This is a genomic window from Pseudomonas sp. D1-36 (assembly GCF_051132205.1).
Taxonomy (GTDB): domain Bacteria; phylum Pseudomonadota; class Gammaproteobacteria; order Pseudomonadales; family Pseudomonadaceae; genus Aquipseudomonas.
Map to the genome: position 1 here is coordinate 5,156,053 of NZ_CP071674.1, position 57,671 is coordinate 5,213,723.

46 protein-coding genes are annotated in these 57,671 nt (G+C 61.6%); 19 read left to right on the plus strand and 27 right to left on the minus strand.

All coding sequences use genetic code 11. From position 1 onward, the window contains the following. Positions 1 to 140 precede the first annotated feature (140 nt). The 6 genes from J3P76_RS23220 to bioB all read right to left on the minus strand — a co-directional run bounded on the left by J3P76_RS23220 (position 141) and on the right by bioB (position 5,158). Positions 141 to 437 (minus strand): pyrroloquinoline quinone biosynthesis protein PqqE, encoded by a 297-nt coding sequence (locus J3P76_RS23220; protein WP_434649853.1) that lies wholly within the window; start codon positions 435 to 437, stop codon positions 141 to 143. A 119-nt stretch (positions 438 to 556) separates the two neighbouring features. Beyond that, positions 557 to 1,237, minus strand: coding sequence for a dethiobiotin synthase (gene bioD / locus J3P76_RS23225; protein ID WP_434701283.1), 681 nt, complete (start codon positions 1,235 to 1,237; stop codon positions 557 to 559). Then, positions 1,234 to 2,046 (minus strand): malonyl-ACP O-methyltransferase BioC, encoded by an 813-nt coding sequence (gene bioC, locus J3P76_RS23230; RefSeq protein ID WP_434609174.1) that lies wholly within the window; start codon positions 2,044 to 2,046, stop codon positions 1,234 to 1,236. The genes bioD and bioC overlap by 4 nt, the downstream gene beginning before the upstream one ends. Next, the gene (locus tag J3P76_RS23235) at positions 2,039 to 2,770 is read right to left on the minus strand and encodes an alpha/beta fold hydrolase (RefSeq protein WP_434649851.1); all 732 of its coding nucleotides are present in this window, start codon (positions 2,768 to 2,770) and stop codon (positions 2,039 to 2,041) included. Before J3P76_RS23235 ends, bioC begins: the two co-directional genes overlap by 8 nt. Continuing rightward, complete coding sequence (gene bioF, locus J3P76_RS23240) at positions 2,763 to 3,941, minus strand: 8-amino-7-oxononanoate synthase (protein ID WP_434675475.1); 1,179 nt, start codon at positions 3,939 to 3,941, stop codon at positions 2,763 to 2,765. The genes J3P76_RS23235 and bioF overlap by 8 nt, the downstream gene beginning before the upstream one ends. A 161-nt stretch (positions 3,942 to 4,102) precedes the next feature. Further along, the gene (bioB, locus tag J3P76_RS23245; RefSeq protein WP_434701284.1) at positions 4,103 to 5,158 is read right to left on the minus strand and encodes a biotin synthase BioB; all 1,056 of its coding nucleotides are present in this window, start codon (positions 5,156 to 5,158) and stop codon (positions 4,103 to 4,105) included. Positions 5,159 to 5,250: 92 nt separating this feature from the next. Between bioB and J3P76_RS23250 the strand changes: the two genes are divergently transcribed. The 5 genes from J3P76_RS23250 (at position 5,251) to rarD (ending at position 10,893) form a co-directional block, all read left to right on the plus strand. Then, positions 5,251 to 5,991 (plus strand): double zinc ribbon domain-containing protein, encoded by a 741-nt coding sequence (locus J3P76_RS23250; RefSeq protein ID WP_434609168.1) that lies wholly within the window; start codon positions 5,251 to 5,253, stop codon positions 5,989 to 5,991. A gap of 55 nt (positions 5,992 to 6,046) precedes the next feature. After that, a complete protein-coding gene (locus J3P76_RS23255) occupies positions 6,047 to 6,811 on the plus strand; it encodes a TOBE domain-containing protein (protein WP_434701285.1) in 765 nt (254 codons plus the stop codon). A gap of 67 nt (positions 6,812 to 6,878) precedes the next feature. Then, on the plus strand, positions 6,879 to 8,780 hold the full coding sequence (locus J3P76_RS23260) for a PhoX family protein (protein WP_434701286.1): 1,902 nt from the start codon (positions 6,879 to 6,881) through the stop codon (positions 8,778 to 8,780). A gap of 129 nt (positions 8,781 to 8,909) precedes the next feature. Beyond that, the gene (locus tag J3P76_RS23265; protein WP_434701287.1) at positions 8,910 to 9,884 is read left to right on the plus strand and encodes a serine/threonine protein kinase; all 975 of its coding nucleotides are present in this window, start codon (positions 8,910 to 8,912) and stop codon (positions 9,882 to 9,884) included. Between the two features lie 121 nt (positions 9,885 to 10,005). Then, positions 10,006 to 10,893, plus strand: coding sequence for an EamA family transporter RarD (gene rarD / locus J3P76_RS23270; RefSeq protein WP_434701288.1), 888 nt, complete (start codon positions 10,006 to 10,008; stop codon positions 10,891 to 10,893). Between the two features lie 217 nt (positions 10,894 to 11,110). Here rarD and J3P76_RS23275 read toward each other — a convergent pair whose 3' ends face one another. Further along, positions 11,111 to 11,629 (minus strand): glycine cleavage system protein R, encoded by a 519-nt coding sequence (locus tag J3P76_RS23275; protein WP_420764915.1) that lies wholly within the window; start codon positions 11,627 to 11,629, stop codon positions 11,111 to 11,113. 438 nt (positions 11,630 to 12,067) lie between these two features. Here J3P76_RS23275 and J3P76_RS23280 point away from each other — a divergent pair, with 438 nt between their 5' ends. Continuing rightward, positions 12,068 to 14,245, plus strand: a complete 2,178-nt coding sequence (locus J3P76_RS23280) for a malate synthase G (protein WP_434701289.1) — start codon at positions 12,068 to 12,070, stop codon at positions 14,243 to 14,245. Positions 14,246 to 14,464: 219 nt separating this feature from the next. Here J3P76_RS23280 and J3P76_RS23285 read toward each other — a convergent pair whose 3' ends face one another. Continuing rightward, positions 14,465 to 14,911, minus strand: coding sequence for a response regulator (locus tag J3P76_RS23285; RefSeq protein ID WP_060740319.1), 447 nt, complete (start codon positions 14,909 to 14,911; stop codon positions 14,465 to 14,467). Between the two features lie 259 nt (positions 14,912 to 15,170). On the opposite strand from J3P76_RS23285, the gene J3P76_RS23290 reads away from it, so the two are divergent. From J3P76_RS23290 to J3P76_RS23325, 8 genes are all read left to right on the plus strand, one after another. Then, complete coding sequence (locus J3P76_RS23290; RefSeq protein ID WP_434702051.1) at positions 15,171 to 17,105, plus strand: putative nucleotidyltransferase substrate binding domain-containing protein; 1,935 nt, start codon at positions 15,171 to 15,173, stop codon at positions 17,103 to 17,105. Next, positions 17,102 to 17,809 (plus strand): 3'-5' exonuclease, encoded by a 708-nt coding sequence (locus J3P76_RS23295; RefSeq protein ID WP_434609160.1) that lies wholly within the window; start codon positions 17,102 to 17,104, stop codon positions 17,807 to 17,809. The genes J3P76_RS23290 and J3P76_RS23295 overlap by 4 nt, the downstream gene beginning before the upstream one ends. A gap of 220 nt (positions 17,810 to 18,029) precedes the next feature. Continuing rightward, positions 18,030 to 18,548, plus strand: a complete 519-nt coding sequence (locus J3P76_RS23300) for an RNA polymerase sigma factor (RefSeq protein ID WP_434701290.1) — start codon at positions 18,030 to 18,032, stop codon at positions 18,546 to 18,548. After that, entirely contained in the window at positions 18,545 to 19,525 is a 981-nt protein-coding gene (locus J3P76_RS23305) for a FecR domain-containing protein (RefSeq protein ID WP_434609156.1), read from the plus strand. The genes J3P76_RS23300 and J3P76_RS23305 overlap by 4 nt, the downstream gene beginning before the upstream one ends. A gap of 227 nt (positions 19,526 to 19,752) precedes the next feature. Further along, complete coding sequence (locus tag J3P76_RS23310) at positions 19,753 to 22,191, plus strand: TonB-dependent siderophore receptor (RefSeq protein WP_434561941.1); 2,439 nt, start codon at positions 19,753 to 19,755, stop codon at positions 22,189 to 22,191. A gap of 248 nt (positions 22,192 to 22,439) precedes the next feature. Next, positions 22,440 to 23,570 (plus strand): PepSY-associated TM helix domain-containing protein, encoded by a 1,131-nt coding sequence (locus tag J3P76_RS23315; protein ID WP_420764921.1) that lies wholly within the window; start codon positions 22,440 to 22,442, stop codon positions 23,568 to 23,570. Continuing rightward, positions 23,567 to 23,746, plus strand: a complete 180-nt coding sequence (locus tag J3P76_RS23320; RefSeq protein WP_434701291.1) for a hypothetical protein — start codon at positions 23,567 to 23,569, stop codon at positions 23,744 to 23,746. Before J3P76_RS23315 ends, J3P76_RS23320 begins: the two co-directional genes overlap by 4 nt. A gap of 99 nt (positions 23,747 to 23,845) precedes the next feature. Beyond that, positions 23,846 to 24,475, plus strand: coding sequence for a glutathione S-transferase (locus J3P76_RS23325; protein ID WP_434561937.1), 630 nt, complete (start codon positions 23,846 to 23,848; stop codon positions 24,473 to 24,475). Positions 24,476 to 24,654: 179 nt separating this feature from the next. Here J3P76_RS23325 and creD read toward each other — a convergent pair whose 3' ends face one another. The 4 genes from creD to J3P76_RS23345 form a co-directional block, all read right to left on the minus strand. Continuing rightward, positions 24,655 to 26,028: a cell envelope integrity protein CreD gene (creD, locus tag J3P76_RS23330; RefSeq protein ID WP_434609148.1), complete on the minus strand. Its 1,374-nt coding sequence runs from the start codon at positions 26,026 to 26,028 to the stop codon at positions 24,655 to 24,657. Between the two features lie 232 nt (positions 26,029 to 26,260). Further along, positions 26,261 to 27,679 carry a two-component system sensor histidine kinase CreC gene (gene creC / locus J3P76_RS23335; protein ID WP_434701292.1) on the minus strand — a complete coding sequence of 473 codons (1,419 nt, stop codon included), beginning with the start codon at positions 27,677 to 27,679 and terminating at the stop codon, positions 26,261 to 26,263. Further along, positions 27,679 to 28,359, minus strand: a complete 681-nt coding sequence (gene creB / locus J3P76_RS23340; protein WP_420764926.1) for a two-component system response regulator CreB — start codon at positions 28,357 to 28,359, stop codon at positions 27,679 to 27,681. Before creB ends, creC begins: the two co-directional genes overlap by 1 nt. A 69-nt stretch (positions 28,360 to 28,428) precedes the next feature. Then, positions 28,429 to 28,935: an ATP-dependent zinc protease family protein gene (locus J3P76_RS23345; RefSeq protein ID WP_420764927.1), complete on the minus strand. Its 507-nt coding sequence runs from the start codon at positions 28,933 to 28,935 to the stop codon at positions 28,429 to 28,431. A 189-nt stretch (positions 28,936 to 29,124) separates the two neighbouring features. Here J3P76_RS23345 and J3P76_RS23350 point away from each other — a divergent pair, with 189 nt between their 5' ends. The 3 genes from J3P76_RS23350 to J3P76_RS23360 all read left to right on the plus strand — a co-directional run bounded on the left by J3P76_RS23350 (position 29,125) and on the right by J3P76_RS23360 (position 31,287). After that, on the plus strand, positions 29,125 to 30,018 hold the full coding sequence (locus J3P76_RS23350) for an acyltransferase (protein ID WP_434609142.1): 894 nt from the start codon (positions 29,125 to 29,127) through the stop codon (positions 30,016 to 30,018). Positions 30,019 to 30,172: 154 nt separating this feature from the next. Next, the gene (locus J3P76_RS23355; RefSeq protein ID WP_434609140.1) at positions 30,173 to 30,547 is read left to right on the plus strand and encodes a hypothetical protein; all 375 of its coding nucleotides are present in this window, start codon (positions 30,173 to 30,175) and stop codon (positions 30,545 to 30,547) included. 311 nt (positions 30,548 to 30,858) lie between these two features. Beyond that, the gene (locus tag J3P76_RS23360; protein ID WP_434701293.1) at positions 30,859 to 31,287 is read left to right on the plus strand and encodes a DUF3757 domain-containing protein; all 429 of its coding nucleotides are present in this window, start codon (positions 30,859 to 30,861) and stop codon (positions 31,285 to 31,287) included. A 214-nt stretch (positions 31,288 to 31,501) separates the two neighbouring features. Here J3P76_RS23360 and fdhA read toward each other — a convergent pair whose 3' ends face one another. The 8 genes from fdhA to J3P76_RS23400 all read right to left on the minus strand — a co-directional run bounded on the left by fdhA (position 31,502) and on the right by J3P76_RS23400 (position 41,526). Then, entirely contained in the window at positions 31,502 to 32,701 is a 1,200-nt protein-coding gene (gene fdhA / locus J3P76_RS23365) for a formaldehyde dehydrogenase, glutathione-independent (RefSeq protein WP_039590652.1), read from the minus strand. 227 nt (positions 32,702 to 32,928) lie between these two features. Next, positions 32,929 to 33,786 carry a formyltetrahydrofolate deformylase gene (purU, locus tag J3P76_RS23370; RefSeq protein WP_420764933.1) on the minus strand — a complete coding sequence of 286 codons (858 nt, stop codon included), beginning with the start codon at positions 33,784 to 33,786 and terminating at the stop codon, positions 32,929 to 32,931. Between the two features lie 174 nt (positions 33,787 to 33,960). After that, positions 33,961 to 34,593, minus strand: coding sequence for a sarcosine oxidase subunit gamma (locus J3P76_RS23375; RefSeq protein ID WP_420764934.1), 633 nt, complete (start codon positions 34,591 to 34,593; stop codon positions 33,961 to 33,963). A 146-nt stretch (positions 34,594 to 34,739) separates the two neighbouring features. Beyond that, positions 34,740 to 37,757, minus strand: a complete 3,018-nt coding sequence (locus J3P76_RS23380; protein ID WP_434701294.1) for a sarcosine oxidase subunit alpha — start codon at positions 37,755 to 37,757, stop codon at positions 34,740 to 34,742. After that, complete coding sequence (locus tag J3P76_RS23385) at positions 37,754 to 38,083, minus strand: sarcosine oxidase subunit delta (RefSeq protein WP_434561923.1); 330 nt, start codon at positions 38,081 to 38,083, stop codon at positions 37,754 to 37,756. The genes J3P76_RS23380 and J3P76_RS23385 overlap by 4 nt, the downstream gene beginning before the upstream one ends. Positions 38,084 to 38,097: 14 nt before the next feature. Next, the gene (locus J3P76_RS23390) at positions 38,098 to 39,348 is read right to left on the minus strand and encodes a sarcosine oxidase subunit beta (RefSeq protein ID WP_030139293.1); all 1,251 of its coding nucleotides are present in this window, start codon (positions 39,346 to 39,348) and stop codon (positions 38,098 to 38,100) included. Between the two features lie 22 nt (positions 39,349 to 39,370). Next, the gene (glyA, locus tag J3P76_RS23395; protein ID WP_420764937.1) at positions 39,371 to 40,624 is read right to left on the minus strand and encodes a serine hydroxymethyltransferase; all 1,254 of its coding nucleotides are present in this window, start codon (positions 40,622 to 40,624) and stop codon (positions 39,371 to 39,373) included. Positions 40,625 to 40,815: 191 nt separating this feature from the next. Continuing rightward, a complete protein-coding gene (locus tag J3P76_RS23400; RefSeq protein WP_420764938.1) occupies positions 40,816 to 41,526 on the minus strand; it encodes a TraX family protein in 711 nt (236 codons plus the stop codon). Positions 41,527 to 41,719: 193 nt separating this feature from the next. Here J3P76_RS23400 and J3P76_RS23405 point away from each other — a divergent pair, with 193 nt between their 5' ends. Beyond that, positions 41,720 to 42,760, plus strand: a complete 1,041-nt coding sequence (locus J3P76_RS23405; RefSeq protein ID WP_434561919.1) for a low specificity L-threonine aldolase — start codon at positions 41,720 to 41,722, stop codon at positions 42,758 to 42,760. A gap of 172 nt (positions 42,761 to 42,932) precedes the next feature. On the opposite strand, the gene gbcB is transcribed toward J3P76_RS23405, so the two are convergent. After that, entirely contained in the window at positions 42,933 to 44,033 is a 1,101-nt protein-coding gene (gbcB, locus tag J3P76_RS23410) for a glycine-betaine demethylase subunit GbcB (protein ID WP_434561917.1), read from the minus strand. A gap of 284 nt (positions 44,034 to 44,317) precedes the next feature. On the opposite strand from gbcB, the gene gbcA reads away from it, so the two are divergent. Next, on the plus strand, positions 44,318 to 45,613 hold the full coding sequence (gbcA, locus tag J3P76_RS23415; protein WP_434561915.1) for a glycine-betaine demethylase subunit GbcA: 1,296 nt from the start codon (positions 44,318 to 44,320) through the stop codon (positions 45,611 to 45,613). 115 nt (positions 45,614 to 45,728) lie between these two features. Here the strand turns inward: gbcA and J3P76_RS23420 are convergent, their stop codons facing one another. The 6 genes from J3P76_RS23420 to dgcB form a co-directional block, all read right to left on the minus strand. Beyond that, positions 45,729 to 46,973 carry a metallophosphoesterase gene (locus J3P76_RS23420; RefSeq protein WP_420764942.1) on the minus strand — a complete coding sequence of 415 codons (1,245 nt, stop codon included), beginning with the start codon at positions 46,971 to 46,973 and terminating at the stop codon, positions 45,729 to 45,731. 27 nt (positions 46,974 to 47,000) lie between these two features. After that, complete coding sequence (locus J3P76_RS23425; RefSeq protein WP_420764943.1) at positions 47,001 to 48,869, minus strand: hypothetical protein; 1,869 nt, start codon at positions 48,867 to 48,869, stop codon at positions 47,001 to 47,003. Positions 48,870 to 49,022: 153 nt separating this feature from the next. Continuing rightward, positions 49,023 to 52,475, minus strand: a complete 3,453-nt coding sequence (locus J3P76_RS23430; protein ID WP_434701295.1) for a GMC oxidoreductase — start codon at positions 52,473 to 52,475, stop codon at positions 49,023 to 49,025. A gap of 1,098 nt (positions 52,476 to 53,573) precedes the next feature. Beyond that, positions 53,574 to 54,344, minus strand: coding sequence for an electron transfer flavoprotein subunit beta (locus J3P76_RS23435; protein ID WP_420764945.1), 771 nt, complete (start codon positions 54,342 to 54,344; stop codon positions 53,574 to 53,576). Between the two features lie 15 nt (positions 54,345 to 54,359). After that, positions 54,360 to 55,580 (minus strand): electron transfer flavoprotein subunit alpha/FixB family protein, encoded by a 1,221-nt coding sequence (locus tag J3P76_RS23440; RefSeq protein ID WP_434609125.1) that lies wholly within the window; start codon positions 55,578 to 55,580, stop codon positions 54,360 to 54,362. Further along, complete coding sequence (dgcB, locus tag J3P76_RS23445; RefSeq protein WP_434649816.1) at positions 55,580 to 57,529, minus strand: dimethylglycine demethylation protein DgcB; 1,950 nt, start codon at positions 57,527 to 57,529, stop codon at positions 55,580 to 55,582. Before dgcB ends, J3P76_RS23440 begins: the two co-directional genes overlap by 1 nt. Positions 57,530 to 57,671 lie beyond the last annotated feature (142 nt).

A 57,671-nucleotide genomic window follows, 5' to 3' on the forward strand; every position in this document is an offset into this window, starting at 1 on the left:
AGCAGGCGTTCGGGACGAGAGAAATCCATCGCTATGAATTGTGCGCAGGACGCGCAGGGAAAGATTAGTTGAGGGAGAAGGAGTTAGAGACAAAAACGCCGCGATTATCGCGGCGTTTTCAAAGTCCGTGTCGGGTCGGATCAGGCAAATGTGTTGATCAAAGTGCCGAGCATTTCGTCGGAAGCCTTGGCGACGTTCACGCCCAATTGGACCTGGAACTTGCCTTGGGCCATGTCCACCATGTTGCTGGCCAGGTCCGATTGCCGGCTGCGATCCACCGAGCGCAGGCGATCGACCTGGACTTCGGAGGATTGGCTGGTGACCGAACGCTCGATCGTATTGTTGGCGATCTGGCTGGAGGCCTGGTCGACACGGTTCTGCCCCGTCTGAATCGTGCTCAGACCAGCGTAGAACGCGGTATTTCCTGAGATTTCCATGGCGAGGCTCGTTTTCTTGAAAGGGTCGGCACTGGCATTGAACCAGAAGGCTTGGCAAAAGGCCCGACAAAAACACTAATGGCACAGTGCCTTGTCATAGGCAAAACCTTGGCAAGTCGTCAGTCCAACAGGTCCATCTGCAGGTGCCCGGCCACAGCCTCGGCGGTTACGCTCTGGATCCGCGCCACCCTGCCCAGGCAAGGCGCCGGGAGGCGCTCGGCCAGGGTTGCCAGGTTTTCTTCCAGGCGTGAGGTGGCCGGATCGATGATGTTCGCCACCCAACCGGCCAGTTGCAAGCCGTCGCGGGCGATTGCTTCGGCGGTCAACAAGGCGTGGCTGATGCAGCCCAGGCGCACGCCCACCACCAGGATAACGGGCAAGCCCAGCGCAATCGCCAGGTCGGACAGATTGTCCTGGCCGGCCAGCGGCACGCGCCAACCGCCCGCGCCCTCGATCAGAGTGAAATCGGCGCCCAGCGCCAGCACTTCACGCATCGGCCCCAGCAGCGACTGCACCGTGAGCGCGACGCCCGCCTCCCGGGCGGCGAGGTGCGGCGCAATGGCTGGTTCGAACGCCACCGGATTGACCTGTGCATAACTCAACGGCACCGAGCATTCGGCCAACAAGGCCAAGGCATCGGCGTTGCGCAGCCCTTTGGGCGTCACGTCGCAACCGGAAGCCACCGGTTTTCCGGCGGCCGTGCTCAGGCCGGCCTGGCGCGCCGCGTGCAGCAGGCCCGCCGCCACGGTGGTCTTGCCCACATCGGTATCGGTGCCGGTGATGAAATAAGCCTGGCTCATAGCGGTTTCTCCAACACGGCGTAGACCGCCTGGTAAGTCGCGGGCAGGCCCTGGACCTGGCGAAACTGTTCATAGGCTTCAACCAGCGCCAGGATCCGTGCCCTGCCCGTCAACCCACCGGGACGGCCGGGATTCAGATTATGGGCGCCCAATGCTTTCAATTCGTGGGTCAGGCTACGTACATCCGGGTAATGCAAGACGTGGGGCTGATTTTCCAGACTTAGGACGTTCAAACCACTGCTTGCGCATAACTGTCGATAAGTCTCGAAATCACGGAAACGGTTGACGTGTACCAAGCCATCCACCTGACGCCAACTGTCTCGCAGTTCGTACAACGTGCCGACACACAGACTAGTAAAGGCAAACAGTCCACCCGGCCTCAAAACACGATGGGCCTCGCGCAACACCGAGGCGAAATCATCGCACCACTGCACCGCGAGGCTGGAAAAAACCAAGTCGCAGCTCGCCGAGTGCAAAGGCAAACGCTCCGCATCCCCAGCGATAAAATGCGCAGCACCGCCCTGCGGGCGGGCATGGATGAGCATCCCCTCGGCGATATCCAGCGCCAGGCCCGCATCCTCGCCGAACCGCGCGCCCAGCGCTCGGGTGAAATAGCCCGTGCCGCAGCCCAGGTCCAACCAGCGCTGTGGATCGAGCGACGAAGGCAAGCGCCCGAGCAATTGCCCGCCTACATCGCGCTGTAGCTCGGCAACACTGTCATAACTGGCCGCCGCCCGGGAAAACGAGGCCGCTACCTGACGTTTATCAGGCAAAGCACCCGGTAGCTTCACAACGGATAAGTCAGTCATCACCGGACTCATGCAAGAAAGCCTGGATCGCCCCCGCCACGCCGTGGGGATCCTCCAGCAGAAATCCGTGGCCGGCCTGTTCAATCAGGCCGATTTCGACATCCGGCAGCAACGCCAGCAACTCGCCCGCCGCTTCGGCCGGCACCAAGGCATCGAGCCCGGCAAACAAATGCAGCTGAGGACCGCGAAAGCCCTGCAACGCAGCCCGGGTATCGAGTTGCGCCAATAATTCGAGCCCGGCCATCAACACGTCAGGCGCGGTGTTCGGTGCACCGCCGAGCAGCAATCGCGACAACCCGCGTGGGTCGTCGCACCCTTGGGCGCACAGCAAACTGAAGCGCTTGAGCGTCTGGCGCGGATCGGCAACACACCCGGCAAGAAACCCATCGAATATTTCTGGGGCCATCGCCCCCGGCCATTGTTCATGGGCCACGAAAGACACATTACTGGCCAAGGTCAGCAAGCCGCAGCAGCGCTCGCCCCGGCGCGCGGCCAGTTCCGCGGCCAACATGCCGCCCAGGGACCAGCCTCCCAGCCAGGCATCCTGGGGCAACGCAGCATCCAACTCATCGAGCCAATCATCGAGCGCACTCGACGCCAAAGCGGGCAAGGGTTCGATTTCCACCTGCAAGTGCTCATCGAGCCCTCGCAGCGCAGCAGCCAACGGTTCGAGGGGCGAAGTACCCAGGCCCCATCCTGGCAACAAGATCAATCGATCACGCATGGTTTGGCTCCGGTCCCAGCCTTGCATAACAATCGGCCAATGCATCCAACAATAGCTGGACCTGGGCCTCGCTGTGGGCGGCGGTCAAGGTGACCCGCAGGCGGGCGCTACCGGCCGGCACGGTGGGCGGCCGGATCGCCGTGACCATCAGCCCGCGCTCGCGCAGCATCCGGGACAGCTCTATCGCCCGCCCCGCATCACCGATCAGGATGGGTTGGATCGGGGTGAAACTGTCCATCAAGCGCAAGCCGATCTGCTCGGCGCCCTGGCGGAACTGGCTGATCAACTGCCTCAGATGTTCTCGCCGCCAACGCTCACTGCGCAGCAGTTCAAGGCTCCGGAGCGTGGCGCAGGCCAAAGCGGGTGGCTGGCTGGTGGTGTAGATGTAGGGCCGGGCGAACTGGACCAGGCTTTCGATCAGTTCCTCACTGCCCGCCACAAAGGCGCCGGCGGTGCCAAACGCCTTGCCCAGTGTGCCGACCAGCACGGGCACGTCTTCCTGGCACATGCCGAAATGTTCGACGACACCGCCGCCGGTAACGCCCAGCGTGCCGAAGCCGTGGGCGTCATCGACCATCAGCCAGGCGCCCTTGGCCTTGGCTTCGCGGGCGAGCGCCGGCAAATCCGCGACATCCCCGTCCATGCTGAAAACACCATCGGTCACCACCAGCGTGTTGCCAATGGCTTTCTCCAAACGCTGGGCCAGGCTTCGGGCATCGTTGTGCAGATAACGATTGAAGCGCGCGCCGGATAACAGCCCGGCATCGAGCAACGAGGCGTGGTTGAGGCGATCCTCCAGCACGGTATCGCCCTGCCCCACCAAGGCAGTGACCGCGCCAAGGTTGGCCATGTAGCCGGTGGTGAACAGCAACGCCCGCGGCCGGCCGGTCAGCTCGGCCAGGGCTTCTTCCAAGGCGTGGTGAGGCGCGCTGTGGCCGACCACCAGGTGGGACGCTCCACCGCCGACGCCCCAGCGCGCTGCGCCGTCGCGCCAGGCCTCGATCACTTGCGGGTGATTGGCCAGGCCCAGGTAGTCGTTGTTGCAGAACGCCAACAACGGCTGGCCGTCCACTACGACTTCCGGGCCCTGGGGGCTCTCGAGCAGCGGTCGCTGGCGATATAGATTTTCGGCACGACGGGCAGCCAGGCGTGCGGCGAGATCGAAGGGCATGCAGGCCTCAACTGTCTATGGATTGGCCCAGGACCTTTTTGGTAGCGAGCCTGCTCGCGATTGCGGTGTACCAGTCGACATGAATGTTGAATGTTGCATCGCTATCGCGAGCAGGCTCGTTCCCACAGTGTCCTGCTTCCAATCAGGGAATTGGCGAGCGATCAAACAGCAGCGTTATAAAACTGCTCGCTGTTCTTGTGCTCTACCAGCGCCTGCTCGATGGCCGCCTGGTGGACTTCATCGGCGTGTTCTTCGCGGGCTTCCGGCTGGATGCCCAGGCGCGCGAACAGTTGCATGTCCTTGTCGGCCTGAGGGTTGGCGGTGGTCAACAGCTTGTCGCCGTAGAAAATCGAGTTGGCGCCGGCAAAAAATGCCAGGGCCTGCATTTGCTCGTTCATCGCTTCACGGCCGGCGGAAAGACGTACATGGGATTGGGGCATCATGATCCGCGCCACGGCGAGCATGCGGATGAAATCGAACGGATCGACGTCCTCGGCATTTTCCAGCGGCGTGCCGGCGACCTTGACCAGCATGTTGATCGGCACCGATTCCGGGTGCTCCGGCAGGTTTGCCAGTTGGATCAGCAGGTTGGCACGGTCGTCCAGGGATTCGCCCATGCCCAGGATGCCGCCGGAGCAGATTTTCATACCCGAATCCCGTACATAGGCCAGGGTCTGCAGGCGCTCGCTGTAGGTGCGGGTGGTGATGATGCTGCCGTAGAACTCAGGCGAGGTGTCCAGGTTGTGGTTGTAGTAATCCAGGCCAGCCTGGGCCAGCGCTTCGGTCTGCTCCTGGTCGAGGCGTCCGAGGGTCATGCAGGTTTCCAGCCCCATGGCCTTCACGCCCTTGACCATCTCCAGCACGTAAGGCATGTCCTTGGCCGACGGATGCTTCCACGCCGCGCCCATGCAGAATCGGGTCGAACCGATGGCCTTGGCGCGCGCCGCCTCTTCGAGGACCTTCTGCACTTCGAGCAATTTCTCTTTTTCCAGCCCGGTGTTGTAGTGGCCGGACTGCGGACAATATTTGCAATCTTCCGGGCAAGCGCCGGTTTTGATCGACAGCAGCGTGGAAACCTGGACGCGGTTGGCGTCGAAGTGCGCGCGGTGCACGGTCTGCGCCTGGAACAACAGATCATTGAATGGCTGGACAAAGAGTGCTTTGACTTCGGCCAAAGACCAGTCATGACGCAGGTTGGCAGTGGTGCTGGCGCTCATGGGCATTTCCTTGATTATGCTTGGCTGGCGCTTGGGGGAAATCGAATACCCACAGGCGCGACACGGATGTTCGGCATATTTAAGGAAGAGCCATGCGCTGTCAACCACGACACACAACATCGGTTTACATCTGGTTAAAAAACAAACAGACCTGTCTGCTGTGCGGCGAATCCACCGACACACCGCAACCCATCTGCACGCCGTGCGAAAGCGAGTTGCCCTGGCTCGGCGATCAATGCAGCGTCTGTGCGCTTCCGCTGCCGATGGCCGGGCTCCGCTGTGGACAATGCGCCACGCGACCGCCGGCCTTCGAACGGGTCGTGGCGCCATGGGTCTATGACTTTCCCGTGGACACGCTGGTCACCCGCTTCAAGCATCAGGCCAAGTGGCCGCTTGGCCGTTTGCTGGGCGAACTGTTGGCGCAGTCGGTCCAACATCATTTCGATGAAGGGCTGGAGCGACCCGATGCGCTGGTGCCGGTACCGCTGGCGGCTCGTCGACTGCGCCAACGCGGGTTCAACCAGGCGACATTGCTGGCCCGCTGGCTCAGCGGGCCGCTGCACATCCCTTGCGAAGAAAACCTGTTGCAGCGCATCCAGGACACGCCTGCACAACAAGCCCTCGATGCCCCGGCAAGACGTCGAAACCTGCGCCATGCCTTCGCCCTGACGCCCGACGCCACTTTGGCAAACCGTCACCTGGCGCTGGTGGACGATGTGCTCACCACAGGCGCGACGGCCCAGACGCTTGCGCATCTGCTACTCGAAGCCGGCGCCGCCCGGGTCGATGTGTATTGCCTGGCTCGCACGCCGAAACCCGGCGACCCGGCTTGACGCGCGGGCGCCGAGGCGCCAACGTCCTTGCTTCGATTCCCGCGCAGTTTCCGTCATGTCATTGCCTACGCTCCTGACCCAACACATCGTCCGCCGACCACAACGCATCGCGCTGTTGCAGCACATCGCCGAGCAGGGCTCGATCACCCGGGCTGCCAAGAGCGCCGGGCTGAGCTACAAAGCGGCATGGGACGCGATCGATGAGTTGAATAACCTGGCCGACAGGCCACTGGTCGAGCGCAGCGTTGGCGGCAAGGGCGGAGGCGGTGCAAAGCTGTCGGAGGAAGGCCAGCGCGTGCTGCGTCTTTACCAGCGCCTGCAAACCTTGCAGGCGCAGCTTCTGGAAGCGAGCGAGGACGCAGGCGACCTGGGCTTGCTCGGACGCCTGATGCTGCGCACCAGCGCCCGAAACCAATTGCATGGCAAGGTCCTCGATATCACCGCCCAGGGCCACAACGATCGTGTTCGCCTTGAACTGGCCCGCGGGCTGGTCATTGAAGCGCAGATCACTCATGACAGTACGCAGCGGTTGGAGCTGGAGACCGGCACCGAAGTCGTCGCGCTGATCAAGGCCGGCTGGCTGGAACTGTACCCCTCCGATCAGCCGGAGGATCCGCCGACCAATACGCTCCACGGCATCATCGAACACATCGCCATCGCCGAAGACGGCCCCAGCGAAGTGCGTATCGGTCTGCCCAACGGTCAGACCCTTTGCGCCCTCGCCGCCCCGTCTCAATTGGGCGAACGCAACCTGACCTGCGATTCGCCGGTGCAGGTGCGGTTTTCTTCGACAAATGTACTGCTGGGCACGCCGCTATAAAGCGCTGCAACAAAATCGTCATCGACCCGCTTTAAGGTGGCTGCCAAAACCAGCAGGGAGCCCGATGATGAGCCTATTAGAAGAAAACCAATCCACCGATCTGGAAAAGATCGTCGGCCTGAGCCGTCGACGTTTCATCGGCGCGGGTGCCCTGTGCGGCGCGGCGATGTTCCTGGGCGGCAACCTGCTGAGCCGCAGCGTCATGGCCGCCGCCGTGAGCGAAGGCAACAAAAGCATGCTGGGCTTCGACAGCATTGCCGCCGCGACGACCGACACCATTACCCTCCCACCAGGCTACAAGGCCTCGGTGTTGATCAGTTGGGGCCAGCCGCTACAGAAAAACGCCCCGGCTTTCGACCCCAGCGGCAACGGCACCGCCCGCGCCCAGGAAGTGCAGTTTGGCGACAACAACGACGGCATGAGCCTGTTCCCGTTCCCTGGCGACGAAAACCGGGCGCTGATGGCGATCAACAATGAGTACACCAACTACCGCTACCTCTTCCCCCACGGCGGCCAACCGCAGTCGGCCGAAGAAGTGCACAAGGCCCAGGCCAGCGAAGGCGTGTCGGTGATCGAGATCGAGCGTCGTCAAGGCCAATGGCAGTTCGTCCAGGACTCGCGCTACAACCGCAGGATTCATGGCAACACGCCGATTCGCCTGAGCGGCCCGGCTGCCGGTCACGACTGGGTGAAAACCCTCGCCGACAAGAGCGGCAAGAATGTGCTGGGGACCTTCCAGAACTGCGCCAACGGCATGACGCCATGGGGCACTTACCTGACCTGCGAAGAAAACTTCACTGACTGCTTCGGCAGCAGCCAGCCCGACCTGAAATTCGATGACGGTCAAAAGCGCTACGGCGCCACCGTCACCAGCCGCGAAATCAACTGGCACCTGCACGACCCTCGCTTCGATCTTGCAAAGAACCCCAACGAACTCAATCGCCATGGCTGGGTGGTGGAAATCGATCCGTTCGATCCGACATCCACGCCGGTGAAACGCACCGCCCTGGGCCGTTTCAAACACGAAAACGCCGCCCTGGCGCAGACCGATGATGGGCGAGCGGTTGTGTACATGGGCGATGACGAACGTGGCGAATTCATCTACAAGTTCGTCAGCCGTGATCGCATCGATCACCGCAATGCCAAGGCCAACCGCGACCTCCTCGACCACGGCACCTTGTACGTGGCGCGCTTCGATGCCGGGGACGGCAATCCGGACCACCCCAAAGGCAAGGGCCAGTGGATCGAGCTGACCCATGGCAAACATGGCCTGGACGCGGCAAAAGGCTTCAATGACCAGGCCGAAGTCCTGATCCATGCGCGACTGGCCGCCAGCGTCGTTGGCGCAACTCGCATGGACCGCCCAGAGTGGATCGTGGTAAGCCCCAAGGACGGCCAGGTCTATTGCACCTTGACCAACAACGCCAAGCGCGGCGAAGACGGCCAGCCGGTGGACGGGCCCAACCCGCGGGCGAAAAACGTCTACGGGCAGATCCTGCGCTGGCGCACCGACCGCGACGATCACGCCGCCAACACCTTCGACTGGGACCTGTTCGTGGTCGCCGGCAACCCGACGGTACACGCCGGCACGCCCAAGGCCGGATCGTCCAACGTCAATGCGCAAAATATGTTCAACAGCCCTGACGGCCTGGGTTTCGACAAGAGCGGGCGGCTGTGGATCCAGACCGACGGCGACTCCAGCAACACGGGGGACTTTGCGGGAATGGGCAACAACCAGATGCTGTGCGCCGACCCCAACAGCGGTGAGATTCGCCGCTTCATGGTCGGACCGGTGGGCTGTGAAGTCACCGGGATCAGTTTCGCCCCGGACTACAAGGCCATATTCGTCGGCATCCAGCATCCAGGCGAAAACGGTGGCTCGACGTTCCCCGAGCATCTGCCCAACGGCAAGCCACGCTCTTCGGTGATGGTGATTACCCGCGAAGACGGCGGCGTCATCGGCGCCTGACACTTTCGTGGCGGGGGAGCTTGCTTCCTCGCCACGAAGAGCGACCCAATGCCTACCGACCCATCATGACCGCTTTGCGCTACCATGCTGGGCCGGACGCGGCAGCCCTGCCGCTGCGCAGGAGTCAGCATGTCCCATCCGTTTGAAACCCTCACGCCCGACCTGGTCCTGGATGCCGTCGAAAGCATCGGCTTTCTCAGTGATGCCCGGGTGCTGGCCCTCAACAGCTACGAAAACCGCGTTTATCAAGTGGGCATCGAAGATGCAGAACCGCTGATCGCCAAGTTTTATCGTCCGCAGCGCTGGACCAACGAAGCCATCCTGGAAGAGCACCGCTTCACCTTCGAACTGGCTGATCACGAAGTGCCGGTGGTGGCACCGTTGGTTCACAACGGCGCCAGCCTGCATGAGCACGCAGGGTTTCGTTTCACCCTGTTTCCCCGTCGAGGTGGACGAGCGCCGGAGCCGGGCAATCTCGATCAGCTCTATCGCCTGGGCCAACTGCTCGGGCGCTTGCATGCGATCGGAGCCACCCGCCCGTTCGAGCACCGTGAAGCGCTGGGCGTGAAGAACTTCGGCCATGACTCGCTGGAGACGGTACTGCAAAGTGGTTTCGTCCCCACGAGCCTGCTACCCGCCTACGAGTCGGTGGCCAGGGATCTGCTCAAGCGTGTCGAAGAGGTCTACGCCGCCACGCCCCATCAGAACATCCGCATGCATGGCGATTGCCATCCCGGCAACATGATGTGCCGCGACGAGGTGTTCCACATCGTCGACCTGGACGACTGTCGCATGGGCCCGGCCGTGCAGGATCTATGGATGATGCTCGCCGGGGATCGCCAGGAGTGCCTGGGCCAGCTATCGGAATTAATGGACGGCTATCAGGAATTCCATGACTTCGAACCGCGCGAACTGGCACTGATCGAACCCCTGCGTGCCCTGCGCCTGATGCACTACAGCGCCTGGCTGGCCCGCCGCTGGGATGATCCGGCGTTTCCGCGAAGCTTCCCGTGGTTTGGCAGTGAGCGTTATTGGGGCGACCAGGTGTTGGCATTGCGCGAGCAATTGGCGGCGCTCAATGAAGAGCCGCTGAAGTTGTTCTGATTGGGCTGGGTTCCAAAGCCACTGAAAATCCCTGTGGGATCGGCAATGAAAGGTTCGCTGCACAACCAGACAAATCTCCTTACAATCAATTTTTTGTTAGCTGCCTAAGCAAGGATTCTGCATGCAAGCCGCCAACCCGCGTCGCGGGTACACCCTGGGCCTGAGCGCCTACATCATCTGGGGTCTGTTCCCGATTTATTTCAAAGCCATCGCCAGCGTCCCATCGGTGGAAATCATCATCCACCGAGTACTCTGGTCGGCCTTGTTCGGCGGGGCGTTGCTGATGGTCTGGAAACACCCTGGCTGGTGGCGCGAGTTGCGGGACAATCCGCGTCGCCTGGCTATTCTGGCCCTGAGCGGCACGCTCATCGCGGCCAATTGGCTGACCTATGTCTGGGCTGTGAATAATGGTCGAATGCTCGAAGCCAGCCTGGGCTACTACATCAATCCGCTGGTCAACGTGTTGCTGGGCATGTTGATCCTGGGTGAGCGGCTGCGGCGCATGCAGTGGGTGGCCGTAGGGCTGGCGGCGGTTGGCGTGGCCCAGCAGGTCTGGCAGGTGGGCAGCCTGCCGTGGGTATCGCTGGTGCTGGCGCTGACTTTTGGCTTCTACGGCTTGATCCGTAAGCAAGCACCAGTGAAGGCTTTGCCTGGGCTGGTGGTGGAAACATGGATGCTGGTGCCGATTGCCATCGCGTGGCTGCTGTTCAACCCGACTGCCACCAGTGCCCAGGCCGCGTTCTGGACCACGTCCGAAGCGTGGTGGCTGGTGGCGGCCGGCCCCGTGACGCTCGTGCCATTGGTGTGCTTCAACGCGGCGGCGCGACACCTGCCCTATACCACGCTGGGTTTCCTGCAATACATCGCCCCAACCCTCGTGCTGCTGCTCGCAGTGCTGCTGTTCGACGAGCACCTGTCCTCCAGCACGCTGATGGCGTTCCTGTTCATCTGGGCCGGTTTGGCTGTGTACAGCATCGATGCCGTGATCGGCATGCGCCGTCGCAGCTGATCAAAAAACGCACACACCTCTACAGGCCACGTTTTGCGTGGCCTGCGCTTATCCTTCCAAAGGTTATCCACAACGTGATCCCCGCCGTTTGTGCACAACCCCTTGAAAACTGGTGATTTTTTGATCATCGCTGGCTGAGGCCCGACGGGCCTGGGCTGGCGCCAGGTCTCTACAGGTTATCCACAGGCAGGCGCAGTTTTTCCTTGGATAACACCTGTCAGGTTTCGTCGCTGAATTTCAACTCAACCATCAATTCATCGGCCAGGGTTTCCAGGCATGCCTGCAGCGTGTCCAGCGACAAGGTCAACGGCACCCCAAGGATCGCCTCGGCATGGAACAGCAACTCGCTGCTCATCGGTGCCGGTCGCACCTGGGTGATCAAGCGCTCGACGTTCACGCCCTGCTCGCTCAGCAGACGAGTGATGTCGCGCACGATACCCGGACGGTCATTGCCCACCAATTCCATCGCGATAGGTTTCCAGGTGCATGATTCTTCGATCGCGTTCTCGGCGATCAGCACGCGAATGCCATGGGCCGACAGGCCTTGCAAGGCTTCGATCAATTCTTCATGGGACTCGGCCGGGGCACTGAGACGCAGGATTCCGGCAAACTGCCCGGCGAGGTGGGACATGCGGCTGTCCAGCCAGTTTCCGCCATGTTCGGCGATGCATTGGGCGATTCGCTCGACCTGCCCTGGTTTGTCCGGGGCGAAAACAGTAATGACGAGATGGTCCATGGCGCAGCCCTGTAATGGATGGAGAAGACAGTATAGGCAAGGCCCGCCCACAGCGCGGTCGGGGCATTTTCGGTTAATGTGTACAGTTATTGAGATTTATCTGGAACAATCCATCTGTTTTTTGAGAACATCCCATGCCGCGCAATGACTGTACTGCTTTAGTCGGTCGCAGAACGACGCAATTAGTCTAATTTTCACAAGCGCAAATGATCATGTAGTATTCCCCAGCGAGCACTACATAATCGCGGCAATCCTGTTGTACCGATGTCTGCTTAAGGCCAGTCGCACCCCTGAAAGCCCCGTCCAGCAAGGCTTAACAACCCAGCCGCCAGCGATGGCATGTACTGGTTCAGGGGTTTGTGGTTTAAATGTCCCGAGGCTTCATTGTCAAAATCGAAGAGCTGAAAAGCGAAATAGCTGAGCAGAGTGAGGCAAGCAATGACTGAACACGTTCAAGTCGGTGGCCTGCAGGTCGCCAAAGTCCTGTTCGACTTCGTTAATAACGAAGCCATTCCCGGAACCGGCCTCACCGCCGACGCATTCTGGGCCGGGGCCGACAAGGTCATCCATGACCTGGCTCCGAAGAACAAAGCCCTACTCGCCAAACGCGACGACTTCCAGGCACGGATCGACGCCTGGCACCAGGCCCGTGCCGGCCAGGCCCACGACGCCGTGGCTTACAAAGCCTTCCTGCAAGACATTGGATACCTGCTGCCAGAAGCGGCGGATTTCCAGGCCACGACTCAAAACGTCGATGACGAAATCGCCCGCATGGCCGGCCCACAACTGGTAGTGCCGGTGATGAACGCCCGCTTCGCCCTCAACGCCTCGAATGCCCGCTGGGGTTCGTTGTACGACGCGTTGTACGGCACCGACGCCATCAGCGAAGCCGATGGCGCGGAAAAAGGCAAAGGCTACAACAAGGTGCGCGGCGACAAGGTCATCGCCTTCGCCCGCGCATTCCTCGACGAAGCGGCCCCCCTGGCGGCCGGCTCCCATGTTGATTCCACTGCCTACAAGATCGTCGACGGCAAGCTGGTGGTGGCCCTCAAGGGCGGCGCCAACAGCGGCCTGCGCGACGACGCCCAACTGATCGGTTTCCAAGGCGATATGTCGGCGCCGAGCGCGGTGCTGCTGAAACACAACGGCCTGCACTTCGAGATCCAGATCGACGCCAGCACCCCCGTCGGCCAAACCGACGCCGCCGGTGTCAAAGACATCCTGATGGAAGCCGCGCTGACCACCATCATGGACTGCGAAGACTCGGTTGCCGCGGTCGATGCCGATGACAAAGTGGTGATCTACCGCAACTGGCTCGGCTTGATGAAAGGCGACCTGTCCGAGCAAGTCGCCAAGGGCGGCCAGACCTTCACCCGCACCATGAACCCCGACCGCGCCTACACCGCCGTCGACGGTTCGGGCTTGACGCTGCACGGTCGCTCGCTGCTGTTCGTGCGCAACGTCGGTCACCTGATGACCATCGACGCGATCCTGGACAAGGACGGCAACGAAGTGCCGGAAGGCATCATCGACGGGCTGGTCACCAGCCTCGCGGCGATCCACAGCCTCAACGGCAACACCTCGCGCCGCAACAGCCGCACCGGTTCGGTGTACATCGTCAAGCCGAAGATGCACGGCCCGGAAGAAGTGGCGTTCACCAACGAACTGTTCGGCCGCGTCGAAGACGTGTTGAACCTGCCGCGCAACACGCTCAAGGTCGGCATCATGGACGAGGAGCGCCGTACCACGGTCAACCTCAAGGCCTGCATCAAGGCTGCCAGCGAGCGCGTGGTGTTCATAAACACCGGCTTCCTGGACCGCACCGGCGACGAAATCCACACCTCCATGGAAGCCGGCCCGATGGTGCGCAAGGCCGACATGAAGGCCGAGAAGTGGATCGGCGCCTATGAAAACTGGAACGTCGACATCGGCTTGAGCACCGGCTTGCAAGGCCGCGCGCAAATCGGCAAGGGCATGTGGGCGATGCCGGACCTGATGGCAGCGATGCTCGAACAAAAGATCGCTCACCCGATGGCCGGCGCCAACACCGCCTGGGTTCCGTCGCCGACCGCCGCCGCGCTGCATGCGCTGCACTACCACAAGGTCGACGTGTTCGCCCGCCAGGCCGAACTGGCCAAGCGTGCGCGCGCCTCGGTTGACGACATCCTGACCATCCCACTGGCCGTCAACCCGAACTGGACGGCAGAGCAGATCAAACACGAACTGGACAACAACGCCCAGGGCATCCTTGGCTACGTGGTGCGCTGGATCGACCAGGGTGTCGGCTGCTCCAAGGTGCCGGACATCAATGACATCGGCCTGATGGAAGACCGCGCGACGCTGCGCATTTCCAGCCAGCACATCGCCAACTGGTTGCGCCACGGCATCGTCACGCAAGAGCAGGTGATGGAAAGCCTCAAGCGCATGGCACCGGTCGTGGACCGCCAGAACGCCAGCGACCCGCTGTACCGCCCGCTGGCGCCGGACTTCGACAGCAACATCGCCTTCCAGGCGGCGGTCGAGCTGGTGATCGAAGGCACCCGGCAACCAAACGGCTACACCGAGCCGGTGCTGCACCGTCGCCGACGCGAGTTCAAGGCCGCCAATGGGCTGTGATTGAGCGGTAGATAGCAATGAAAAAGCCCTGGCCGAAAGACCAGGGCTTTTTCATTTGCGATCACTAACTGCTTTTGTGGCGAGGGCGCTTGCTCCCGCTGGGGTGCGCAGCAGCCCTTCTTTTCAGCTATTTTGAAACCTTATCTGCGGACTTGCGACTGCTGCGCAGTCGAGCGGGAGCAAGCGCCCTCGCCACAAAAAACCAGCCAGTACAGCGGTCTAGAGATCCATCCCCAACTCATGCTTGACCAGCCCCAGCAGCTTGTCGGTATCGATCGGCTTGAGCAGGAAATCCACCACGCTCAAGTGCATCGCCTCGATGGCATCCTTCACGTCGGCGTCGCCGGACACAATGATGATCGGCAGCGCCGCACGCTCCGACTCGCGCACCAGGCGCACCAGCTCAAGGCCATCGACATTGCCCATGCGCAGGTCCGTGATCAGAAGGCCGATGGACGGCTTGGTCTCCAACATCTTGAGCGCGGTTTCGCCACTCGCGGCGGTCATGCAGTGGATGCCGTCCAATGCCAGGATTTCCGACAACAGCTCGCGGGCGTCCTTGTCGTCATCGACGATCAACACACGCTGCGGCGGCAGGTCGGGTTCCAGCATGACGGCACTCAGCGCCTCGCGCTCGGCGTCACTCAAAATATCGTGGTCGGACATGGTGCTCTCTACGTTCCTTGAATCGATCCCTTGGCACAGTGGTCAGACATCGTTCTGCGGCGCTTCAATGTGCACTTCGTCGGATTTTTTTCCAAGAGTCTTCCCTGAAGAATTTTCCGAGGCGAGGCGTGGGATATTTCCGTAGTTCCGGCTCTATCGTGGCGACCTAGACTTACGTCCAATGGGCACTCCACGTCCAGAGGCCGACCATGGCGAACAGATCCGACCACAACAATTCGAAAAAGATTGCGCAATGGTTATGAAAAAAGCGGACGCCTTCATCCAGGCAGGGAAAACCGCCGTGTTGCAGAACATTCAGGGGACGTTGCAATTCCTCCAGCGCTTCCCCCCGTTCAACCAGATGGAAAACGCCCACCTGGCCTATCTGGTGGAGCAATGCCTGCTGCGCTTCTACGCGCCGGGCGAAACGATCATCAAGCCGGCCGACGGCCCGGTGGAACACTTCTATATCGTCAAGCAGGGCCGGGTGGTGGGCGAGCGTCCCCATTCGGCGAAGGGCGGCACCGAGACCACTTTTGAAATCACCACGGGCGAATGCTTCCCCCTCGCCGCCCTGTTGGGTGAGCGCGCTACCCGCACCGAGCATCGGGCCGGTGAAGATACGTTCTGTCTGCAACTGAACAAGTTGGCGTTCATCAAGCTGTTTGCCTTGTCCGGCCCGTTTCGCGACTTTGCCTTGCGCGGCGTCAGCAGCCTGCTCGACCTGGTCAACCAGCAAGTGCAGCAAAAATCTGCCCAGACGCTGGGCACGCAATATTCGCTGAACACCCGCCTGGGCGAGCTGGCGATGCGTCATCCGGTCAGTTGTTCACCTGAAACACCGTTGCGCGAAGCCGTCAAACTCATGCATGAGCAACAAGTCGGCAGCATCGTCGTGGTGAACGAACAGAAAGCGCCGGTAGGCATTTTCACCCTGCGCGACCTGCGTCAGGTCGTGGCCGACGGTACCGGGGATTTTTCCGAGTCGATTGCGATGCACATGACTCAGGCGCCGTTTTTCCTGTCACCGGAGCACAGCGCCTTCGATGCCGCCATTGCCATGACCGAGCGTCATATTGCCCATGTCTGCCTGGTCAAGGAGCATCGCCTGTGTGGCGTGGTGTCGGAACGGGATCTGTTTTCCTTGCAACGCGTCGACCTGGTGCATCTGGCGCGCACGATTCGTAATGCCCCTCGTGTGGAAAACCTGGTCACCCTGCGCGGAGAGATCGGCCAACTGGTGGAGCGCATGCTGGCCCACGGCGCGTCGTCGACCCAGATTACCCATATCATCACCTTGCTCAACGACCACACCGTGTGCCGGGTCATCGAACTGACCCTGGCCGATAAAGGCGACCCAGGCGTGCCCTTCAGTTGGCTGTGTTTCGGCAGCGAAGGCCGCCGCGAGCAGACCCTTCATACCGACCAGGACAACGGCATCCTGTTCGAAGCCCGGGACGCCGCCCACGCCGCGCAGATCCGTGGCCTGCTGTTGCCCATCGCCCAACAGGTCAACCAGAGCCTGGCGCTGTGCGGTTTCACCTTGTGCAAAGGCAACATCATGGCGGGCAACCCCGAGCTGTGCCTGTCCCGCGCGGAATGGGCGCGTCGCTTCGCGGCCTTCATCCGCGAAGCGACGCCGGAGAACCTGCTGGGCTCAAGCATCTATTTCGACCTGCGAGTGGTCTGGGGAGATGAACAAAGCTGCGAGCAACTGCGCCAGCAGATTCTCGATCAAGTGGCCGACAACCGATTGTTCCAGCGCATGATGGCCGAAAACGCTCTTCGCCACCGGCCGCCTGTTGGACGCTTCAGGGACTTTGTGCTGACCCGCAAGAACGGCGAAAAAGCCACCCTCGACTTGAAGGTACAAGGGCTGACGCCTTTCGTCGACGGCGCGCGACTGCTGGCCCTGGCCAATGGCATCGAAGCCAACAATACCCTGGAGCGCTTGCGGCAACTGGTGGTCAAGGAAGTCATCGAGCCGCTTGATGGCGCCGCTTATGAAGAGGCCTATCACTTCATCCAGCAGACCCGGATGCAACAACACCAATTGCAGACCCGGGAGAACCTTCCCTACTCCAACCGCGTCGATCCAGAGAGCCTCAACCACCTGGACCGGCGGATCCTGCGCGAATCTCTGCGCCAGGCCCAACGTCTGCAAAGCAGCCTGACGTTGAGGTATCAGCTGTGAGCCTGTTTTCCTGGCTGCGTCCGGTCCAGCCGACGTTGTCGCAGGATTTGCAACAGCGCCTGGAAGCCCTGCCCGCGGCAGCACAACTGAATGAATGCAGCCTGCGGGAACAGCGTTGGGTCGTGGTCGATCTGGAAACCACCGGCCTGAACCTGAACAAAGACCAAGTGTTGTCCATCGGTGCGGTGGTGATAGAAGACGGCGCCATCGACTTCAGCCAGCAGTTCGAGCGGACGTTGCAATGCGACAAACAAAAACTCGGGCCAAGCGTGTTGATACACGGGTTGGCGCCAAGCGCCATCGCCGCCGGCAGCGACCCGGCCGACGCGCTGCTGGCGTTCATGGAGTTCGTCGGCGACAGCCCACTGCTGGCGTTTCATGCGCCTTTCGACAGTCACATGCTCGGACGAGCGTTGAAGGAATACCTGGGCTATCGCTTGCAGCACCCCTTCATCGACGTGGCGGACCTGGCCCCGATGCTTTGCCCACAGGCTCATATCCGCCAAGGAGGCCTGGACGACTGGATCGACTGGTTCAAGTTGCAAGTCTTCGATCGCCACAACGCCAGCGCCGACGCCCTGGCCACCGCGGAGCTGGCGCTGATCCTGTTCAGCCGCGCCCGCCAGAAGGATATCCACAGCCCGCTCGACCTGCAGCAACGCCTGGGCCAATGGAAACGGCGGCAGCAGGCGCCTTCGCTTTAATCCAAGACCCGAGCGCTCGGGAGCTTTTGTGGGAGCAAGCTTGCTCGCGATGGCGCAGTGTCAGTGGACCTCAATGCCACTGCCCCACCGTTATCGGGAGCAGGGTCGCTCCCACAGAAGTATTGAGTTATGGGCTCCGACCAGCGCCAATTGCTTTCCCTCCCCCGCCTCTGCCACAATCGCGAACAATTCTCGTTACTTAAAACGTCGGTGATGCTCTGTGTCGTCAGTCCCCAGTCCTCATAGTGATCTGGTTGGTGCGTTATACCGCGACCATCGCGCTTGGCTATTGGGGTGGCTGCGACGCAACGTGGCCTGTGCGCAACGGGCCGAGGACCTGAGCCAGGACACCTTTGTGCGCTTGCTGGGTCGCGAGGAGTTGAAGGCGCCCCGCGAGCCGCGCGCGTTCCTGCTGGCGATCGCCAAGGGACTGTTGTTCGACTACTTCCGTAGGGCCGCGCTCGAACAGGCCTATCTGACCGAACTGATGCTGGTCCCGAAAGGCGAGCAGCCGTCGGTGGAAGAGCAACAACTGATTCTCGAAGACCTGAAGAATATCGATCGCCTGCTTGGAAAATTATCCAGCAAGGCCCGGGCGGCATTCCTCTACAACCGCCTCGACGGCCTCGGCCACGCTGAGATCGCCGAGCGCCTTGGCGTTTCGGTCCCGCGGGTACGGCAATACCTGGCCCAAGGCATGCGGCAATGCTACATCGCGCTTTATGGTGAGCCGACATGACCGCAGCCCTTGGCAAACCGGTCTCGGCGCGCGTTCTCGATGCGGCCATTGCCTGGCAGCTGTCCCTGGATTCTGGCTGCGGCAGTCCCCAGGAGCGGGAAGCATTCGCTCAATGGCACGCCGCCGATGAAGAGCACGCCCGCGCCTGGCAACAGCTCGGCATGCTTGACCAACGCTTCAGCATCGCCAGCGGACCTGCCCGGGCCGCGTTGCTGCAATCGAAGGCCAGCATCCGGCGACGGGTGCGCAAGGTTGGCAGTGGCCTGGCCAGTGTCGTCGCGGTCATCGGCCTGGCGCTGTTCGCCGGCGACCGTTACCTGCCGCTGGATTATTGGCTGGCCGACCAGCGCACCGCCACGGGCGAACAGCGCACGTTGCGCCTGGCGGACGGCACGGTGGTCAACCTCAATACCCACAGTGCGCTGGATGTACGTTTCGACGACAAGCAGCGGCTTATCGTTTTGCAGGAAGGCGAGATTCTCGTGGAGACCGGCCACAACGATCCGCGGCCGTTCATCGTCGAGACTCGCGAAGGCAGCATGCGCGCCTTGGGCACGCGTTTTCTGGTCAAGCTCGAAGACCAGGGCACACGCTTGAGTGTGTTGAAATCGGCGGTGGCGGCGCACCCGCAGCGCAGCGAAGGAGAACAGATCCTGCGCGAAGGCCAGCAAGTGCTGATGCACCGGGATGGCCTCGGGCCGGCCGTGGCCTTGAACGCGGGGGCCGATGCCTGGACCCGCGGGATGCTGGTGGTGGACAACGCGCGCCTTGAAGATTTGATCCGGGAGCTGGGGCGTTACCGGCGTGGATATCTCGGCGTCGAGCCCCAGGTGGCGGACTTGCGCATCACCGGCAGCTTTCCGCTGCACGACACCGACCTGGCCCTGACCGCCCTGCTGCCGACTTTGCCGGTGCAGGTCGAGCATCACACGCGTTGGTGGGTGGTGGTGGGGCCTAGGGCTGAAGCCAAGCGCTGAAGCGTATTGTTGCCAGTGATGGCCTCATCGCGAGCAAGCTCGCTCCCACAGGGGTTTGCACTTCAGTCCCATGTGGGAGCGAGCTTGCTCGCGATGAGGCCATTGGCCCCACCCCAAAGCCACCGGCCGCAATCTGAATCTAAATTATTTTCATCCAGCCCTATCACTTTTCGACTTTCATCCGGCACACAGGCAATTGAGAAATATTTCCATTCAGGAGCCGCCGTATGTCCCGTCCGTTTGAGACCCTGTTGCGCCCCAGTCTATTGGCCGTTGCCATTGCCTTGAGCACCCCGTTGGCCTGCGGCCCGTTGCTCGCCGCCGAACAGGCATCTGGCGTTCGTGCCTACAATCTGCCCGCGGCGCCATTGGCCAGCACCCTGAATCAGATCGCCAGCCAGGCCGGTCTCGCCTTGAGCCTGAACCCGTCATTGGCGTCGGGCAAGACCTCGGCCCCGGTCCAGGGCCAATTCGACGCCACCGGCGCCTTGCGCGAGGCCTTGCGCGGTACCGGCCTGCAACTGGAACAAAGCAGCGCCGGCACTTACAGCCTGGTGGCCGTGCCCGAAGGCGTCATGGTGCTGCCGGAAACCAGCGTGATCGGCGCGGGAATCAGCGAAACGGCGTGGGGGCCTAGCGAGGGCTACGCTGTGACCCGCACCGCCGCCGGCACCAAGACCGATACCCCGATAGTCGAGCTGCCACGCTCGGTCTCGGTGGTCACGCGCCAGCAGATGGAAGACCGCTCCGTCCTCAACCTCAATGACGCGCTGCGCTACACCGCCGGCGTGCAGAGCAGCGGCTACGGTTCGGACTCGCGTAACGATTGGCTATTGGTGCGCGGTTTCGTGCCAACGCAATTCCTCGATGGCCTGCCGCTGCCCAAGGGCAACTACATCACGACGAAAATCGAACCCTGGAACCTTGAGCGCATCGCGGTGCTTCGCGGCCCTGCTTCCTCGGTCTACGGCCAGACGCCCCCCGGCGGCATGCTCGACATGGTCAGCCGCCGCCCACAGGCTGAAAGCAGCAATGAAGTCCAATTGCAGGCCGGCAGCTACGAGCACAAGCAGATCAACTTCGACAGCACTGGCAAAGTCGATGACGAAGGCCAGTTCCTGTACCGACTCAGCGGCACGGTGCGCGACAGCAACTCCCAGGTCGACCACATCCCGGACAAACGCTACAACATTGCTCCAAGCCTGACGTGGAATATCAACGACGACACTCGCCTGACCTTCCTGTCGCAATACACCCGCGATGACACGGGTATCACTGGGCAATTCCTGCCGCTGCAAGGCACAAAGCTGGCCTCGCCGGCGGGCAAGATTTCTCATCACAAGAACCTGGGTGATCCGGACTGGGAGTTCTACGATCGCACCTACTATGCGCTGGGCTACAACTTCGAGCATCGCCTGAACGACACCTGGCAGTTCCGCCAGAATCTGCGCTATACCAAGAGCGATCTGGAATTTCAGGGCATCTCCGCCGGTGGGGCTTTTTTCCCAGATGGCCCGGACGAATCCGTGAGCGCCGATGGCACCGTCAGGCGCAGCGCCAGTATTGTTGATGAAGACATCAGCCAATACGCCGTGGATAACAATTTCCAGGCCGATTTCCAGACCGCAGCCTTGAGCCACACGCTGCTGCTGGGCCTGGACCACCAGCGCTCCAATAGCAACGCTCGCTGGCGCTGGGGTTCTGGTGGTGTGCCCACCAGCAACGTCAACAACCCGACTTACGGACAGGACTTCTCCAACGTCCAGTATTTCGACATGTACCACTACAACCAAAAAACCCACCAGACTGGCCTGTACATCCAAGACCAGATCGCTCTGGACAACTGGCGCCTGACCCTTGGCGGCCGTGAGGACTGGATTCACACCGGCACCGTTTTCCACAACCAGAACGACGCGACCAACACCCAGCGCGACAAGAAATTCAGCGGCAACGCCGCATTGAGCTATGTGTTCGATAACGGCGTGACACCGTACGTTTCCTTCGCCCAGTCGTTCCAGGCCGTGGCGGGCTCAGCCGTCAACAGCACTGACTCGTTCAAACCAACTGAAGGCGAGCAGTACGAAGTCGGCATCAAATATCAGCCACCGGGTACCAAAACCCTGTTGACCGCCGCGGTGTTCGACCTGACTCAGCAAAACAACTCCGTCACGGAGAACAACATCACCCGGCAGGTGGGCGAGGTCCGCGTGCGTGGCCTGGAACTGGAAGCGTCCGGCGACGTCACCGACAACCTGAAACTGGTCGGTTCCTACACCTACAACGACAGCGAAATCACCAAGGGCGCCGCGGCCGAAGAAGGCAAGCGCATGGCCCAGGTACCGCGTAACCAGGCCACCGCATGGGCCGACTACACCTGGCATAACGGCCCTCTGGACGGGTTCGGCGTGGGGGCTGGCGTGCGTTATGTCGGCGACACCTATGGCAACACCACCAACACCGATTGGGGTCACGTCGGCTCCTACACGGTGTACGACGCCTCGGCCCACTACGACCTGGGCCGTTTGAACAAGACGCTCAAGGGCGTCACGGTGGCAGTGGACGCGAAAAACATCTTCAACAAGGACTACCTGTCCACCTGCGATGGTTTCTATTGCTACTACGGCGACCAACGCAACGTCGTCGCCAGCGTGAATTACAAATGGTAAACGGTTAGCATTTGCGCAAACCTCTTTGAGGGCACCTGCAACTGAGCTCAATCAGTCAGATGAAATGCCTGTGGGACGAGTCTTTGTGGGAGCGAGCTTGCTCGCGATGGCGGTGAGTCAGCTGCGTTGATCTTGACTGACACTTCGCTTTCGCGAGCAAGCTCGCTCCCACACAAGCTGGCTCCCGTAGGTTTCACGGTTGGCTGAACGACCTCAAGCATCGTCGCCCTTCAGCATTCGGATCGATCATGAAAAGCAAAACCATCCGCCGCTGGTCCTTCGTCCACACCTGGACCAGCCTGATCTGCACGGTGTTCCTGCTGATGTTGGCAATCACCGGGTTGCCGTTGATTTTCCATCATGAGATCGAGCACCTGTTGGGCGATGCGCCAGAGCTGCGGGAGATGCCGGCCGGCACGCCGCCGCTGGACCTGCAACAACTGGTGGAAAAAGCCAAGGCCCATCGTCCGGGCGAGGTGGTCCAGTATTTTGGCTGGGACGAGGACGACCCCAACGGCATCATCACCATCATGGCGCCGACGCCGGGCACCGAACCCAACTCCTCCCACACGTTCATGCTCGATGCACGCACGGGCGAAGCCCTGGAAATGCCCTCGGCCAACGGCGGTTTCATGATGGTCATGCTGCGCCTGCACGTGGACATGTTCGCCGGTTTGCCGGGCAAGTTGCTGCTGGCGTTCATGGGTTTGCTGTTCGTGATCGCCATCGTCTCCGGCGTGGTGCTGTATTTGCCATTCATGCGCCGCTTGAAGTTCGCCACGGTGCGCCAGGACAAATCCACGCGCCTGCGCTGGCTCGACCTGCACAACCTGATCGGTGTGGTCACCCTGGTCTGGGCGCTGACCGTCGGCGTGACTGGCGTGATCGCCGCCTGCGCCGACCTGATCATTGCCGCATGGCGCAACGATAGCCTCAGCGCCATGGTCGAGCCCTATCGCAACGCGCCACCATTGACCGAGCTGGCCCCGGCAACCCGCTTGCTGGACATTGCCAAGGATGTCGCTCCCGGCATGGAGCCGAGCTTCATCGCCTTCCCCGGCACGCTGTTTTCCAGCGAGCACCATTACAGCGTGTTCATGAAAGGCAGCACTCACCTGACCTCTCATCTGCTGACGCCTGTACTGATCGACGCCAGCACCCTGGACGTCACCGCCGTGGCCGAACGGCCCTGGTACATGGACATGATGAGCCTGTCCCTGCCCTTGCATTTCGGCGACTACGGTGGCCGGCCAATGCAGATCTTCTGGGCGACCCTGGACATCCTGACCATCATCGTCCTGGGCAGTGGTGTTTATCTGTGGGTGGTTCGGCGCAAGACCGCCAAGCGCGCAATCGTCGGCGCGGAGGTCGAAGCGTGAGGCCTCGGCAGTCGAATTTCTGGAAGGTGTTTGGTATCCCCGTGGTCATCGGCGCTTTGAGCGCGGCGGGGCTGTTTTCGGCATTGTTGGGCGATGGCGCGTGGGATGCGGTGAGTTGGGTGGGCTTGGGCGTACCGACGGCGCTGGGGACTTGGGGTTTGTTCAAGCGCCGATAATTCCAGCGCGGCAATAAACCTGTGGGAGCATTCGATACTCGCCAGCCGCCGTGCAACTGTCTAGGCTAAGCCCCAGCCCGCCCCATCGAGGATCTCTGCATGTCCAGCCCCAGCATGACCTTGTTCCACAACCCCGCGTCCCCCTTCGTCCGCAAGGTGCTGGTGCTGCTGCACGAAACCGGCCAGCAGGACCGTGTGGCGTTGCAGTTGAGTCAACTCACGCCGGTCAAGCCCGACCGGGCGCTGATCGAAGAAAACCCGTTGAGCAAGATCCCGGCCCTGCGCCTGGCCAACGGGACGGTGATCCACGACAGCCGCGTCATCCTTGATTACCTCGATCACCAGCATGTCGGCAACCCGCTGATCCCCCGCGAGGGCGCGGCCCGCTGGCGGCGCTTGACCTTGGCCTCCCTGGCCGACGGGATCATGGACGCGGCGGTGATGATCCGCTACGAGACCGCGCTGCGCCCCACGGAAAAACACTGGGCCGAATGGCTCGATGCGCAACGGGACAAGATTCGCCGTGCCGTGGCCCTGCTCGAAGCCGAGGCGATTGCCGAACTGGCCTGTCATTTCGACATCGCCTCCATCAGCGTCGCCTGCGCCCTGGGTTACCTGGACCTGCGCCATCCGGACCTGGAATGGCGCAAGTCCAATCCCCAGCTGGCGGCGTGGTTTGCCGAGGTGAGCTTGCGGCCTTCGATGCTCGAGACGGTGCCCAGGGTTTAATTTTTACTGAATATCACGACTTTTTCGCCAGCAGGCTCGCCCCCCATTGATCGTGTGGTCCCTTTGGGAGCGAGCCTGCTCGCGAAGGCCGCGCTCCGGATCCATCGGAAACAACCCAGCAATTCGCTTCACCAGCAGCTCTCCCAACCACTGATCCTCCCGCAACCCCAGCGACCGACTCATTTCACCTCTCCCAGATCGAAGCTCATCGCCGCAACAGGCTTCGCGCCCACGCCGTACCAGTCCAACTTGCGGGTCAACACCATGAACACACCGAGCAGGCCGAACAGCAGCAGCGAGCCCATCAACAGCGCGTAGTCTTCAGCGCTTAGCAACCCATAGAGCAAACCGTACAACCCCGCCAACCCGGCTGAAAAACCCAGGCCGTGGCTGACGCTGCGCAGCACATGGCAGACATAAAAGCCGATCAACACCACGCAGGCACTGGCCGAGACCAGGTACGCCAGGGTGAAGCCTATGTGTTCCGAAAGCGACAACAGCAATAGATAGAAGAAGGCCAGGGCCACGCCCACCAGTGCGTATTGGACCGGGTGCACCGCCAGGCTCTTGAGCACTTCGAAGAGGAAGAACCCGGCGAACGTCAGCGCAATGAACAGCAGCGCGTATTTGATCGCCCGATCGCTCTTGAGGTATTGGTCCACCGGATCGACGAAACTCACGCCGAATGCACGGCTGCGGAATGCTTCGCAGCCATCGCTGGGCTCGCATGCCTGCAATGTTTCCAAGAGGTTGGTGGAGAAAAACGAGGTCTGCCAATCGGCACTGAAGCCCTGCTCGTTGACCTCGCGATCGACCGGCAGGTAGTTGCCGATAAAGCTGGGGTGCGGCCAGTCGGCGGAGAGGTGCACCTTGGTGGACTTGCCCACCGGCAGGATCTGCAATTCACCGGTACCTTGCAGGCGCAGGTCGAAACCGAAGGTCAGCTCGGGGCTGCCTTGGGCGGTGATCATGGGCAGCGGTACATGCACGCCTTGCCCAAGCCAGCCAAGCCGCGAGCCGGGAAGGAAGTCGACGGTTTGCTGGTTCAGCGTCAGGGTCAAGGCATTCTCGATGCCGCGAATGTCGCTGATACCGACGCTCAGGTACGGCTCGTCAAAGCGATAGTCGGCGAAATCCTTCGCGGCGACGCCATAACGCTCCGGCACCTTGAAGCGCCCATCGATCCGATTGTCAGCATGAAACAAGCGCGCCTCGTAGATACCCCGGGCGCGGGTTTCGGTGCGCACCTGGCCGTCGAGTTCGAATTGCTCCGGCAAAAAGTACAACTCACCACTTCGTTCGACGGTCTCCAGGAAACGCACGCCCGTCTTTTCGTTGGTACTCCAGACTTTCACGTCCTTGCGAAACGGGACGACGATCATCGGCCCGATCAGTTGCTGGCTGTGGCTGGAACTGCGGGCGATGTCCTGCAGCACCCCGTCGCGCAGCTCTTGGCGCTCATCGATAAGGCCGCTGATCATCAACAACGGAATCATCAGCAAGAGGATCAAGAGGGCAATCATGCCCAGTTTTATAGCGAGACTGCGGTTCATGTGAGGCTCTCCCTGTTCGAATGAGGGAGAGTCTGGCGTGCCTGTGTGGGAGGTTTATGGGTGGAATGTGGAGATTGTGTGGAGAGTAGAAGTTATCCGACCCAAAGAGAAACCTGTGGCGAGGGAGCTTGCTCCCGCTCGGCTGCGAAGCAGTCGCAAACGGGGCCGCTACGCAGCCCAGCGGGAGCAAGCTCCCTCGCCACAACTGTATTTCATTGCCAAGAACGTGGTCTCAGGGCAACCGCAGCACCACCTCCACCCCGCCCTCGACATTGCCGATACCGAACGCCCCGCCATGCAACTGCACCACTTCCTCGACGAAGTTCAGCCCCAGGCCCGTGCTCTTGCGACCAGTACCCGGGCGAGGCAACGAGTAAAAACGCTCGCTCAAACGAGGCAGCGCATAGTCGGGAATTGGCTCGGCCTGGTTGAACAGGCGGATCTCGACCGCGCTGCCGATACGCTCGGCGCTGAGCCGTAGCAGGCCCGCGACAGGCGTGAAGTCCAGGGCATTTTCCAGCAGATTGCCCAACGCCTGGCGCAACAGAAAAGGCTCCCCGGTCAGCGCCAGGTCGGCAGCGATGTGCTGCTCGATCTTTAACTGGCGACTTTCGATCCAGCCGCCACGCGCTTGCAACAACTCATCCATCAACGCCGCCACCGGCACCGCTACCACTTCCTCCAGGCCTTGCCGCTGCTCGACCTGGGCCAGGTTGAGCAAACGCTCGATCAACTGCTGCATCCGCACGCTTTCGCTGTCGATGTTGCTGACGAAACGCTGGTGCTGGGCGGCCGGCATGTCGCTCTGCAGCAGCTCGGCGGCGCCGCGAATCGCCGCCAGCGGACTCTTGAGTTCATGGGTCAGGGTATGTACGTATCGCTCGACATACGCCTTGCCTTCAAGCTGGGTGCGCATATGCTCCACCGCCCCCGCCAATTGTTCGAACTCGCCGCCGCGATAGTGCGGCACCTCCACCCGACGGCCCTGGCTGACCGCCTGGGCATAAGCCGTCAAGCGCCGCAATGCCGCGCTGAGCCACCACGACAGCAAGGCGCCGAGCAACAGGCCAAGGCCGATCAGACCGGCGCCGTAGGCGAGCAAACGCCGTTCCGTGCGGTCGACGTAAGGCTGCAAGGAGCTATTGGGCTTGGCCACCGTCACCACGCCTATGATCCGGCCGTTGTCACGGATCGGCGCCCCGACGTGCATCACCGAAGACGCCGGGTCATCCGGATCGCTGCGGGTCGAACGGGCGCCATAGTGACCGCGCAGCGTCAGGTAGACGTCGTTCCAGCGCGAATAGTCCTGCCCCACTGCCGCGCCGCTGGAATCGAGCACCACGATGCCTTTGGCGTCGGTGACGTAGATGCGGTGGCTGACCTGGTTTTTCGGCAGCCCCCAGATTGTCGCGGCCGGCTGGCGCTCACCATAGGATTTGAGCAGTTGCGGCCAGCGGTTCTGGCTAAGCGTTCCGGCCTTGAAATCGTCCCGCAGGATCTCAGCCATCAGGTTGGCCGTGTCCACCAGGGTTTCCTCGGTGGACTGGCGCACACCGGGGCGGATTTCCTCCATGACCGTGTTGAGCACGAAATACCCGGCCAAGCCAATAAACAACACATAGGCAAGGAAGATACGAATGCCCAGTGACATCAGCTGTGCCCCGGGCTGTAGCTGTAGCCGAGCCCCCGATGAGTCTGGATCGGCTCGGCCTCGGCCCGGACCAGGCGCAGTTTGGCACGCAGGCTCTTGATATGACTGTCGATCGTGCGCTCGTAACCGGCGTCGCTGGCCACGCCCAGGGCATCGAGCAACTGTTCGCGGCTGAAGACCCGTTCGGGCTGGTCCAGCAAACAGTGCAACAAGCGAAACTCGTGGCGCGTGAGGTTCAGCGGTTTGCCGCGATAGTTGATCTGCACGCGATCAGGGTCGACCTGGAACAACGCTGTCCCCGTTTCGGCGATCGGTCGCGGCGCCACTCGCTTGAGGATGGCGCGGACCCTGGCGGCCACTTCCCGAGGGCTGAAGGGTTTGACCACGTAGTCGTCGGCACCAATCTCCAAGCCCACCACCCGATCAATCTCGCCGTCCCGAGCTGTAAGAAAGATGACCGGGACGTCGCTGAAACGTCTGAGATTCTTACACGTCTCAAAACCACTGATATCCGGCAGGCCTACATCGAGAATGATCAGGTCCGCCGGCGTGTTTTTCTGGTGCTCGAGGGCAGCTGCGCCAAGGCTCAGCCAAGTGGTGTCAAAGCCTTCGCCCTGCAGGGCAAACACCAGCGTATCGGCAATGGCGGCTTCGTCTTCGACAATCAGAATATGAGGCATGGCGTCCGAGCCCGACAGGAAAGTTGCCGGAACGGTGCCCCAAGCCTCGGGGCACGTCAATCGCGCAAATCAACAGTCCGGTTTATCCGCTGTAAACCGCCGTGCCGGGTTGACCGCCGCTTTGAATTCGCGCAAGGCCTTGGCGCCGATCAGTAGCGGGTAGTTGAAGCTGCTGCGGTCGGTCAGGTTGACCTCGACGGTGCGCTTGACGTTACCCAGGCACATTTCCAGTTCCACCACCGGACGTTTACTCGGGGCGATCTTTTCATCGTCGTCCTCGTCCTCTTCGGAACGGGTCTTGATCTTGCTGATGCGGGCAATCTTATGCTCATAGATCTTGTTGCTCGCGTCTTTGGTTGCCAGGCGAAACCGTACCCAGTCATCGCCGTCACGGGTAAACGTCTCGATGTCCTTGGCCGACAGCGAAGCGGTCAGCGCACCGGTGTCCATTTTCGCCTTGAGCACTTCGCCGCCCATTTCCGGCAGCGCTATGTATTCATAGCGCCCGTACAAGGTGGGTTCGGCGGCCAGTACTGGAAGGGCCACCAGGGAAAGCAGGGCTAGAACGGATTTCATGTAGGAGGCTTCCATTGTGGGAGTGGGATTTTAGACCGTGGTCGGTGAATTCGTTCGGTTGACTTCGACAGGGATGGCTACGGGACATCCAGCCCATTGAACAAAAGGTGAAACATTCGTCCATCGCGATTTGGCCTGTCGCTCGAAGCTGCTTATCATGGCCCGCCCACCCGTTTGCAAGAGTCATCTATGCGCCGCCTGCTCACCGGCTGTCTCGTCACCCTGTTGCTGCTGCTCAACACCTTGGTGCTGTTCGGACCGCTCATGGTATTTGCGCTCTTGAAACTGGTCCTGCCCGGGCGTTTTCGCGACTACGCCTCGTTGGCGGTCATGTGGATCGCCGAGACCTGGGCTGAAATCGACAAACTGATCTTTGCCCTGTGCATCCCCACTCGCTGGGACATTCGCGGTGGCGAAGGCCTGCGCGGCGACACCTCCTACCTGGTGATCAGCAACCACCAATCCTGGGTGGACATCCCCGCCCTGGTCCAGGCCCTCAACCGGCGCACGCCTTTTTTCAAGTTTTTCCTCAAGAAGGAACTGATCTGGGTGCCCTTCCTTGGCTTGGCCTGGTGGGCGCTGGATTACCCCTTCATGAAACGCTACACCAAGGCCTTCCTGGCGAAGAACCCGGAACTGGCTGGTCGCGATCTGGAAATCACCAAGGCCGCCTGTGAGCTGTTCAAGCGCCAACCGGTCACTGTGGTGAACTACCTTGAAGGCACGCGTTACACAACGGCCAAAAGCCAGGCGCAGCAATCGCCCTTCGCTCACCTGCTCAAGCCCAAGGCCGGCGGGGTGGCATTCGTGCTGGCGGCGATGGGCGAGCAACTGGACGCGGTGCTGGACGTAACAGTGGTCTACCCGCAAGAGCGGATTCCAGGTTTTTGGGACTTGATCAGCGGGGCGGTGCCCAAGGTCATCATCGACATCCAGACCCGCGAACTGGACCCGACGCTATGGCAGGGCGATTACGAGAACGACCCCGTGTTTCGCCAGCACGTCCAGGACTGGGTCAACTTGCTGTGGGCCGAAAAAGATCGGCGTATTGCTGCGCTGCGCAGCGAAGGCCGGCTTGGGTAACACCTTCTAAGCTGAGAATTGAGGTTTATCGCGAAAAAATCAGATCACGCCATGGGTAGTTCCAAATCGAGATAAAAAACTGTCAGGGTTGACAGTAGCCCTCACCGGACACAGCCGTAACGATGTCGCCGAGAATTAAATTGGAGACATGCACATGCGATATTTCATTGGAGGCGGCGCGGGAATGATGCTGCTGATAATCGGCCATGTTCAGGCTGGAGAAGCTTCTTGTCCGGCCTTGACACAACTCCAGGACGACACTGCAACTGTCAATATCCAGGATGCTCCTGACTGGCAGAGCCAAACCATCGTGCAAGAGCTCAACCCTGCGTCACTACAATTCGACGAAGCGGAATTCGCGATCCAGGAACCTGACGAATATCAACAGGTCAGCGTGATCTACCAGCACTGCGAGACGAAACTTACCCTTGACTACCTTACACCGGGATTGAACGGTCATTGCACAAGCCTCGGCACCCGTGCTTGCCAATTTCGGAACAGCAGCGATTATTTCAGTCTCAGATTTTGATGAGTCCGTGGCGGATTTTCGAGGTCGCCACCTTCATCAAACACCTGCGCCAGCCGCACTGCGGGAAAGCCAGGCTGGCCGCCGCTGAAGAATAGCTTTTCTATCGCTCACAAGTTTCTACATAACAGAGAAACTTCCTACAGCAAACTCCGAAACTTCCAATTTCTTTTGTATTTATCTCACGCTAGAGCAGTGAGCCGATATATATCTATACATAATTGCGAATTGACATAAAGGACTGTCAACTCTGACAGTAGCCCGACCTGGAAACAGCCGTAAGAATAGCCATGGGCCGAGCCAGGAGGCGCGACATGTTTAAGATACGAGCCCGCGGCGTGGGGGTATTGCTAGGGGTTATTGGCCAGGTTAACGCTGGCGAAATAACCTGCCCTGCGGCCACGGACATACACAGGAACATCGAGGCGGTAGAAGATGTTTACTTTGTCGAAGGGCACGATGAGTTCGAATGGCGGAGCGAAAACCTCGTGGATTCGGTCAACCCGAGAAAACTGTTATTCGAAGGCGCGGAATATGTACAGCACGAAGAGAGCGAGGACGAAGAAGAACTTGCCATTCGTACCACCATCACATGCCGATATGGCGATATGAATCTGGTCATGCAATATCCGCACGTTCAAGAACCCACCTTTTCGCCGTGGATAAACAACAACTGTAAAAGCCAGGATGTTAACGAGTGCCAACTCATCAATGCCGATTATTTTCAAGTCAGCTTTGATTAAGGTCAGGTACGAGTTTCGCAACTCCAAGCCTGCTCTGCCATTCCCGCTGGGGTTACCGTCCAGTCGCGAGGCCTTGACCCGGGCCCAGGAATATTGCCGTGGCCCCAGTGCCCGGGGATTTTATCCCGAATTCTGCGAACGGGTCCTGACACCGCAGGGTCCTGAATAAAAAGGGCGACACCACTGCCGCCCTTTTTCCGTCTTGCCTACAACCTTACGCCGCGCTGAACAACTTGTGCGGATCGATCACAAACTTCTTCGGCACGCCCGCATCGAACTCGCCATACCCCTTCGGCGCGTCGTCCAGGCTGATGACCTGCACACCCACGATTTCGGCAATGTTGATACGGTCCCACATGATCGCCTGCATCAGTTGGCGATTGTATTTCATCACCGGGGTCTGGCCGGTGTGGAAGCTGTGGGATTTAGCCCAGCCCAAGCCGAAGCGGATGCTCAGACTGCCCATTTTCGCTGCGGCATCGACCGCGCCCGGGTCTTCGGTGACGTACAGGCCGGGGATGCCGATCTTGCCAGCGACGCGGACCACGCCCATCAATGAGTTGAGCACGGTGGCCGGGGCTTCGTGCTTGACGCCGTCATGGCCATGGCCGCGAGCTTCGAAGCCTACAGCGTCGACCGCGCAGTCGACTTCAGGCTCGCCCAGCAGCGCGGCGATCTGCTCATGCAGCGGAGTGTCCTGGGACAGGTCGGCAATTTCGAAGCCCTGGGCCTTGGCGTGGGCCAGGCGGACCGGATTCACGTCGCCGATGATGACCACGGCCGCGCCCAACAGGCGAGCGGACGCAGCGGCCGCCAGGCCAACCGGACCGGCACCGGCGATGTAGACGGTGCTGCCCGGGCCAACGCCGGCGGTGACGGCGCCGTGGTAGCCGGTGGGCAGGATGTCGGACAGGCAGGTCAGGTCACGGATTTTCTCCATGGCCTTGTCACGATCCGGCAGTTTCAGCAGGTTGAAATCGGCGTACGGCACCAGCACGTATTCGGCTTGGCCGCCGGTCCAGTCGCCCATGTCGACGTAACCGTAGGCACCGCCGGCACGGGCCGGGTTGACGGTCAGGCAGACGCCGGTGTGCATTTCCTTGCAGGAACGGCAGCGCCCGCAGGCCACGTTGAACGGTACCGATACCAGGTCGCCGATTTTCAGGTTCTCGACGTCGCTGCCCTTCTCGATCACTTCACCGGTGATCTCATGGCCCAGGACCAGCCCGGTCTGGGCGGTGGTACGACCGCGCACCATATGTTGGTCGGAGCCGCAGATGTTGGTGGAGACTACGCGCAGGATGACGCCGTGCTCGATCTTCCTGCCGCGCGGGTCCTGCATTTTGGGATAGTCGATTTTCTGTACTTCGACCTTGCCGTTGCCGAGATACACGACACCACGATTACCGGACATGCTTTCACCTCGCTGTTGTTTTTATGAAACTGCGCTGCCCAGGCAGGCAGCGCGTTGATTGCTCGGGTTGGTGCTTGTGGCTTGTTTCTGTGTTGTCTGTAAGGGCCTCTTCGCGAGCAGGCTCGCTCCCACAGTGGATCGTGGGTGTCAGCAGGATCTGTAGAACGACACGGATCCTGTGGGAGCGAGCCTGCTCGCGAATGGGTTGCGAAGCGGCCCAAAAAAATCTAAAGAACAACCGTGCGATTGGCGTTCAAGAACACCCTTCGCTCAATGTGATACCCCACCGCCCGGGCCAAGGTGAGCCCTTCGATATCCCTGCCCTTGGCAATCAAATCTTCGGGGTAGTGGCTGTGGTCCACCACTTCCACGCCTTGGGCAATGATCGGCCCTTCGTCCAGATCGTTGTTGATGTAATGCGCCGTGGCGCCCACCAGCTTCACGCCTTTGTTGTAGGCCTGGTGATACGGCTTGGCACCCTTGAACCCCGGCAGCAACGAGTGATGGATGTTGATCGCCTTGCCATCAAGCTTGCGGCACAACTCTGGCGACAGCACTTGCATGTAGCGGGCGAGGATCACCAGTTCGGCGCCGGTGTCTTCGATCACCTGCCACACCTGCCGCTCCTGGGCCGGTTTGTCGTTCGGGTCAAGGGGGAAATGGTAGTAGGGAATCTGGTGCCAGTCGGCCAACGGCTTGAGGTCTGGGTGGTTGGACACCACGGCCACTACGTCCATCGACAACTGGCCGATGCGCTGGCGGTAGAGCAAGTCGTTGAGGCAGTGATCGGCCTTGGAGACCATGATCACCACTTTGGGTCGATAGTTGGGCGGGGTCAGTTCGAAGACCATGCCAAAGGCTTCGGCACGCTCGGCCAGGCCGGCGCGGAAACTCTGCTCATCGAAACCGTCAGGCTGGCGAAACTCCACGCGAATGAAGAAGCGCGCCGAGAGTCGGTCGTCGAACGAGTGGTGTTCGGTGACGTAGCAGCCCTGCTCGAACAGAAAGCGGGTCACCGCGTCCACCGTGCCGAGCACGCTGGGGCAATCGGCAGTCAGGATCCATGTGTCTGGGGCGCGGCTCATTGCGGTGACTCCTGTTCAAATTAGCGAAGCGACACAAAACCCGTGGCGAGGGAGCTTGCTCCCGCTCGGCCGGGCTGGCGCTCCAGTGCGTAGCAACCGCCAAAAAGCGAGGACCGCTACGCGCCCCAGCGGGAGCAAGCTCCCTCGCCACAAAAGCCGTGTCGGCTTTAATCCTTACGCCTGCACGCTCAACCCATACTCCGCCGCGGCATCCTGCAACCACAGCCACCAGTAGTCGGAGAAGCTGCGGCGGATCACCAGTTCCCAGGTGTCTTCAGCCGTATGGCGGATCACCAGTTGCGACTTGGCGAACACCGTGCCCACGGCTTTGCCCACCGGGAAATTGCTTGGGTGTACATCGTAGCTGGTGGATTTCATCAGCACGTCGCGCACGTTCGGGCCGGACAGTTCGAGGATCTGCTGGCCGCCGCTGACATTGACGATCTGGATGTGCAGGTCGCCGAGGGCTTCACGCAGCTTTTGCTCGGCGGCGAACTCCTCGCCGGTGGGCACCACCAGCAGCCATTCATCCGGGCCGAGCCATTGCAGGCTGGTTTCGCCCTTGATGACGACGGTCAGCGCGGCCGGCAATTCCAGGCCCAGGGCCTTGTGCACGCCAGCGGCGAACGCTGGGTCATGGCCGTCGCCACGAATGGTCAGGTGGCCCAGGAGTTTTTTCTCGCGCACGGTCACGCCGGCGTTCTTGCGACCCTTGCCCACCTGGCTTGCGAGGTCGGCATGGTGCAGCGACGACTCGGCCTTGGCCCCGGTGGTTGGGCGTTGTTGGTACACGTTGACTGCGGTCATATGGAGCACCTGTCTGAATACTATTGAGCCAACCTTGTGGCGACCTTCAGGCCGTCATCGCGAGCAAGCTCGCTCCCACAAGGGTTACGCGATCAACTGTGGGAGCGAGCTTGCTCGCGATTGCGCCCCACAGGATCTCAAGCCAATCAGATGTTCTGCCGATCCCCCTTCGGATCGAAGAACACCGAAGAAACGATCTCTGCCTCGATCACCCGGCCGTCGGCCAATGGCGCGAACACCCGCTCGCCCAGGCGCTTCAAGCCACCCTTGACCACACCCATCGCAAACGAATAACCCAGAGAGTTATGCGCATAGCTGGAGGTGACGTGGCCGACCATCGACATCGGGATCGCCTGCTTGGGGTTGAACACCAGCTGGGCGCCTTCCGGCAGCCAGACATTCGGGTCGATCGGCTTGAGCCCCACCAGTTGCTTGCGATTTTCGCGCACGCAATCTTCGCGATTCATCCCGCGCCAGCCGATCCAAGAGAACGGCTTGGTGCGGCCGACGCACCAGCCCATGTTCAGGTCGTCCGGGGTCATCGAACCGTCGGTGTCCTGACCGACGATGATGAAGCCTTTCTCAGCCCGCAAGACGTGCATGGTCTCGGTGCCGTACGGGGTCAGGTTGTATTTCTTGCCGGCCTCGACGATCTGCTCGAGCACACCCATGGCGTAGTCGGCCTGCACGTTGATCTCGTATGACAGCTCACCGGTGAACGAGATACGGAACACCCGCGCCGGCACGCCGCCCACCAGGCCTTCCTTCCAGGTCATGAACGGGAAGCCGTCCTTGTCCAGGTCGATGTCGGTGACTTCGCTCAGCAGCTTGCGGCTGTTGGGCCCCGACAGGGTCATGGTTGCCCAGTGGTCGGTGACCGAGGTGAAGTACACCTTCAAGTCCGGCCATTCGGTCTGCTGGTAGATCTCCAGCCATTGCAGCACACGAGCCGCGCCGCCAGTGGTGGTGGTCATCAGGAAATGGTTGTCCGCCAGACAGGCTGTCACGCCGTCGTCGAAGACCATGCCGTCTTCCTTGCACATCAGGCCGTAGCGGGCCTTGCCCACGTCGAGCTTGGTCCAGGCATTGGTGTAGATGCGGTTGAGGAACTCACGGGCATCCGGGCCCTGGATATCGATCTTGCCCAGGGTCGAGGCGTCCAGCAGGCCGACGCTGTCGCGCACGGCCTTGCATTCGCGCTTGACTGCGGCGTGCATGTCTTCGCCGTTCTTCGGGAAGTACCAAGGGCGCTTCCATTGGCCGACGTCTTCGAACTCAGCACCGTTTTTTACATGCCAGGCATGCAGCGCGGTGAAGCGCACCGGCTCGAAAATGTGCCCGCAGTGACGGCCGGCCACCGCGCCGAAAGTCACCGGCGTGTAGTTCGGACGGAACATGGTGGTGCCCATCTGCGGGATGCTCACGTTCAGCGAACGGGCCGCGATGGCCAGGCCGTTGACGTTGCCCAGCTTGCCTTGGTCAGTGCCGAAGCCCAGGGCGGTGTAACGCTTGACGTGTTCCACCGACTCGAAGCCTTCGCGGGTGGCGAGTTCGATGGCGGCGGCGGTGACGTCGTTTTGCAGGTCGACGAATTGCTTCGGCGCCCGAGCGGTGGTTTTTTCGTGGGGCACCTGGAACAGCGCCAGGGTCGGTTCTTCGTGACGGCTCAGGGCTTTGGGCAACACGCCCTCCACTGCCTTGAAACCCGCTTCGCTGGCCGCGCGCACGCCGCCTTCGAAACCGTCGGCCAAGCTATCGCCGAGGCTGTACACGCCATTTACACCGCCGACGCACACCCGTTTCTGCGGAGCTTCGCCCGGTACGAAACCGAGGATGTCTTCACGCCAGATCGGCTTGCCGCCCAGGTGCGAAGCCAGGTGGACCACCGGGCTGTAGCCGCCGGAGCTCGCCACCAGGTCGCAGTCCAGCCATTCGCCGGGGCTGGTGACTGTATGGGCGCGCACATCGATCGCGGCAACCCGTGCCCCGGTGACGCGCTTGCTGCCACGGGCTTCGATCACGGCGCTGCCGGTAAGGATGCGGATGCCCTTGGCGCGGGCTTCTTCCACCAGTGCGCCACGTGGGTTGCTGCGGGCATCGGCCACGGCAACCACTTGCAGGCCGGCGTCGAACCAGTCCAGGGCCACGCGATAGGCGTGGTCATTGTTGGTGCTCAGGACCAGTTTCTTGCCCGGCGCCACGCCGTAGCGGCGGATGTAAGTAGAAACCGCGCCAGCCAGCATGTTGCCCGGCACGTCGTTGTTGCCGTAGACCAATGGCCGCTCGCAGGCGCCGGTCGCCAGCACCACGCGCTTGGCACGGACACGGTTGATGCGCTGGCGAACCTGGCCGATCGGAGCGCGATCACCCAGGTGATCGGTGAGGCGCTCATGGATGGTCAGGAAGTTATGGTCGTGGTAGCCGTTCACCGTGGCGCGATGCAGCAACACCACTTCCGGCATCGAGCGCAGTTCAGCCACCGCGGCAGCGACCCACTCGGTCGCCGGCTTGCCGTCCAGACTCTCGCGGGAATCGAGCAGGCTGCCACCGAACTCTTCCTGCTCGTCAGCCAGGATCACGCGCGCACCGCTGCGGGCCGCGGCCAGTGCGGCGGCCAGACCAGCAGGGCCGGCGCCGACGATCAGCACGTCGCAGTGACGGTTCATGTAGTCGTAGGTGTCCGGATCGTTCTCGGTCGGCGAGCGACCCAACCCTGCGGCCTTGCGGATGTACTTCTCGTAGGTCATCCAGAACGATTGCGGGTACATGAAGGTTTTGTAGTAGAAGCCCGGCGGCATCAGCTTGCCGCCGACCTTGCCGAGGATCCCCATCATGTCGTTGTTCACGTTCGGCCAGCCGTTGGTGCTGGTGGCGACCAGGCCTTGGTACAGCGCTTGTTGCGTGGCCCTTACGTTCGGAATCTGGGTGGCTTCGGTGGCACCGATCTGCAGCACCGCGTTCGGCTCTTCGGCGCCGGCGGCGAAAATGCCGCGCGGACGGGAATACTTGAAGCTGCGACCGATGATGTCGACACCGTTGGCCAGCAGCGCGGCGGCCAGGGAGTCGCCCTCGAAGCCTTTGTAGGTCTGGCCGTTGAAGGTGAAGCTCAGCACTTTGTTACGGTCGATCCGTCCGCCGTTGGACAGGCGATTGATCTGGCTCATACCTTCTCTCCCAGAGCCTGCGCGGCCGCTTTCGGACTGTCAGCCTTGTCGGTGAATTGCGGCTTTTGACCGATCTTGTAGGTTTCGAGAATTTCGTAGGTCACGGTGTCACGGGTCGCGTTGAAGTACTGGCGGCAACCGGCGGCATGGATCCACAACTCGTGATGCAGGCCGCGAGGGTTGTCGCGGAAGAACATGTAGTCGCCCCACTCCTCGTCGGTGCAGGCGTTCGGGTCCAGTGGACGCGGGATATGCGCCTGGCCGGATGCATGGAATTCCTCTTCGGAGCGCAGTTCGCCGCAGTGAGGACAGAAGATGTGCAACATGGGGATTTCTCCTGTTAGTGGGCGACGGCAGCAGCGCCGTGTTCGTCAATGAGTGCGCCGTTGTGGAAACGGTCGATGGAAAACGGCGCGGCCAGCGGGTGCATTTCACCCTTGGCCAGGCTTGCGGCAAACACGTTGCCCGAGCCAGGTGTGGCCTTGAAACCACCGGTGCCCCAACCGCAGTTGAAGAACATGTTCGGCACCGGGGTCTTGGAGATGATCGGGCAGGCGTCCGGGGTGGTGTCGACGATGCCGCCCCACTGGCGGTTCATGCGCACCCGCGAGAGCACCGGGAACATTTCGACGATGGCCTGGATGGTGTGCTCGATCACCGGGTACGAACCACGCTGGCCGTAGCCGTTGTAGCCGTCGATACCGGCGCCGATCACCAGGTCGCCCTTGTCGGACTGGCTGATGTAGCCGTGTACGGCGTTGGACATGATCACGCTGTCGATGATCGGCTTGATCGGCTCCGATACCAACGCTTGCAATGGATGGGACTCAACCGGCAGGCGGAAGCCCGCGAGCTTGGCCATATGCCCGGAGTTACCGGCGGTCACCACGCCGACGCGCTTGGCGCCGATGAAGCCCTTGTTGGTTTCGACGCCGATGCACACGCCGTTTTCCTTGCGGAAACCGATCACTTCGGTCTGCTGGATCAGGTCCACGCCCAACGCGTCCGCCGCCCGGGCAAAGCCCCAGGCCACGGCATCGTGACGGGCCACGCCGCCGCGACGCTGGACGGTGGCGCCCATCACCGGGTAGCGGGTGTTTTTCGAGCAATCCAGGTATGGGATTTCGTCGGCCACTTGCTTGGCGTTGAGCAGCTCGCCGTCCACGCCGTTGAGGCGGTTGGCGCTGACGCGACGCTCGGAATCACGGATGTCCTGCAGGGTATGGCACAGGTTGTAGACGCCACGCTGGGAAAACATGACGTTGTAGTTCAGGTCCTGGGACAGGCCTTCCCAGAGTTTCATCGCATGTTCGTACAGGTGGGCCGACTCGTCCCACAGGTAGTTGGAGCGCACGATGGTGGTGTTGCGCGCGGTGTTACCGCCGCCCAGCCAGCCCTTCTCGACCACGGCCACGTTGGTGATGCCGTGCTCCTTGGCCAGGTAGTAGGCGGTCGCCAGGCCATGCCCGCCACCGCCGACGATGACCACGTCATAAACCTTTTTCGGCGTCGGCGTGCGCCACATCCGCTGCCAGTTTTCATGGTGGCTGAGTGAGTGTTTGAAGAGGCCGAAGCCCGAATAGCGTTGCATAGTCATTTACTCCAAAACCGACTCAGCGATAAACCGGGAAGTCCGCGCACAGGGCCGCCACTTGCTGCGCGACATTGGCCTCGACATCGGCATCGCCGAGGTTGTCGAGGATGTCGCAGATCCAACCGGCCAGCGTGACGCACTGGCTGACCTTGAAACCGCGCGTGGTCACCGCCGGGGTACCGATACGCAGGCCCGAGGTCACGAACGGCGATTGCGGGTCGTTCGGCACGGCGTTCTTGTTGACGGTGATGTGGGCGCGGCCCAGGGCGGCGTCGGCGTCCTTGCCCGTCAGGCCCTGGCGAATCAGGCTGACCAGGAACAGGTGATTATCGGTGCCGCCGGATACCACATCGTAGCCACGCTTGATGAACACGCCAGCCATGGCCTGGGCGTTTTCGATCACTTGCTGTTGATAGGCCTTGAAACCTGGTTCCAGGGCCTCCTTGAAGCACACGGCCTTGCCGGCGATCACGTGCATCAGCGGGCCGCCCTGGGCGCCGGGGAATACCGCGGCGTTGAGCTTCTTCTCGATTTCTTCGTTGGACTTGGCCAGGATCAGACCGCCACGGGGACCGCGCAGGGTCTTGTGGGTGGTGGTGGTGACCACGTCGGCGTACGGCAGTGGGTTTGGGTACAGGCCGGCGGCAACCAGGCCAGCGACGTGGGCCATGTCGACGAACAGCAGCGCACCGACCTTGTCGGCGATCTGGCGGAAGCGTGGAAAATCCAGGGTCTTGGAGTAGGCAGAGAAACCGGCAACGATCATCTTCGGCTTGCACTCGACCGCCAGGCGCTCGACTTCGTCGTAGTCGATCAGGCCGGTGGTGGTGTCGATGCCGTATTGCACCGCGTTGTAGAGTTTGCCTGAGGACGACACTTTCGCACCGTGAGTCAGGTGACCGCCGTGGGCCAGGCTCATGCCCAGGATGGTGTCACCGGCTTGCAGCAGGGCCAGGTAGACGGCGCTGTTGGCCGACGAACCGGAGTGGGGCTGGACGTTGGCGTAATCGGCGCCGAACAACTGCTTGGCGCGCTCGATGGCCAGGGCCTCGACCTTGTCGACGTGCTCGCAGCCACCGTAGTAGCGCTTGCCCGGATAGCCTTCGGCGTATTTGTTGGTCAAGCCGCTGCCCTGGGCCTGCATCACACGCTTGCTGGTGTAGTTCTCGGACGCGATCAGTTCGATGTGGTCTTCCTGGCGTTGCTCCTCGGCATTCATCGCCGCCAGCAGTGCATCATCGTAGCCTTGGATTTGGTCTTGCTTGCTGAACATCGCGTCTCTCCCAGCGGCGGCGGTGCGCCTTTCGTCTCGGTGAGGCACGGACCGTTTCGGTCGTGCCCTTTGGATGCGATGGTATGGCCGGCGCAGGCAGGTCAAATGCCTATGGACGCCACGCAAAGGTGCGTTTACGACATGGGATCAAATGGAATCGAACACCTTCCCTTGTGGTGAGAGAACAAGGGTTATGCAAAGGCTTGGCGAACCGCGAGCAACAGCAGAAAGTGCGCGGGATAGAGCAGATAGGCCCAACGTCGCATCGGCACCGGATGAAAACGACCCGCGTGTCGCAAAAGCACCAGGCCCAGCCCTGGCGCGATCAGGCAAGCCACCAACCCCCACAACGCCACCGCATCCCCCAGCCACGCGGCGCCATACAGCACCCGCCATTGATTGGCCGCCACGCACACCAGTCCCGGCAGCAAGGCCAGAAACAGCGAGCGCTTGAACGCCAGCAATGTCGCCAGTGGCAGCAGCACCCCATAGAAGCCAAACATCAACCGCGACGAAAACAGCGCCGCCAGCAGCAACGCCATCGCGGCCAGGCATCGCGCTTCCAAGGTGGGCGTCTGCCAACAACGCGCTACCAATAACCCAAGCACCAACGTAGGCATGACATTCAAGGTGGCGGGGGCGGGAATGAACAAGCGGTAGGGAATTTCGCTGACGGCGCTGAACAGCAACAGCCAGCCCAGGTAGCGCCACGCATCGGTGCCGGCGGCGCCGCCGCTGCGCGCCAGGTTTGCCGCCATCGCCAGGCAGAACCACGGAAACGCCAACCTCCCCGGCACATACAGCCAATCGACGGAAAAACCGACATATCGCAGATGATCGAGGACCATCGACAACAGTGCCAGCCACTTGAGCAGGTCCAGGGCGCCGTCGCGTCGACTCATGTGCGTCGCGGCCCTGGGGCTTTGTGATTTTCTGACAGAAACATCCCGTATGTTCCCCCGCTAATCTTGGGTAAAGTGCGCACCAACATAGACCACGGCGTTGCGCACTCAAGCACGCCGGACCAAGGAACCCCCATCCGGGAATTCCGCCAGGGATCTCTTACCCAGGACTCTCTAATCAAGGAGCACGGCCATGACCGACAAGAGTCAACAATTTGCCAGCGACAACTATTCCGGCATCTGCCCTGAAGCCTGGGCGGCCATGGAAGAAGCCAACCAGGGCCACCAGCGCGCCTACGGCGACGACGAGTGGACCCATCGCGCGGCGGATGATTTCCGTGCCTTGTTCGAAACCGACTGCGAAGTGTTCTTCGCGTTCAACGGCACGGCGGCCAACTCCTTGGCGCTGTCCTCACTGTGCCAGAGTTATCACAGCGTGATCTGCTCGGAAACCGCCCACGTCGAGACCGACGAATGTGGCGCGCCGGAATTCTTCTCCAACGGCTCCAAGCTGCTGGTGGCACGCACCGAGAACGGCAAGCTGACGCCCGACTCGATCCGCGAGGTCGCCCTCAAGCGCCAGGATATCCACTACCCCAAGCCGCGCGTCGTGACCCTGACCCAGGCCACGGAAGTGGGCAGTGTCTACACGCCGGAGGAAATCCGCGCCATCAGCGTCACCTGCAAGGAGCTGGGCCTGAACCTGCACATGGACGGCGCGCGATTCTCCAACGCCTGCGCCTTCCTCGGCTGCACCCCGGCCGACCTGACCTGGAAGGCCGGCGTGGACGTGTTGTGCTTCGGCGGGACGAAAAACGGCATGGCGGTGGGCGAAGCAATTCTGTTCTTCAACCACGACCTGGCCGAAGACTTCGACTACCGCTGCAAACAGGCCGGGCAACTGGCGTCGAAAATGCGCTTCCTGTCCGCGCCCTGGGTCGGCCTGCTGCAAAACGACGCCTGGCTCAAGCACGCCCGCCACGCCAACCGCTGCGCGCAATTGCTGGCGGAGCTGGTCAGCGACATCGAGGGCGTGGAACTGATGTTCCCGGTCCAGGCCAACGGGGTGTTCCTGCAACTCTCGGAGCCGGCTATCGCCGCGCTGACGGCCAAGGGCTGGCGCTTCTACACCTTCATCGGCAAGGGCGGCGCACGCTTCATGTGCTCGTGGGATACAGAAGAGGCGCGGGTGCGGGAATTGGCGGCGGATATTCGGGAAGTGATGGCCGCCTGAAGCAACGACCCATCGCTTCAGGCTTTTTGAGCTTTTGTGGCGAGGGAGCTCGCTCCCGCTGGGCTGCGCAGCAGCCCCATGCGGTCTATCAGGTAGTCCCCACCTACCAGATGACGACTGCTGCGCAGCCGAGCGGGAGCAAGCTCCCTCGCCACAGAGGGCCCGCCGCGATTTAAAACTCGATCCGCACATCCCCCTTCGGCACGCTGCAGCACGACAGGATATAACCCTCGGCCTCGTCGTCCTCGGTGATCCCGCCGTTGTGCTCCATCTCCACTTCCCCGCCCAGCTTCAACACCTTGCAAGTGCCGCAGATGCCCATGCCACAAGCCTTGGGGATCATCAGGCCGAGCTTGGCGGCGGCCGCGTGGACGGTTTCGCCCGGTGCTACGCCGATGCTCTTGCCGGAGGCGACGAATTCCACCTGGTGCAGGTCCGCCTGGTCAACTTCCGGTGCGTCAGCGGCCTGTTCGGCCTGTTCCACCGCATCGGCGCGGGCTTCCGGTGGCGTGGCGCCAAAGGATTCCTCGTGATAACGCTTCATGTCATAGCCGGCGGCTTCCAGCAGGCGCTTGACCGCACTCATGTACGGCGTCGGGCCGCAGCAGAACACTTCGCGCTCGAGGAAATCGGGCACCATCAATTCCAGCATCTTGTGATTCAAGTATCCGCGGTACCCGGCCCACGGCTCGCCCAGGCCATGTTTTTCGCAGATCAGGTGCAAGCTGAAGTTGTCGATCCGCGACGCCATGTGCTCCAGCTCGCGGTGGTAGATGATGTCCTTGGGCGAGCGAGCGCTGTGGACGAAGGTCATGTCGACGTTGGCGTTGGTATCGTAGAACCAACGCGCCATGGACATGCACGGCGTAATTCCCACGCCACCGCTGAGGTAAAGCACTTTCGGACTCGGGAAATCGATGGCGTTGAACAGCCCCACCGGCCCGTGCACCGCCAGTTCCTGGCCCTCGTGCAGCGTATCGTGCAGCCAGTTGGAAACCTTGCCCCCCGGCACGCGCTTGATGGTCACCGAGAAGCTGTAGGGCACCGACGGCGAACTGGAAATGGTGTAGGAACGCATGATCGGCTGGCCTTCGATTTCCAGCTCCAGGGTGACAAATTGCCCGGGCTTGAAAAAGAACATGATCGGCTGGTCGGCCATGAAACAGAATGTGCGCACATCCCAGGTTTCCTGGATGACTTTGACGCAACGAACGATATGTCGGCCATTGGCCCAGGTCTGGGTGGTGACCGGGTTCAGGAAATTATTGGACATGCTGATCTCCACGGCCGACTGTCGGCCTTAATGATGGCGATTGTGCTTAGGCGCCTGTACCGCCATTTACCTATCTGCGACATTCACATACTTATCGCGACCAGCCCCCAACTACCGGGGCTTGCGCGTCGGGAACAGATTGGGCCATGTCGCCCATGGATAAGATTGCGCCCCTGCGCGGCCCCACACTCGCCCCAACAGACAATCACAAATTTCTGCCTTGCGTAGCACAACCGATCAGCCACTTTTTTGATGGTCTCGTAGAGGACCATGAGGACAAAACGATGGACGTCACCACCACCCTGAGCCTGGGCGATCCGCTGGAACCCGCACGCAAGGCCACCGCGCAGATGCTGCAAGAGCGCGAGCGCACCTTTTCGCTGCCGCAGCCGTTCTACTCCGATGAGCGCCTGTTCGATATCGACATGCAGGAAATTTTCCAGAAGGAATGGTTGATCGCCGGCATGACCTGCGAAATCCCGGCCAAGGGCAACTACCTGACGCTGCAGATCGGCAAGAACCCGATCATTGTGATTCGCGGCGCCGAGGGCGTGGTGCATGCCTTCCATAACGTCTGCCGCCACCGTGGTTCGCGGCTGTGCACCAGCGACAAGGGCAAGGTCGCCAAACTGGTCTGCCATTACCACCAGTGGACCTACGAACTGGACGGTCGCCTGCTGTTCGCCGGCACCGAGATGGGTGCCGACTTCGACATGAAGCAGTACGGCCTCAAGCCGGTGAACGTGAAGACCGCCGGCGGCTACATCTTCATCAGCCTGGCCGAGAACCCACCGGCCATCGATGATTTCCTGTCGACCCTGAACCACTACATGGAACCCTACGACATGGAGAACACCAAGGTGGCGGTGCAAACCACCTTGATGGAAAAGGCCAACTGGAAACTGGTGCTGGAGAACAACCGCGAGTGCTACCACTGCAACGCCTCGCACCCTGAACTGCTAAAAACCTTGCTGGAATGGGACGACGTCACCGACCCACGCGCCGACCAGGCGTTCAAGGACCACGTGGCCGCTTCCGCCGCCGCCTGGGAAGCCGAGAAGATCCCTTACGCCCACGCCAGCTTCGGCCTGCGCAACCGCATCGTGCGCATGCCGCTGCTCAAGGGCACCGTGTCGATGACCATGGACGGCAAGCAGGGCTGCGCCAAGCTGATGGGCCGCATCAAGAACCCGGACCTGGGCTCGATGCGCATCCTGCACCTGCCGCACTCGTGGAACCACTGCATGGGCGACCACATCATCGTGTTCACCGTGTGGCCGATCAGCGCCCAGGAAACCATGGTCACCACCAAGTGGCTGGTGCACAAGGACGCGGTCGAAGGCGTCGACTACGACGTAGAGCGCATGCGCCAGGTCTGGGACGCCACCAACGACCAGGACCGTCGCCTGGCCGAGGAAAACCAGCGCGGCATCAACTCCACCGCCTACCAGCCGGGCCCGTACTCCAAGACCTATGAGTTCGGCGTGGTGAATTTCGTGGATTGGTACAGCGAGCGCTTGCTCAACAACCTGGGGGCTGAACCTGCGCCGTACCTCAAGGGCGTTCCGGTCCAGGGCTAAGTCAGAAGCATCATCGGATCGCCGCCGGAGCAAGCTCGCTCCCACAGGTTCTGTGACCGACACAGAACCCTTGTGGGAGCGAGCCTGCTCGCGATAGCGGCCTGACATTCACCGACTACCTGGAAGACCACCGCACACTGCCATCCTCCCCATAAAACGTCTCGACAATCTCCTCCCCCCTCAGCTGAACCTTCACATACCCATTCAACACCCGCTCCGGATACGTCTCGTCCCCCGCCAGTTCAGTTTCCGACCATAACACCCGGGCATGCCCGTTCAACTCGCTGGTGGTGCCATAGGGAATCGCCCCGTGCCCGGCGCAGCGCGCATGCAGCCCACCTTGGGGTGCGTAACAGATGCCATTGTGCAAATGGCCCCAATACCAATAATCCGGCTCGCGCCCCAGGGCGTCGCAGACCGGTTGATAAAGCGCGGTCTTGTTGTGCCCTGAAATGTCGAAGCCTTGGTGATGACTGAGCACCATGAGCTTCTTGCGCTTGGGCAGGGTTTTCATCCACTCGATCTGCTGGGTGTTGAGGGTGCCGTCCATGTACAGGTTCATTGCGTCCGAAGCGTAGGCACTGTCGAGCCCGACCACCAGCCAGTCGTCGTTGTACAAGGCGAAATAACTGGTGCCCTGTTGCACCGGAAAACGCGACGCCAGCTCCTTGAAGTAGCCATGGGCGCCGCTGTACATCTCATGGTTGGAGTTGAGGGTGAACGACCCATGCTTGCCCTGCGGCCACCCGGCCATGTCGACATCTTCCTGGGAATGCGTGCCGGCGTAGTAGACATCGCCCAGGTGGATGGTGAAGTCAGCCTGGGCCAGTTGCATCTGGTTGGCGACGGCCACCGCGGGTGCGTGACTGTCGAACGGCCCGGTGCCCCAGTCGCCTGCGATGGCGAGCACCACGTCGTTGTCCATTTTCACCAGCGCCGGGGTGGTGGCGAACGTCGCGTGGTGGCGCAGGTTTTCAATCCATTTGAGCAGCGCCTCGCTCCACAGCAGGTCCAGCAATTCCCATTTGCGGCACCCCAGCAAGGTGCCGTCCTTGAGTACTCGGGTGCGCAGTTCGTCTTCACTTTGCGGCAAGGCGCTGGCGTTGCCGATCTTCAGGATCGACAAGCCATGAGCGAGCTCCCAGGGCACGGCCGGCTCATCGTCCGGCAGATCGCCGTGATCGATGACGTGCCGGGCCTGGTCATGGCCTCGCTGCAGCAGCTTGACGATGGCCTGGAATTCCTCCGGTTCAAGATCGTTGACGAGTTTTTTCCAGGACATTTCCAGCCGCGTGACCAACCCATGCAGGCGGACCTTGACCTTGTCGAACTCATGTTCCCAATGATGCAGTAATGACATGTGGACGCTCCTTCGTTGTGCCCTGGGCTACAGGGTCTTCATGAATTCGATCAGGGCCCGCTTGTCGACGTCCGACAGTTGCGTGCCATACAGGTGACCGCCGTTGTGATTGCCTTCCAGGCGGGTGTCGTATTTGAAGTCAGCCGACGCCTTCATCTGCGCGCCGCTGGTGATGAAGCCGACCTTCTGCGGATCGTAGATATCGGAGCCGGTGTAAAAGACCTGCGGACGCTGCTCCGGCGCTTGCAGCAAATCCCACAAGGTCGGCACCGAACCGTTGTGCAGGTACGGCGCACGCAACCAGATGCCGTCGGTGGGCGTGTTGCTGTAGCTCTGGGTCTTGCGGTAGGCGCCAAAGTCGAACGGTGGTTTCTTGAAGCCGTGGAACGCGCTCACCAGGCCGGTGGTAAAGGAGTTCAGGCGATGGGGATCGGTGCCCAACTGGTCGATATTGGTGGTGACTTGCCCGGTATCGCTGCGCCCGAAATCGTGGCAACCGGCGCAGTTTTGATCCCAGATCGGCTTGCCCTGGGCAACTTTCCCTTGGTCCAGGGCGAACGGCCACGCCGGCGCCTTGTGGCCAAGCAGCCAGTTGGTCACGCGGTTGAAACTAGGCGGCAGTACCGATCCCGGCGTCGCGCCCACGGCCATGGCGGCGGCGTAGTTGCGTTCGTGGATCTTGTTGTTATTGCCGTCCCAGTGCAGGTACATGGACTCGCGAGGTTTCTGGTTCCACACCTGGGGCAAGTCCACGGTGCCGATGGTGGAGTCATCCGGGAAGCCAAAGACCACCATCTTGGTCGGGTTGAAGGTGTCGGTCCGCCCTGGCCCCTGGGCCGGACGCAGCTTCTGCCAGGCATAGGCCTGCTTCTGCTTGAGCAACGCGCTTTTTGCCATTGGGATGATCAGGTAGCGGTTGTAGAGCTTTTCGAAAAAGCCCAGCTGGAACTTGCCGTTGATCGCCGCCATGACGGCGTCGGGGGTGAATTTCGGGTCGCTGGCACACTCGTAGGCGAACCATTGGAAGGCTTGCAGTTGCAGGGTATTGGCCGGCGCGGCGGCGACGGGCACCGCGACATCGGAGGCATTGGCCCGATACGAACCGGTATGGCACAGGGCGCAGTTCGGCTCCACGGTGGGGTAGCCGAGCTGCCGCTTGGCCATGCCGATGGGCAGGTCGTTGCCATTTTCATAGAGAAAACCGAACACCTCGTAGCCGCCTGGCTTGGGCATTTTTTCCGGACACATCTGCGGCAGCACGGCGAACAGGTAATAGGGAATCCGCGCCTCGATGCCCAGGCCGATGGCGGCGTATTTGTAGTGATCTTCATCGGATGCAAAGTCCGGTTGCGGCACCTCCCGGATCATCTGGTACCAGGTCTGGTAGCCGATGAAACCCAACAACAAGACCACCACCAACGTGCCGACCCTGAACGCGTGGCTCTGCCAGCGCAGCGCCCAGCCGGCGCGCCACTCGCGCCAACCGGCCTGGAGCAAGGCCAGCGGACGGTTGGCCACCGGGCTGCCCAGGTAAAGCAGCACGCCCAGGATCAGGAACATGCTCAGGTCGCCCATCAACATCGGCACGAACAACGAGCCCTGGTTGTTGGTGTTGATCAGGTAGATCCAGAACACCACCGCCACCAGCCGCGACAGCACGCACAACCACGAATGCACCACGAAACGCGGCGCGTTGAAGCCCGAAGGCATGTAGAACAGGCTGATCCCCACCAGCAACATGCCGGTGTTCTCCAACCAGGGATCGGACAGCACGGGCGGCAGGCCAAGCATGGACGTCAGCAACGCCGGCGCGAACAGCGCCGGGATCGCGAAGACCATGTTCATGACGATGCCGATCCAGATGATGCGTTGGAACCAGCGGATGTGAGCGTTCATGGCATCCTTTTCCTTATTCTTGACTCACCACAAAACCCATGTGGCGTGGGAGCTTGCTCCCGCTGGGCCGCGTAGCGGCCCCCAAGACTTCAAAAGCGACGACTGCTTCGCAGCCGAGCGGGAGCAAGCTCCCTCGCCACCGAGGGCAGCCAGCTAGCCCAGCGCCGTTTTCTCCAGGTGCTCAAGAATGATCGGATACACATCCACCACCGCATCCTTGCCGAACATGCAGTCGATGTGACCGTAGCCGGGTATCTCGTGGCGGCTGAACAGTTGCGGGCCATGCATGTCGCACAGCCGCTCGTAGGTCTTGAGGGTGCTTTGCGGCAGGTAGCACTGGTTGTCGGCACCGCTGATGAAGCAGATCGGCAAACTCAACCGATCGAAATGCGGCATGTAGACGTCGTTGCCCTTGAAGTCCACCAGATGCCCCTTGCGCACGATCAACGCCAGATGCTCGAAGGTCTGGATGTTCGACTCGCCGAACAACTCGTGCAGGTTGTCGTGCAGGGTTTCGTTGAGGGTGTCATGGCGGTACAGCGAGGCGTACATGAACGTGATGCGATGGCAGACCGGGTTGGTGCAATAACCCTGAGCCTCGATCCGGGCATAGCCATTGAGGGCCTTGTCGTAGAGTTTGTTGAACCAGCTTTCCTTGGTGTCGGCGTAGGCCGTCATGGATTTGATGCCGATGGCATCGAGCACTCCCGGCAGGTGCAGACCGGCCTTGAGCCCCGTGGCGGTGGCGACCACCGTGTCGGCCGCGATCTGCGAGCAAACCACCGAACGCACGCCCTGCAACCCGGCGAGCATCGACATGAAGAAGGTCGTCGCGCCATAGCAATGCACCACGCATTGCACGTCGCGGGCCAGGGTTGCCTGCTGGATCTGCTCGATGGCCGCCTTGAAGTCGTACTGGGCCACCTGGTCGCCATTCCATTCATGCTTGCTGGCCGGCAGCAGGATGCTGACGCGCAGGTCCAGTAGCCAGACGTCATATTCGTGCTTGCACAGGTACTCCAGCAGGTTGGTGTGGATGGTGTCGGTGGAGAAGATATTCGAGCCCACGCCCAGGCCATGCACCAACATCACGGGGCCTTTGCTGCCAGCTTGGTAGCGGGTCAGGCGAAGCTCGACGTTATCTTCGGTCTGGAAGAAATGCACCACCGGGGCCGGCGCATCCAAGGGGCGTTTCAAGCGTGGCGGCGCGTCCGGGTTGAAGTAGACGTCGCCGGCGAAGACGCCGCCGTAGCTTTCCCACAAGATACCCGCGAAGAACTTGCCGAACCGCGCCAACGCCTCCACGCGCTCGCGCTCATTGCGGGCGTTGAGCACTTTCATGGTGGTCATCTGCTTGGCGAAGTCGGCCGGCAGAATGTGCATGACGCCGGAGCCGAGCACCGCGCCGGTCTTGTCCGGCCCGCGATAAAGCGTGACGTATAGCGTGCTGGTGTCGTGCCAGATGTTCAGCACGCCGTTGTCCTCGGGCACGGTCTTGAAGGCGCTGAAGTAATAATCGCTGCCGTCTTCGGCGGTCAGCTTCATGTCGTAGTTCATGTGCCGCACGCCGACCTGTTCCTGGTATTGCTCGAACAGGTTGAATACGCCATTGCTGGCAACCAGGGGCTTGGGCGACAGCAGCGGCGCATCGAGGGTGCCCACCAGCGTCGCGGCGTGCTCCGGCTCCTTGATCAGGCGATTGAGGTCGGCGGCGGTGATGGTCAGGGTGAACTCGATGGGTGAGTTGTCCGCCTGGCCGCGCTTGGCCGCCACTTCGTAAAGGCTGAGGTCGGTGCCTTGGGGCTGGGTGAACGCCGTGGAGAAGAAGCCCTTCATGGTTTCGGTGAACTGCACGCCGAGGGTTGGCGCCGCCACCGGTTTGCGCGGCGCCGACGGTAGCGTGTAATCGATCAGCCAGCCGCGATCAGCCGCCAGCAGCCCCATGTTGCGCTCACTCACTGCTGAAATCGTCAGCAAGGGATTGACCGCCAGTGAGGTCGGAATCACCGAGCCGTCCGTCACATACAGGCCCGGGTAGACGTCGGTGCCGCTGGCGCCGCTGAACACCTGGCCCTTGTGGTTGACCACGCCCTGGACCGCGTCCTCGCCCATCACGCAACCGCCCAGTGGATGAACCGAAACGATGCTGTGCTTGAGCAACTTGGTCCAGATCGGATTCTCGACCCAGATCCCGCCCAGGGCCTTGGTGCTCTGGTGCAGGCGCTCGTTGCCAAGCGTGACGTTTTCCTGCTCGCCGACACCGGGCCAGTCGATGCGCAGTTGGTCCTTGTTATCGAGCACCATGCGGCCCTTGCCGTTGTCATGGCTCATGATCAAATAGGTCTGCATGTTGTGCAGCGCGCCGTAATACGGCCCACGCAGGAAACTCTCGGCCTCGCGGCCCTTGTACTTGAGGCTGGCACCGAAGCCGGTGTCGGTGGGCACGCCGATCGTTTCGGCGAACGCCGCCATGCTTGGCACCATGGCTCGGCCGAGGGCGCCGGGGATCGAGCCTTCCTCGATCACCATGCGGCTGCGCCAGTCGCCCTCGGTGCGCATGTCGATGACCGACGTAATGCATGGCCCCACCGGCTCGAGTTCCTTGGCCGAATGGGCACCAAAGCCGATGCCGTTGATCACTTGATCGCAGTTGTGGCCGAAACCGAGGATGTCACCGTTGCCGCTCATGTTTTCGCCCAACTGGGCGGACATCGACAGGCCCTTGTCCCGCGAGCGCAGCATGATTTCGGTGGAACCCAGGGTGCCGGCGGACACCACCACGATGTCCGCGCGCACAAAGAGCGTCGGCGCCGAAAACATTTCGCGACCGCTGTCCAGGTATTGGAAATGCACGATCCAGCCGTCACCCTCGCGCTCCAGGTGACGCACCTCGGCCTGGCAGAAAATCTCCGCGCCATGGTTCCAGGCATCCGGCAGGTAGTTCATCAGCGTGGTGTTCTTGGCCTTGTTGTTACAGCCCGAGACGCAGTCGCCACAGCCATTGCACGGCAGTTGCTCAACGCCGACGTGATTGAGATTGTTGGGCAGCTTGTCGAAGGTGACGTTGATCGGCGGTTTGTAGAAGTGGGCGCCTTGCTTGAGGTAGTCCGCCGACTTCTTGTGGGCGTCGAGCTTGGGCAGGTTCGGCGAGGACGCCGGATAAGGGTTGGGCTTGAGCATTTCACGGGCCCGGGCGTAGCCGTCCTTGAGCAACGTATCGCTGTGCTCGCGCATCGCCAGGGGCCAGCGCGGGTCCTCGAAGACACCGGGCTCGGCTTCCAGCGCTACGTTGGCGTTGATCAGCGAGGTACCGCCCAGGCCACACCCGACCACGACGTTCTGCTGGGCGTTGACGTGCAGGTCGAACAACCCGGTGCGCGAACCGATGTGGCCGTCCGGGTCATGCACCTGCAATTCTTCGGTGGCGGCGAGCAAGGTATTGGGATACTCGCCGGGCTGGATCTCCCGGCCGCGCTCCAGCAGACAGACCTTGCGCCCGGCCCGGGACAAGCGTGACGCGGCGATACCGCCGCCGTAGCCGGAACCAATGACGATAACGTCGTAGTGCTCCTTGATTTCACTGATGGGGGTCGAGATCCGTGTCATGTTCAAGTCCTCTCAGGCAGAAGGGGCAACTCTGCGGTTGCCTGTAAATTCACAGGCGCAGGAACGCCTGGCCACTATCCCGTATGGGTTGAAGCGGCAGTCAACGGTGACTGGGGAAAAGCTCAGGTGTTATAGGCGTGCACGCTGATTGGCCCCGCGACGATGGGTGCGTCGAAGCGGCGAGACGGCAGGCGTGGGGATGCATGTCGGGGCTGAAGCGGGAAACGGTTGGGGGGCCTTGCTATCCATCGTGCGTTCTCCCTGAACCAGATATGGATAATGTTCGCTGTCCTTGTGCCATGAGTGAAGACAGGCGACACCCCTACGTCAAGGCAGTTCCTTAGAACTGTATGAAATTTGATCTATCGCGATTAGCACTAAGCCGGCCGTGGCTCCCAGAGTTCCGCGAACAAGTTATCCACATGACCACCCACAGCAAATGGGGACAAATGTGCACGCGCCGGCAATTTGCTGAGGGCCAATGTGAATAAAATCCGTGAGTTATCTAACGACAACAGTTTCCTGACGGTGTGACTGTTTTTTGATCAGCACTCTGAGAGCCTTTGATTTAAAGGGCTACAGGGCATAGCGAACACCTTATCCACAGAAGCGCCAACAGGGTTTGGGGGTAACTTTGACGGTTTTGTGGAAAACCCATTTCACGCCCTATAGATCCATGTTTTCCAGTGGTTTTCCGGGTGACGGCGCGAATCTGGCTATTATTTGATCAGCGCTGTGAAAGCCGCGAAGCGCTTGGCCTGTAGCGGACAGCGAACATCTTATCCACAGAAGCGCCAACAGAGATTGGGGGCAAGTTTTGCTCGAAGCGGGGTTTTATTCACGGAGAAAAGCCAATAAAAACCGTAAGTTAGGCTGGCTGTTTTTTGATCGAAGGGCTACAGCGCCTGATTGGCGTGGGCCGTAGCGAGGGGCGAACAGGTTATCCACAGAGGCGCACACAGAGATTGTGAGTAACGCCGAACAAACTATGGGAGCGAGCCTGTTCGCGAAGACGGCGCATCGGTCGATACCTTCAGCGGCTGACGGAGTGTCTTCGCAAGCAGGCTCGCTCCCACAGGGTTTTGTTTTGAATTGGGTTTAACGAACCACCCCTTCCTCTACCAACAATTTGAGAATTGCCTCTGCCCCTGCCTCCGGGCTCACGCCCTTGAGCACCTGCCCGCCCCCGCCGCTGGCCTTGGCCGTGGCGGCTTTCATGCGATCGGCGCCGCTCTTGGCCTTGATCACTTTCAGGCGCTTGGGTCTTGGCTTGGCCGGTTGCAGGGTCGCCACGGCCAACAACGTATCGTCAATGACCTCGACCTCCTCAGCATGCAACGCCCCACGCCGCGCCGGGCCGTAGGCGCTTTGCCGAGGTTTTGGCGCGGCGTTATCCACAGTGGCGAGAAATGGCAAGCGCACCTTGAGCCGCCGCCGCTGACCACGGGGCAAGGCTTGCAACACCAGGGCCGCGCCGTTTTCGATGGATTCGACCTGGGCCAGCCCCACCACCAGCGGCCAACCGAGGCTCTCCGCCAGCAAAAATGGAAGCATGCCCGAACCTTCGCCGGTTTCCGCCTGGCTGCCGGTCAGCACCACCTGGGCGCCGGCGTCACGCAGATAGTCGGTGAGGGCCGGCAGCGCGTCGGCTCCGACGGGGTTTTCCAGGACGTGAAGTTCATCCAGCCCCATGCCCAGATAAGCGCGCAACGCCGGTTCCGCCACATCCCCGGCATGCAGCACTTGCAGGTCGTTGCCGGCCAGCTGCAGGCCCAGTTCCACGGCACGGGCGTCTTGCTCGGCGCGCCGTGGCCGACCGGAGGTCGGGTGGGCGCCGATGGAGACAAGGCTGATCACTTGGGTACTCATGAACGTTTCCTTAGCTTAAGCCGCATCGCGCCTGGCTTCGTTGCGGTAAGCCTCTACCGCCGCGATCAGGGCCTGGAGAATCGCCGCGCTGTCACCGATCACCGACAGGTCCGCCCGTTTGATCATGTCGCAGCCCGGATCGAGGTTGATCGCCACCACCTTGTCGCAGGCGCCGATGCCTTGCAGGTGCTGGATCGCCCCAGAAATCCCGACGGCCACGTAGACCCTCGCCGTGACCCAGGTGCCGGACGCACCGACCTGGCGATCCCGGGCCATGAAACCGTCGTCCACCGCTACCCGCGAGGCACCCTCGGTCGCGCCCAAGGCCGCCGCTGTCCTGTGGAAAAGCGCCCAGTCCTTGACGCCGTTGCCGCCGGAGAAAATGAACTCGGCCTCGGCCATCGGAATCGCACCCGGGTCAACCGCCACCGCGCCGAGGTCTTCAATGCGCGACAGGCTGCGCGCCACGCTTGTGGATAACTCCACCGGCAGGGCTTCGTGACGGGTTTCGCTGACCGGCTCGGCGCATTCGGCGGCGGCCAGGATCAACCGCGCCAATGGCCGAGCGAGGTCTTGCAGCCCTGCACCGGCGCGGCCGACGCAGGCCTCGTCCTTAACCTGCCAGACCCGCGTGGCCGGGCGCTCGCCCAAGGCCGCGGCAAAGCGCCGACCCAGTTCGCCACCACCGCTGCGGCTGTCGGGCAGCAGCCAGTGGCGTGGGTTGAATTGGTTATCCACAGCCCGTAACCCTTGCACCCGCTGCTCCGGTGCATAACCGCTGAATTCCTCGCCATCGAGCACCAGCAAGCGGTCCACGCCCGCCGTGGCGAAGGTGTTCTCCTTGTGTTCGCCGAAAACCACGGCCAGCACCGCCCCGTCACTGCCGGCCAGCTGATGGGCCAGGCCCAGCAAATCGCGGTCGTGGCTGCTGAGGCGGCCGCCGACCATATCCGGCACAACGCTGATATAGAACGCCGGTTGCACGATTTGATGCAGTGGCAATTGCACTTGCGTCGCGGCAGTGCGCTTGGTTGCACCGCCCTGCTGGGCACCGCTGCGGTCGATGCGCTTAATGCCGTTGGGGCCGATGAAACCGACGCCATGGACGTTCTTGCGAATGACGCCGTTGGGCCCCATCCAGCTGTGCTGCACCGGTTGCATGGCCGTGTGCAACGGGTGCAGGCGGTTGCGGGCAATCCACTCGGCGCGAGGGTCGCGGCGGATGATGTCGCTCATTAATGCACCTCCGCAGGTTCACGTTTGGCCGGCGCCACAGGCTTGCGCGGCGCGGCTTCTTCAAGCAGCGCGTCGGCCACCAGTTCGGCAATGTCCTTGATCATCGGCCGAGGTTCGACCACGCCTTCGAGCATCGCGGTGCATTGTGGACAACCCACCGCCACCAGCTCGGCGCCGGTTTCACGGATGTCTTCCATGCGCATGTCCGGGATGCGCTGCTTGCCCGGGATGTCGGTGATCGGCGCGCCGCCGCCACCGCCGCAGCAACGGGAACGGAAACCGGAACGCTGCATTTCCTTCACCTCGATGCCGAGCGCACGAAGCACTTGGCGCGGCGCTTCATATTCGCCGTTGTAGCGGCCCAGGTAGCAAGGGTCGTGATAGGTCACGCTGTCGCCCTTGTGCTGACCAAGATTCAGGGCGCCGGCGTCGATGATCTCGGCCATATAGGTGCTGTGGTGCTGCACCAGGTAATTGCCATCAAAGGCACCGTATTCGTTTTTCAACACGTGAAAGCTGTGGGGGTCGCACGTGACGATGCGGTTGAAGCTGTATTTGGCCAGGGTCTGGATATTGCGCTTGGCCAACAGCTGGAACGTCGCTTCATCACCCAGGCGCCGGGCCACGTCGCCGCTGTCGCGCTCCTCGAGACCGAGCACGGCGAAGTCGATTTTCGCCGCCTTGAGCACTTTGACGAAGGCGCGCAGGGTGCGCTGGTTGCGCATGTCGAAGGCGCCGTCGCCGACCCAGAACAGAACGTCGGTGGATTTCTTCTCGCTGAGCAGGTCGAGGTTCAGGTCCGCCGCCCAGTTCATTCGCCCGCCCGGGGCGAAGCCGCCGGGGTTATCGGTGGCGATGAGGTTTTCCAATACTTCGGCGCCCTTGTTCGGCGTCGCGCCTTTTTCCAGGGTCAGGTGACGGCGCATGTCGACGATGGCATCGACGTGCTCGATCATCATCGGGCATTCCTCGACGCAAGCCCGGCAGGTAGTGCAGGACCACAGGGTCTCGGCGTCCACCAGGCCGTTGACGATCGGCTGATGTGGATTGCCGCCGTGCTCACCCACCGGTTTGCCTGGATAAGGGCTGCCGGCGAATTTCGCATCGGTGCCGCCGGCCAGGCCGACGACCATGTCCTGGATGAGTTTCTTCGGGTTCAACGGCTGGCCGGCGGCGAACGCCGGGCAAGCCGCTTCGCACTTGCCGCACTGCACGCATGCGTCAAAGCCCAGCAGTTGGTTCCAAGTGAAGTCCTTGGGTTTTTCCACGCCCAGCGGTGCGGCAGGATCGTTCAGGTCCAACGGTTTGAGACCGGTGGAACGGCCGCCACCGAAGCGCTCGGCGCGGCGGTGCCAGGCCAGGTGCAGGGCACCGGCGAAGGCGTGTTTCATCGGCCCACCCCAGGTCATGCCGAAGAACAATTCCGACACGCCCCACAACACGCCGACACCGAGGATCGCCGCCACCAGCCAGCCGCCAAAGTTTTCCGGAAGGATGCCCGCCACCGGCAGCGTCACCAAAAAGAACGACACCGAGAAGGCCAGCAGGCTTTTCGGCAGGCGCATCCACGGGCCTTTCGACAAGCGCGCCGGCGGGTTGCGCCGACGCAGGTACATGAAGATCGCGCCCACGAACATCACCGCCGACATCAGCAGCAAGGCGTAGCCGAGGATGCGGTTGTGCAGGCCAAAACCGTGGACCAGGATCGCCAACACAATCGACGCCACCGCACCACCCGCCGTGGCGACGTGGGTGTTGGCAATGTATTTGTCCCGCGCCACCACATGGTGCAGATCCACCATGTAGCGTTTGGGCATGGCAAAAAGTCCGCCGATCAGATCGACCTTGGCCGGTCGTCCCCGGCGCCACATGTTCACCCGCCGCAAGGCGCCGAGGGCAGCGAGGCCCAGGGCTGCGAACAGCAGGATTGGAAGAAGGGTGTTCAACATAGGTGTTGCTCCCAAAGACCTCAGGGTCTTGCAGGCCAAACTGCGTGGATGCCTTGCCCGATTCCTGTGGGAGCGAGCCTGCTCGCGAAAGCGGTGGATCAGTCAATCCAACAGTGACTGACAAAATGCATTCGCGAGCAGG

What these genes read in the sequence shown, in the direction of transcription:
- creC (WP_434701292.1), bottom strand. Translation starts at nt 27,679, where the DNA reads ATGTCACTGGGCATTCGTATCTTCCTTGCCTATGTGTTGTTTATTGGC.
- J3P76_RS23430 (WP_434701295.1), bottom strand. Translation starts at nt 52,475, where the DNA reads ATGACACGGATCTCGACCCCCATCAGTGAAATCAAGGAGCACTACGAC.
- J3P76_RS23405 (WP_434561919.1), top strand. Translation starts at nt 41,720, where the DNA reads ATGACCGACAAGAGTCAACAATTTGCCAGCGACAACTATTCCGGCATC.
- gbcB (WP_434561917.1), bottom strand. Translation starts at nt 44,033, where the DNA reads ATGTCCAATAATTTCCTGAACCCGGTCACCACCCAGACCTGGGCCAAT.
- J3P76_RS23290 (WP_434702051.1), top strand. Translation starts at nt 15,171, where the DNA reads ATGAAAAAAGCGGACGCCTTCATCCAGGCAGGGAAAACCGCCGTGTTG.
- dgcB (WP_434649816.1), bottom strand. Translation starts at nt 57,529, where the DNA reads ATGTTGAACACCCTTCTTCCAATCCTGCTGTTCGCAGCCCTGGGCCTC.
- bioD (WP_434701283.1), bottom strand. Translation starts at nt 1,237, where the DNA reads ATGAGCCAGGCTTATTTCATCACCGGCACCGATACCGATGTGGGCAAG.
- rarD (WP_434701288.1), top strand. Translation starts at nt 10,006, where the DNA reads ATGCAAGCCGCCAACCCGCGTCGCGGGTACACCCTGGGCCTGAGCGCC.
- J3P76_RS23350 (WP_434609142.1), top strand. Translation starts at nt 29,125, where the DNA reads ATGCGCCGCCTGCTCACCGGCTGTCTCGTCACCCTGTTGCTGCTGCTC.
- purU (WP_420764933.1), bottom strand. Translation starts at nt 33,786, where the DNA reads ATGAGCCGCGCCCCAGACACATGGATCCTGACTGCCGATTGCCCCAGC.
- J3P76_RS23250 (WP_434609168.1), top strand. Translation starts at nt 5,251, where the DNA reads ATGCGCTGTCAACCACGACACACAACATCGGTTTACATCTGGTTAAAA.
- glyA (WP_420764937.1), bottom strand. Translation starts at nt 40,624, where the DNA reads ATGTTCAGCAAGCAAGACCAAATCCAAGGCTACGATGATGCACTGCTG.
- J3P76_RS23375 (WP_420764934.1), bottom strand. Translation starts at nt 34,593, where the DNA reads ATGACCGCAGTCAACGTGTACCAACAACGCCCAACCACCGGGGCCAAG.
- J3P76_RS23285 (WP_060740319.1), bottom strand. Translation starts at nt 14,911, where the DNA reads ATGTCCGACCACGATATTTTGAGTGACGCCGAGCGCGAGGCGCTGAGT.
- gbcA (WP_434561915.1), top strand. Translation starts at nt 44,318, where the DNA reads ATGGACGTCACCACCACCCTGAGCCTGGGCGATCCGCTGGAACCCGCA.
- J3P76_RS23400 (WP_420764938.1), bottom strand. Translation starts at nt 41,526, where the DNA reads ATGAGTCGACGCGACGGCGCCCTGGACCTGCTCAAGTGGCTGGCACTG.
- J3P76_RS23380 (WP_434701294.1), bottom strand. Translation starts at nt 37,757, where the DNA reads ATGAGCCAGATCAATCGCCTGTCCAACGGCGGACGGATCGACCGTAAC.
- J3P76_RS23355 (WP_434609140.1), top strand. Translation starts at nt 30,173, where the DNA reads ATGCGATATTTCATTGGAGGCGGCGCGGGAATGATGCTGCTGATAATC.
- J3P76_RS23235 (WP_434649851.1), bottom strand. Translation starts at nt 2,770, where the DNA reads ATGCGTGATCGATTGATCTTGTTGCCAGGATGGGGCCTGGGTACTTCG.
- J3P76_RS23280 (WP_434701289.1), top strand. Translation starts at nt 12,068, where the DNA reads ATGACTGAACACGTTCAAGTCGGTGGCCTGCAGGTCGCCAAAGTCCTG.
- creB (WP_420764926.1), bottom strand. Translation starts at nt 28,359, where the DNA reads ATGCCTCATATTCTGATTGTCGAAGACGAAGCCGCCATTGCCGATACG.
- J3P76_RS23325 (WP_434561937.1), top strand. Translation starts at nt 23,846, where the DNA reads ATGTCCAGCCCCAGCATGACCTTGTTCCACAACCCCGCGTCCCCCTTC.
- bioB (WP_434701284.1), bottom strand. Translation starts at nt 5,158, where the DNA reads ATGAGCGCCAGCACCACTGCCAACCTGCGTCATGACTGGTCTTTGGCC.
- J3P76_RS23255 (WP_434701285.1), top strand. Translation starts at nt 6,047, where the DNA reads ATGTCATTGCCTACGCTCCTGACCCAACACATCGTCCGCCGACCACAA.
- J3P76_RS23385 (WP_434561923.1), bottom strand. Translation starts at nt 38,083, where the DNA reads ATGTTGCACATCTTCTGTCCTCACTGCGGCGAACTGCGCTCCGAAGAG.
- J3P76_RS23345 (WP_420764927.1), bottom strand. Translation starts at nt 28,935, where the DNA reads ATGAAATCCGTTCTAGCCCTGCTTTCCCTGGTGGCCCTTCCAGTACTG.
- J3P76_RS23315 (WP_420764921.1), top strand. Translation starts at nt 22,440, where the DNA reads ATGAAAAGCAAAACCATCCGCCGCTGGTCCTTCGTCCACACCTGGACC.
- J3P76_RS23390 (WP_030139293.1), bottom strand. Translation starts at nt 39,348, where the DNA reads ATGCAACGCTATTCGGGCTTCGGCCTCTTCAAACACTCACTCAGCCAC.
- J3P76_RS23420 (WP_420764942.1), bottom strand. Translation starts at nt 46,973, where the DNA reads ATGTCATTACTGCATCATTGGGAACATGAGTTCGACAAGGTCAAGGTC.
- J3P76_RS23305 (WP_434609156.1), top strand. Translation starts at nt 18,545, where the DNA reads ATGACCGCAGCCCTTGGCAAACCGGTCTCGGCGCGCGTTCTCGATGCG.
- fdhA (WP_039590652.1), bottom strand. Translation starts at nt 32,701, where the DNA reads ATGTCCGGTAATCGTGGTGTCGTGTATCTCGGCAACGGCAAGGTCGAA.
- J3P76_RS23275 (WP_420764915.1), bottom strand. Translation starts at nt 11,629, where the DNA reads ATGGACCATCTCGTCATTACTGTTTTCGCCCCGGACAAACCAGGGCAG.
- J3P76_RS23220 (WP_434649853.1), bottom strand. Translation starts at nt 437, where the DNA reads ATGGAAATCTCAGGAAATACCGCGTTCTACGCTGGTCTGAGCACGATT.
- J3P76_RS23265 (WP_434701287.1), top strand. Translation starts at nt 8,910, where the DNA reads ATGTCCCATCCGTTTGAAACCCTCACGCCCGACCTGGTCCTGGATGCC.
- J3P76_RS23260 (WP_434701286.1), top strand. Translation starts at nt 6,879, where the DNA reads ATGAGCCTATTAGAAGAAAACCAATCCACCGATCTGGAAAAGATCGTC.
- J3P76_RS23440 (WP_434609125.1), bottom strand. Translation starts at nt 55,580, where the DNA reads ATGAGCGACATCATCCGCCGCGACCCTCGCGCCGAGTGGATTGCCCGC.
- J3P76_RS23360 (WP_434701293.1), top strand. Translation starts at nt 30,859, where the DNA reads ATGTTTAAGATACGAGCCCGCGGCGTGGGGGTATTGCTAGGGGTTATT.
- J3P76_RS23310 (WP_434561941.1), top strand. Translation starts at nt 19,753, where the DNA reads ATGTCCCGTCCGTTTGAGACCCTGTTGCGCCCCAGTCTATTGGCCGTT.
- J3P76_RS23435 (WP_420764945.1), bottom strand. Translation starts at nt 54,344, where the DNA reads ATGAGTACCCAAGTGATCAGCCTTGTCTCCATCGGCGCCCACCCGACC.
- bioF (WP_434675475.1), bottom strand. Translation starts at nt 3,941, where the DNA reads ATGCCCTTCGATCTCGCCGCACGCCTGGCTGCCCGTCGTGCCGAAAAT.
- creD (WP_434609148.1), bottom strand. Translation starts at nt 26,028, where the DNA reads ATGAACCGCAGTCTCGCTATAAAACTGGGCATGATTGCCCTCTTGATC.
- bioC (WP_434609174.1), bottom strand. Translation starts at nt 2,046, where the DNA reads ATGACTGACTTATCCGTTGTGAAGCTACCGGGTGCTTTGCCTGATAAA.
- J3P76_RS23425 (WP_420764943.1), bottom strand. Translation starts at nt 48,869, where the DNA reads ATGAACGCTCACATCCGCTGGTTCCAACGCATCATCTGGATCGGCATC.